Origin of the sequence: Corynebacterium nasicanis (assembly GCF_042658165.1) — a bacterium.
GTDB lineage: Bacteria > Actinomycetota > Actinomycetes > Mycobacteriales > Mycobacteriaceae > Corynebacterium > Corynebacterium nasicanis.
In genome coordinates this window covers 1-55290 of sequence record NZ_JBHSQE010000003.1, presented here as the reverse complement: position 1 = coordinate 55290, position 55290 = coordinate 1, and the positions used below count along the sequence as shown (strand labels likewise).

The following is a 55290-nucleotide window of genomic DNA, read 5'->3' as shown; positions in this document are numbered from 1 at the left end:
TCGCGCCGCGCCCCGGGGCATAGGCCCAGGTGGGAACTTGTAGTGATGTCAGTAAATCAGGCGGGCCCAGCTAGTGCGCGAAGTGGCGGGCGCCGGTGAAGTACATCGTCACCCCGGCCTTCTCGGCGGCGGCGATGACCTCGTCGTCGCGAATGGAACCGCCCGGGGAGACGACGGCCTTGACGCCGGCGTCGGCAAGCACCTCGAAGCCGTCCGCGAAGGGGAAGAAAGCGTCGGAGGAGGCGACGGCACCGGTGGTGCGGTTCGCGCCCTGGGCGAGGGTGTTGGCGCGCTCGACGGCCAGCTTGGCGGAGTCGACGCGGTTGACCTGGCCCATGCCCACGCCGACGGTGGCAGAATCCCGGGAGATGAGGATGGCGTTGGACTTGACGGCGCGGACCGCGGTCCAGGCGAACTGCAGATCGGCCAGGACCTGCTCGGAGACGGGCTCGCCGGCGGCGAGGGTCCAGTTGGCGGCGAGGTCGCCCTCGGCCTGCAGGGTGTCACGCTCCTGGACGAGGACACCGCCGGAGATCTCCTTGACCTCCAGGCCGGTGCGGGTCAGCGGCTCGGCCTGCAGGACGCGGATGTTCTTCTTCCGGGCGAGGACGTCGATGGCGCCGTCGGCGTAGGAGGGGGCGATGATGACCTCGGTGAAGATGTCCGCCACCTGCTCGGCCATGGCGACGGTGACCTCACGGTTGGCGGCGATGACGCCACCGAAGGCGGACATCGGGTCGCAGGCGTGGGCGCGGCGGTGGGCGTCGGCGATGGAGGTGTCGGAGACGGCGATGCCACAGGGGTTGGCGTGCTTGATGATGGCCACGCAGGCGCGCTCATGGTCCCAAGCGGCGCGCCAGGCGGCGTCGGCGTCCTGGTAGTTGTTGTAGCTCATCTCCTTGCCGTGGAGCTGCTCCGCGTTGGCCAGTCCACCGGCACCCTGGTCGGCGTAGAGGGCGGCGGCCTGGTGCGGGTTCTCGCCGTAACGCAGGGTGGCGGAGAGCTCGTGGGAGGAACCGATCCAGGCGGGGAACTGCACGCCCTCTTCCTCCGCGGCGACCTGCTCACCGAGCCAGGTGGCCACAGCGACGTCATAGGCGGCGGTGTGGCGGAAGGCGTCGAGGGCGAGGCGGGTGCGCTGCGCGCGGCTGAAGCCGCCATCCTGCAGGGCGGTGGCGACATCCTCGTAGCGGGCCGGGTCGACGACGACGGCCACGGAGGGGTGGTTCTTCGCGGCGGCGCGGACCATGGAGGGGCCGCCGATGTCGATCTGCTCGACGCAGGCGTCGAAATCCGCGCCGGAGGCGACGGTCTCGGTGAAGGGGTACAGGTTGACCACCACGAGCTGGAAGGGCTCGACGTCCAGGTCCGCGAGCTGCGCGAGGTGGTCGTCCTTGCGGGTGTCGGCGAGGATGCCGGCGTGGACCTTCGGGTGGAGGGTCTTCACGCGGCCCTCGAGGCACTCCGGGAAGCCGGTGAGGGCCTCCACCGGGGTGACCGGGATGCCCTGGGCGGCGATGGTGGCCGCGGTGGAGCCGGTGGAGACGATCTCCACACCGGCGTCGTGCAGGGACTGTGCCAGGCCCTCGAGCCCCGTCTTGTCGTACACGCTGATGAGGGCGCGCTTGATTACCTTGCGATCATCACTCATGGATGAACTCAACCTTCCTGGTGGTCTCGTCGATGCGCGCCGACCGCAGCACCGACACTATGAGCTGTCGTTCAATCTTCTTGATGCGCTCGTGGAGAGAGCTTTCCGTGTCTTCCGGTTCCACGTCGACCGCCTGCTGCGCGATGATCGGGCCCGTGTCCACGCCCGCGTCGATGTAATGGACCGAGGAACCGGTGACCTTCACCCCGTAGGCGAGCGCGTCGCGGACGGCATGGGCGCCCGGGAACGACGGCAGCAGCGCCGGATGGGTGTTGATGATGCGACCACCGAAGCGGTCGAGGACTCCTGCGCCGAGAATCTTCATGAACCCGGCGGAGACGATGAGCCCCGGGTCCTGCGTCGCGATGACGTCGGCGAGAGTGACGTTCCAGGCCGCTCGGTCCGCACCGAGTTCCACGACCCGCGTCTCGACGCCCGCCTCTTCCGCACGTGCCAGAGCAGCGCACGGCACATCGGCGATGACCAGGCTCACCCGGTAACGCTCGTCCTGATTGTCCAGGATCGACTGCAGCAGGGTGCCGCTGCCGGAGACGAGCACGACGACATTGAGGGGATCGCGGGGGAAAGTCACCCGTCTGATCCTAGTCCTTGGGGTCGGCTTCTTCGTCCTTCTCGTCGACTTCCCCGGATTCCGCGGTCACCGGAACCTCTCCTGCCTCAGGGATCACTGGATCCTCAGTACTTTCCGCCTCACCCGTCTCGGGGGTGGCCTCCTCGACGATCTCCCCCTCGAGGATCTCCTCCTCCGGCTCCGGTTCCGGTCCGGCTTCTTCCTCAGCGACCAGCTCCGGCTCGGGCTCGGGCTCCGGCTCCGGCTCGGGCACAGCCCGCCGGTCCGCCAGCTTGCCGACGAGCGCCGCCGCCCCGCCGATCCCCGCGGTCCAGGCGAAGGCCAGTCCGGCCGTCAGCCACACCATCGGGCCCATGACCCCGAGGTGCCCGACCTGCCCGGTGGTGAGGTAGCCGGCGAGCAGGACGAGGACCGCGACGGCCGCCGCGGTGGCCATCGTCTGCACGATGGTGAAGCGCACGCTGCCGAGCACATAGGCCACGGCCATCGACGTGACGAGCAGCAGCAGGATCGACCACGGGTGCGCCCAGCCGGGGATGAGGGCCACGAGCGGCAGGGGCGGCAGGGCCGTGAGGTCGATGGCGTAGAGGGAGACGGAGGCGGCACCGATGTGGAACTCGGACCCCATCATCACTGCGGCGGCGGCGATGAGGGCGTTGGGCAGGTAGAGCAGGCTGACGACCACCACACCCAGCACACCCAGGCCACTGTTATATAGGGAGGCCACCTCGACCTGCCGCGACCATCCGGTCACCAGCAGTCCGAGCAGGAGGAGCAGGGCGCCCGCGGAGAGGAAGAGGAGGATGCGGGCGGCGGTGGCCACGGCGTCGACAAGCCAGTCGGGGGCGCCGTAGCGACGCAGCAGGGCGCGCCACAGGCGGGGACCCATGCCGAGGGCCAGCGCCGCGGCGTGCACGAGGAAGGTGCGGGCCAGCGCGTGACCCAGCGGCGGGGGGCCGACATCGAAGACGCGGCCGGCGTCCCACATCATCGCGGCGGCGATGAGGGTGAGCACCACGGGGATGAGCAGTGTCGCCATCGCGAGGACAAGGAGGTCCGCGAGGCTGATGCGTTCGCGGACGGCGTTTCTGATGCGCCGGGCGAGCAGGGCGACAAGGCCGATCGTCGGCAGCAGCGGCAGGACGCCGAGCACCGTGCCGCTCGCCGCGACCGGGGAGAGATTGAGGGCCAGCCACAGCTGCGCGATGGTCGCGGGCAGCGCCGCGAGTGTGGTTCCTGTCACAAGAAGGCCAACGAGGGCGAGCGCGATGAGGCCGAGCAGGACGACAAGGTCGGGGACCGCGACGACGGGCAGGTAACGGCGCAGACGTCCGAGCAGATCGGTGGGCGCCGGCGCGGGCGGCGCCTCCGGACCGCGGCGCTGGCGGGCGCCCGCGGGCGTGCTACCTGCGGAAGTCCCGCCGGCGCGGATCTTGCGGGGGCGCCGACCGGGCCGGGACTGGGGGCTGGTCTTCTTGCTCATCACCTCCCCACTGTGCCACGGTGGAGCGTCCGCTTCGTGACGGCGCGGCCCGGTGTGGCGTCGATGTAACACTCACGGAGGGCGGCGCGATTAAGACGAATTCCGCGGTGATCGGTTGCCCCATAGGAATCGAGACGCTATTGTTACCGACCGTAGGTAACAAAGCGGTCACAAACTCGTAACTCAACGGTTGTGGCGAATGACGGAAGAAGGCTTCATGCGCATGACGACTGAGCGGTCGACCCGAGGTAAGCACCGCAAGATCACCACCTCGCAGACCACCAAGGGTCGTATCGCCCTCGTCACGGTCGCCACCGGCGCTGTGTCGACCGCAGGTATCGGCGGCGCGGCTGCCGCCCAGATCCAGGCCCAGCACACCGAGACCGCCGCCGTCGCCACCCCGGAGTACGCCCTCGCGGCAAATACCTCCGACATCGCGAACCAGATCGCCGAGGCTGCCCCGCAGATCCTGGCCATCGCCGAGCACAAGCCGGCCGATTACATCCAGCAGCAGCTCACCACCGCCGTCCAGTTCGCTGACGTCCGCGCCCAGCTCGACCAGGCGCTCCGCGCACCCTCTGTCGCCAAGCCGGCCGAGGGTGTCTTCACGTCCGGCTACGGCCCGCGCTGGGGCACCCTCCACGCCGGCATCGACATCGCCAACGCCGTGGGCACCCCGATCCTCGCCGTCATGGACGGCGTCGTCGTCGACTCCGGCCCGGCCTCCGGCTACGGCAACTGGATCCGCATCCAGCACGAGGACGGCACCATCTCCCTCTACGGCCACATGGAGACCCTCGACGTCGCCGTCGGCCAGACCGTCACCGCCGGCCAGAAGATCGCCGGCATGGGCAACCGTGGCTTCTCCACCGGCTCCCACCTGCACTTCGAGATCCACCCCGGCGGCGCCGGCGCGGTCGATCCGGTGCCGTGGTTCGCGGAGCGCGGCATCACCATCGCCTAAGACACCTGCAGTACGCACCCCGGTCAGATCCGTCACTGACCGGGGTTTTGCTATGCCAGAATACTTGCCACGTAGCAGGTTACCCAGTAACCTGACATTCAAGGTTACCGGGTAACCTGCTCGGCACCGTCCCCCACCGCAAGGAACCGCCATGTCCATCAAGCACTCGCTTCTCGCGCTGCTGACCGTCGGACCATCGTCCGCCAGCCAGCTGCAGCAGCAGTTCAGCGACCGGACGCAGGCCGTCTGGCCCCTCAACATCGGCCAGGTCACGCAGACCCTGGCCCGCCTGGAACGCGACGGCCTCATCGAGGTCGCCGGCTCCATCACCGGAGCCAACAATCGCCCCGCCGAGACCTACCAGCTCACCCCCGCCGGCCGGGAGCTTCTCGACGCCTGGTGGGCCGAGCCCGTCCACCGCCCCGCCACCGAGCGGGACGAACTGGTCATCAAGGTCTCGCTCGGCGCGCACGACCCCGGCATCAACCTCATCGCCCTGCTCGACCGCCAGCGCCGCTCCACCATCCACCAGCTCCGGGAGCTCAACCGCGCCTCCCGGGCCCTGGCCGACACCCGTTCCGCCGAGCGCCTGCAGGTGGAACGCCGCATCTTCGACCTGGAGGCCGAGGCCCGCTGGCTCGACCGCGTCGAGGCCCTCACCAACCCGACACCCAAGGAGTCCTGACATGTCCCCCTCTTCTCCTGCTCCCCTGGAGCTGCAGAACGTCTCCTGTGTGTTCGGCTCCGGCCCGCGGCGGGTGGTCGCACTCGAGGACGTCTCCCTCACCCTGGAACCCGGCGAGCTCGTCGCTGTCATGGGACCCTCCGGGTCCGGCAAGTCGACGCTGCTCAACGTCGCGGGACTGCTGCAGACGCCGACCTCCGGCCGGGTGCTTATCGACGGCGTCGACGCCGCCGACCTCACCCCCACCCGTTCCGCCCTCCTGCGCCGCTCCCGGATCGGGCTCATTTTCCAGCATTACAACCTCGTGCCCACCCTCACCGTCGGGGAGAACGTCTCCCTGCCCCTGGAACTCGACGGCCTGAGCCCGGAGCAGTGTCGGGAGGCAGCCCGCATCGCGCTGCTCGAGGTCGGCCTCGAGGGGCTGGACTCCCGCTTCCCCGAGGAGATCTCCGGCGGCCAGGCGCAGCGCGCGGCCATCGCCCGGGCGCTCATCGGCGAGCGCACCGTGCTGCTCGCCGACGAACCCACCGGCGCGCTCGACACCACCACCGGCGATGCCGTCCTGCGCATCCTCCGCGAGCGTGTCGACGAGGGCGCCGCCGGCATGATCGTCACCCACGAGCCCCGCTTCGCCGCCTGGGCGGACCGCGTCATAGTGGTCCGCGACGGCCGCCTCATCGACGAGGGGAGTGATCTGTCATGAGGGCCCTACTCGCCGCCACCCGCCCCACCCGGCGCGACATCACCCGTCACCCCTGGCGCATCCTGGCCGCCGTGCTGCTCATCGCGCTGCCGGTGTTCGCCGGAACCTGGCTGTGGTCCCACGGTTACTCCGAGGAGCAGGCGACCCGGTCGCTGGAACAGCGCACCGAGGCCCAGCTCATCGGCGGCTCCTGCACCCAGAGCATCGACGGCACCGCCTCCGACTGCACGCCCTCCGCGCAACCGGCCACGGTGACGCAGCAGGAACTGCTCGCCGCGCACCTGCCGGAGGGCTTCACGGCGGAAATGCGCTACCAGGACTGGGGCACGGGGTCCCATGACGGGAAGCAGATCCACCTCGCGGTCCAGCAGCGCGCCTCCGGCCGCATGCCGCCCCCGGGGCAGATCTGGCTGACCAGCGCCGCGGCGGATGCGCTCCACGTCCGCGCAGGCGACACCATCACCTACTCCCCGCAGGGCTCCCGCCCGGATGTGGAGCTGCGCGTCGCGGGCACCATGCCCGGCTACACCTCCGTCGTGGCCGAACCGGCCCTCCTCGCCCCCGCGGATCTGCTCAACGAGCCGGAGATGCCCGGCTCCGCCACGTGGTCGATCACCGGCCCCACCGCGTTCACCTGGCAGGACGTCCAGGCCCTCAACGCGGTCGGATTCACCGTGCGCGCACAGGATGTCATCGACAATCCCCCGCCGACGGAAGAGATCGACCCCGCCTTCCGCTACCAGGGGTACCTCTACCCCACGCCCACCACCGACTGGTCCGTCCAGATTGTCACCGTCGCCGGAATACTGCTCGTCGGCCTGCTGGCGCTGCTGCTCATCGCGCCGGTGTTCACCATCGCCACCTCCCGGATGGCCCGCAACTTCGCCCTCATGAGCTCGCAGGGTGCCACCCCGTGGCACATCCGCCTGGCGGTGCTGGCCTACGGCCTGTCCGCAGGAGTCATCGGTGCCACACTCGGCGCCGTCCTCGGTGTCGGCGCGGCCGCGGTGACGTGGTTCCTCCACTACCCCACCTGGAGCTTCGCCGTGCCCTGGCTAGGCGTGCTCGGACTGTGGGCGGCCGCGGTCCTCGGCTCGACGCTCGCCTCGCTCCTGCCGGCGGTGGTGGCCGCGCGGGCGTCGATAAGCGCGGGCGTGCAGGGGGCCGCCCCCGACCGGCTGCTGACCTGGCGGCCGTGGATGGCGCTCGGCCCCGTCGGGCTCCTGCTGCTCGGGCTCGGCGTGTTCGGGGCGCGGTTCTTCGTCGCCGCGACCACTCTGCAGTTCTGGTCGCCGCTGCTCGCCCTGGTCACGGTGATTCTCATCGCCGCCAGCGCACCGGCGGTGGTGTGGGGGCTGGGGCGCCTGGGCGCGCGTGCCCCGCTGCCGACGCGGTTGGCGCTCCGCGACGCCGGGCGCCAGTCCATGCGCAGCGTGCCCGCACTGGCGGCCATCATCGCGGTGCTGGCCATCGCCGTCGGGGTGCAGACCCACCTGGCGTCGGAAGAGGCCCGCGAGCAGGCTCTCTACGCTGCCACCTACCGGGGCTCGGCGATGCTGCTCGCGCCGGACATCGATCCGGAGACGGCCCCCGACGAGCGGAGCATCGAGGAGGTCGTCGCCACCGCTCAACAGGCGGTGGGCCCCTCCCAGCGCATCGATCTGCGGGGTGTCCGTTTCGATCCCGAATCCGCCGGCCAGCGGGAGATCTTCCTCGGGTCGATGACCTGCGATTCCCCGGATGACAGCTCGATGTGCCTGTACCTGGCGCGCGAGGACCGCGTCACCGGCCCCTTCGAGCTCTTCGGCGGCTCACTCTTCGAGGCCTCCCCGGAGGCCCTCGACCTCTTCCTGCTCGACGACGCCGCCCGCAGCCGCGCCCTGGCGGCGTTGGACACCCCGGGGATCCTCGTGCCCGTCAACTTCCCGGCCAGCGAGCTGCCGGTGCGGGAGGTCGAATTCAACCATGAGGTCGGCGACCTCGACGTCCACTCCGAGACGGTCCTGCCCACCATCCCGGTCCTGCCGGAGCTGGCCCCGACAATGCTGCTCACGCCCCCGGCCCTGCGCGAGGTCGGCGCCAGCTCGGACTACCTGGGGACGGTGCTGCTCACCGAGCAGCCGCTGTCTGCCGGGCAGCGCCAGGAGATCGCGCGGCAGACCTCGGAGGACACGGTGGGCACCATGATCTCCTTCACCCCCCTGAGCCCGCTGTCGGGCTGGTGGTCCGTGGCCCTGGCGGGCACCCTCGGCCTCGGCGTGCTCGTCGTGGTCACCCTCGTGCAGGCCCTGTCCTGGCAGAGTGTCCGCCGCCAGTTCGCGCTTCTCGACGCCATCGGCGCCCCGCCCGGCCTTCCGTCCCAGGTCTCCGGCGCCTTCTCCGGCCTGCTCGCCCTGGCGGGCACGGTGTGCGGCGTGGCCGCAGGCACCCTCGGCGCGTGGCTGCTCACCTCCACGACGCAGCTGCACTCCTCCGGCGCGGTGCTTTCCACCGGCACGGCAGGGTACTTCCTCCCCGACTGGCGGATGCAGCTCATTCTGCTGGTGCTCACCCCGGTGGCGACGTGGGCGGTCGGCTCCCTGTTCCACCGGCGGCTCGGCGAGTTGGAGTACCGCGAGACGTAGAAGGACCCCACCCGCCGGAATCACCCCCGCAGCGCTCACCCCATAGCTTTACTGGAGTCACACTATTCACACCAGTAACACGGGGTCTGAGCTGCGGGGATCCGCCGATTCTCCCCCATTCGCCGCGCCGACCTGCGGTTTCCTCCGTTGCCGTCCCGCCCTGCCCCCGGTACTTTTGACTCGATCTCAGAATTGCTCTCTACCAAAGGCAGGACGCATGCTCTCACGCACCGGAATCACGGCCACGCTCCTCACCGCCGCACTGGCCGCCGGCGTCATCGCACCCCCGGCCCACGCCCGGGAGGCCTCCTTCCAGGTGACCGGGGAAGGCGTCAACGGCGCCGACCTCAACGACCTCATCACCGCACTCACCGCGGCGGGCAAGATCGCCGAGGGCGTCAACAACGCCGCCCCGAGCGAGACGACCCCCGAAGGCAGCTCCGACCTCAAGGTCATCCTCGACCCGCTGAGCGCCATCCTCGATTCTCTCTCCATCGTCTCCTCCGACGAGCTGGGACTCGACCTGCGGGACATCATCCCCGCCCAGCGCATGTCCCCCGTCCGCGGCCAGACCGCCGACGGCGCCACCGTCGTCTTCCCCACCTCCGGACGCTTCACCTCCGGCTACGGCGCCCGCTGGGGCGCGCAGCACGAGGGCATCGACATCGCCGACCCGATCGGCACCCCGGTCCTGGCGGTCATGGACGGCGAGGTCATCTCCGCCGGCGGCGCCAACGGCTTCGGCAAGTGGGTGCGTCTGCGCCACAGCGACGGCTCCATCTCCGTCTACGGGCACGTCAACACCATCCACGTCGCCGTCGGTCAGCGCGTGACCGCCGGCGAGCAGATCGCCACCATCGGCAACGAGGGCGAATCGACCGGCCCGCACCTGCACTTCGAGATCCGCCCCGGTGGCGGCGCCCCGGTCAACCCCGTCGACTGGTTCGCCACCCGCGGCATCAACGTCCGCTGATCACAGCTTCTCCATCGGCACCCCGCCGATGAGCATGAGCCGCACCTTGCCGGCGGAACCGAAGTCGATGGTCACGGTCGCGCGCGCTCCGGACCCGTCCGCGGCGATGACCGTGCCCAGGCCGTACTTGTCGTGGTTGACCCGGTCCCCCACCGTCAGGTGCAGGTTGTTGTTCTTCGGCCGCGCCTTCGGCAGGGTCGGGGCCGCCGGGGCAGCAGAGGTGCTGCGCTGCGGCGTCGACCGCCCCCAGGAACTGCCGCCGCCGTAGCCGCCGGATCCCCAGGAGGACTCCGGCTCCTCGCGCCGCCAGTCCACCAGCTCCGCGGGCACCTCCGCCAGGAAACGGCTCGGCGGGTTGGTCATCGGGTTGCCCCAGGAGGAACGCAGCATCGCCCGCGTGAGGTAGAGCTGCTCGCGGGCCCGGGTGATGCCCACGTAGGCCAGGCGCCGCTCCTCCGCCAGCTCCGCCGGATCCCCCAGCGCCCGCAGGTGCGGGAACTGCCCGTCCTCCCAGCCGGTGAGAAAGACCACCGGGAACTCCAGGCCCTTTGCGGTGTGCAGCGTCATGAGGGTGACCACGCCCTGCTCGTTGTCGGGGATCTGGTCCGCGTCGGCCACCAGCGAGACCTTCTCCAGGAAGGCCTGCAGGGACCCCGGCTCCGGCTCCCCCTCGTCGAGGGAGAACTCCCCGCCGTCCATCTCCGCGTAGGCCACCTGCATCGCCGCCTCCGAGGAGAACTCGCGGGCCACTGAGACGAGCTCGTTGAGGTTGTCCAGGCGCGCCCCGTCCTGCGGGTCGTTGCTCGCCTCGAGCTGCTCGCGGTAGCCGGTGGCGTCGAGAATGCGGGAGATGAGCTCGCCGATGTCCAGGCCCGGCATCTCCGCGCGCAGGCCGTCCATCATCTCGACGAACGCCACGATCGCGTTGCGACCCCGGGCGTTGAGCAGGGTGACCTTGTCCGCCACGACGTCGGACAGCCCCTGCCCGAAGGAGATGCCATGACCCTCGGCGTGGACGGCGACCATCGCCTGCGCGCGGTCACCGATGCCGCGGCGCGGGGTGTTGATGATGCGCCGCAGGCTGACGGTGTCGTCCGGATTCTCCAGGACGCGCAGGTAGGCGACGATGTCACGGATCTCCGCGCGCTCGTAGAAGCGGGTGCCGCCGACCACCTTGTAGGGGATGCCCGCCCGGATGAACACCTCCTCCAGCGCACGGGAGGCGTTGTTGGTGCGGTACATCACCGCCATGTCGCTGTAGGAACGCCCGCGGTCGGCCAGAGCGTCGATCTCCCCGGCGATGAACCGGGCCTCGTCGTGCTCGTTGTCGGAGACGTAGCCGATGATCTGCTGCCCCTCCCCCAGCGCCGTCCACAGCTTCTTCTCCCGCCGCCCGTCATTGCGCGAGATGACCGCGTTAGCGGCGTTGAGGATCGTCTGCGTCGAGCGGTAATTCTGCTCGAGCAGGATGGTGCGGGCCTGCGGATAGTCCCGCTCGAATTCCTCGATGTTGCGGATCGTCGCCCCGCGGAACGCGTAGATCGACTGGTCCGAATCACCCACCACGCACAGCTCCGGGGCGTCCGGCCCGGTGCCGACGAGCGTGGCTACGAGCATGTACTGGGCGTGGTTGGTGTCCTGGTATTCGTCGATGAGCACGTGCCGGAAACGGCGCCGGTAATGATCGACCACCTGCGGATGCTGCTGGAAGATCCGCACCACCTCGCCGATGAGGTCGTCGAAGTCCACCGCATTCGCCGCCCGGAGACGACGCTGATAGTCCGCGTACACCTCCGCCACCGTCATGTCGAAGGGGTTGCGGACCGCCTGGGAGTCCGCAGCTGCGGACTCCGGCGAGATGAGTTCGTTCTTGAGGTTCGAGATCGCGTTCGCCAGCACGCGCGCGGTGAACTTCTTCAGGTCCAGCCCGCGATCCTTCGCGATCATCCCCAGCAGCCGCCGCGAATCGTCCGCATCATAGATGGTGAAATTGGTGTTCAGCCCCGGCACGAGCTGCGCCTGCTGACGCAGGATGCGCACGCACACGGAGTGGAACGTGGACACCCACATCCGCTCCGCCACCGGGCCCACCAAACCCGTGACTCGCTCCCGCATCTCGGCCGCGGCCTTGTTGGTGAACGTGATCGCCAGGATCTCCCACGGCGCCACCCCCCGCTCGCGCATGAGGTGCGCGATCCGCCGCGTGAGCACTGCCGTCTTGCCCGAACCGGCACCCGCGACGATGAGCAACGGGGAGCCGGAATGCTCGACCGCCGCCTTCTGCTGTTCGTTGAGTCCGAGGGTGAGATCAGTGGAGGTTTCCTGCATGGCTAACAACCTACTAGTAGGCCCCGACATATCCCCTCCGTGGCACAATGGCTGCCATGACAGATGCCGCCGACCACTTCGAGATCCGCATGCCCACCGGCACCGATGACCCGCTGTCCGACGCGGAGATCCAGCAGTACCGCCAGGAGATCGACCGCCTCGACCGCGTCATCCTCGACGCCGTCAAGCGCCGTACCGAGGTCTCCCGCGCCATCGGCAAGACCCGCATGGGCTCGGGCGGCACCCGCCTCGTGCACACCCGCGAATTGGCCATCATCAACCAGTTCCGCGAGGAGCTCGGCCCCGAGGGCCCGGAGATCGCCAAGGCACTCCTGCAGCTGGGGCGCGGCCGACTTGGCTGACCTGCTGGTCACCACCTGGTTCGTCGCCGATCCTTCGCTTATCGACGCCGCCGCCGAGCTCTACGCCGCCCGCGTCGCCGCCCTCCCGGCCACGCACGAGGAGGCCGTGCGCCAGCAGCTCTTCTTCTGCGACCCCACCGAGCGTGACCCCTTCCCCGGCTTCCAGACTCATGTGGAGCTCAGGCGCTGCCGAGCCTGACAGGAGGTGCCCGTGGAGCACTACTGGAATCACAACACCGCCTATCACCCGTGGATCCTGTCCATCGTCGCCGAGCGGCCTCGGTCCCGCGTGCTCGATGTCGGGTGCGGTGACGGTCTTCTCCTGGCACGGCTCGCCCCGCTGGCCGGCACCATCGTCGGCCTCGAGCCCGACCCCGCGACCGCCCGCGCGGCCGCGGCCCGTCTCGCCCATCTTCCTCACGCGCGCGTCGAGAAGCAGACCCTCGAGGAGCACACCCCCTCAGCGCCCTACGACATCATCATCTTCGTCGCCAGCCTCCACCACATGGATCTCGGCGCCGCCCTGTCCCGGGCCCGGGAGCTGCTCATCCCCGGCGGTGAGCTGCTGGTCGTCGGGCTGTCCGCCAATCGCAGTGTGTTCGACTGGCTCGTCTCGGCGGTGCAGGTCCTGCCCGTCCGCCTCGGATCCTGGCTGCACCGTGAGGCCCGCGACATCGGCGTGCCGGTGGCCGCGGCCCGCGAGAGTATCGCCGAGATCCGGGCCACCGCGCGCACGATCCTCCCCGGCGCGCGCCTCCGGCGCGGCCTTTACTACCGCTATCTGCTGCGCTGGCGGAAACCTACAACGGCAGCGAGATGAACTTCGGCTCGAGGTACTCGTGGATGCCCTCGAAGCCACCTTCACGGCCGATGCCGGATTCCTTGACGCCGCCGAAGGGGGCCGCCGGGTCGGACAGCGCCCCCTTGTTCACGGCGACCATGCCGGCCTCGATGCGCTCGGCCAGGCCCAGGGCGCGGTCGAGATTTTCGCTGAACAGGTAGGCGGCGAGGCCGAAGGGGGTGTTGTTCGCCTTGGCGATGGCCTCGTCGTCGGTGTCGAAGGTGCTCACCGCCAGGACGGGGCCGAAGATCTCGGTCGAGAGGATCTCGGCGCTGGCGGGGATGTCGGTGAGCACGGTCGTCGGAAAGTAGAAGCCTCCCGCGGGGAGCCCGGACGGCAGTGCACCGCCCAGGGGGCGGGACGCGCCGCGGGAGAGGGCGTCGTCGACAAGCGAGGTGACCGTCTCCAGCTGATCGGCGCCGGAGAGCGGGCCGTAGGTGACGCCTTCGTCGGTGCCGCGGCCGAGGCGGAAACCCTCCATGACCTGCACGGCCTTCGCGACGAACTCCTCCTGCACCGCCGAGTGGACGAGGAAGCGGTTGGCGGCGATGCACACCTGCCCGGCGCCGCGCATCTTCGCCACGGCGACGGCCTCGGCGGCGACGTCGAGGTCCGCGTCCTCGCACACGATGTAGGGGGCGTTACCGCCGAGCTCGAGGGAGACGCGCAGGGAACGCCCGGCTGCCTTCGCAGCGAGCATCTGGCCGACCTCGGTGGAGCCGGTGAAGGTGAGTTTGCGCAGGCGGGGGTCGTCGAGAAGCGCGGAGACCCGCGCGGACGAGGAGGTCGGCAGGACGGCGAGCACCCCGTCCGGCAACCCGGCCTCCTGCAGGAGCTGCGCCAGATACAGCATGGTCAGCGGCGTCTTCGAGGCCGGTTTGACGATCATCGTGCACCCCGCCGCCAGGGCCGGGGCGATCTTGCGAGCCCCCATGGCCAGCGGGAAGTTCCACGGCGTGATGGCCAGACACGGCCCGACCGGTTGATGGTGGACGATGAGGCGGGCGTTGCCGGCCGGGCTGTGGCGGTAGTCGCCCCGCACGCGCACCGCTTCTTCGGCGAACCAGCGGAAGAACTCGGCGCCGTAGGACACCTCGGCGCGGGAATCGGGCAGCGCCCGGCCCAACTCGGCGGACTGGAGGTAGGTCAACTCCTCCTCGTGGGACATGATGAGCTCGAAGGCGCGGCGCAGGATCTCGGAACGCTCCCGGGCGGGGGTCGCCGCCCACGACGGCTGCGCCGCGCAGGCGAGATCGAGCGCGCGGGCCACATCCGCCGAGGTAGCGGAGGCGACCTCCGTGAGCACGCGGCCGTCGGAGGGGTTGATCACCTCGAAGGTGCCGGCATCCGAGGCATCGACGAAGGCGCCGTCGAGAAAGAGGCCGCGCGGGGCGGTGCCGAGCAGGTCGTGCAGGTCCACTACTGCTCCGTGGAGTCGAGCACGACCTCGAATTCGAGCAGCGAGGCCCCGGTGGCGACCGGCTTGCGCTGCTCCCCGCCGTGGGCGGCGCGGGCCTCCCCGTCGCGCCAGGCGACGTAGGACTCCTCGTCCGCCCAGCGGGTGACCACGAAGTAGCGGTCCTCGCCGACGACGGGGCGCAGGAGCTGGAAGCCCTCGAAACCGGGCGACTGGTCGACGGCGTTCTTGCGGGCGGCGAAGCGCTCCTCGAGCTGCGGGCCGGCGCCTGCGGGCACGGAGATGGCGTTGATCTTGACGATGCTCATGGCGCCCATTGTGCCTGCTTCTCCGGCGGAAGTGGGCTGAGTTCACTACATTCGGAGGTGTTGCCAGTTTCCCCGCACTAAGGAGCCCCCGACATGGCCGACATCACCACCTCCGCTGAATGGCAGAACCTGGAGTCCGAGTTCGAACGCACCCAGGATCAGACCCTGCGGGAGCTGTTCGCCCAGGATCCGCAGCGGGCGGAGAAGTTCACCTTCGACGCCGCGGGACTCCACGTCGACCTGTCGAAGAACCTGCTTGACGACGCCGTCCTCGACGCCCTCGTCGCCCTCGCCAAGGAGGCGCAGCTCACCGACGCCATCGAGGCGATGTTCAACGGCGCGCACATCAACAACACCGAGGACCGCGCCGTCCTCCACACCGCCCTGCGCCTGCCGGTGGAAGAGGACCTCGAGGTCGACGGTCAGGACGTCGCCGCGGACGTCCACGAGGTGCTCGGCCGCATGCGCGACTTCGCCTCCTCCCTCCGGGCCGGCACCTGGCTCGGGCACACCGGCCGCACCATCAAGAAGGTGGTCAACATCGGTATCGGCGGCTCCGACCTCGGCCCGGCCATGGCCGCCCAGGCGCTGCGCGCGTATGCCACCGCCGGCATCACCGCCGAGTTCGTCTCCAACGTCGACCCGGCCGACATGTCCGCCACCCTCGATGAGCTCGACCCGGAATCGACCCTGTTCATCATCGCCTCCAAGACCTTCACCACCCAGGAGACCCTCGCCAACGCCCACGCCGCGAAGCGCTGGCTGCTGGAGGCGTTCGACGGGGACGAGTCGGCCGTCGCGAAGCATTTCGTGGCGGTCTCCACGAACGCGGAGAAGGTCGCCGAGTTCGGCATCGACACGGCCAACATGTTCGGCTTCTGGGACTGGGTGGGCGGGCGTTACTCCGTCGACTCCGCCATCGGACTGTCGCTCATGGCCGTCATCGGCCCGCTCGACTTCATGCGCTTCCTCGAGGGCTTCCGGGCGATGGACGAGCACTTCCGCGCCACCCCCTTCGAGAAGAACGTCCCCGTCCTCATGGCCCTGCTCGGTGTCTGGTACGTCAACTTCTACGGCTTCGAGACCCACGCCGTGCTCCCCTACTCGCAGGATCTCGCCCGCTTCGCGGCCTACCTGCAGCAGCTGACCATGGAGTCCAACGGCAAGTCCGTCCGTCACGACGGCTCCGACGTCACCTACTTCACCGGGGAGATCTACTGGGGCGAGCCCGGCACCAACGGCCAGCACGCCTTCTACCAGCTCATGCACCAGGGCACCCGCGTCGTGCCGGCCGATTTCATCGGCTTCGCCCGCCCGAAGCAGGACCTTCCCACCGCCAGCGGCGAGGGCTCGATGCACGATCTGCTCATGGGCAACCTCTTCGCGCAGTCGAAGGTCCTGGCCTTCGGCAAGACGGCCGAGGAGATCTCCGCCGAGGGCGTCGCCGACGACCTGGTCACCCACAAGGTCATGCCGGGCAACCGCCCGTCCACGACGATCCTCGCCGAGGAGCTCACCCCCGCCGTGCTCGGCGCGCTCATCGCGCTCTACGAGCACATCACCTTCGTGCAGGGCGTCATCTGGGACATCAACTCCTTCGACCAGTGGGGTGTGGAGCTGGGCAAGCAGCAGGCCACCCAGCTGGCGGCCGCGGTCTCCGGCGCGGAGGACGTCGACTCCGGCGACTCCTCCACCGACGAGCTCGTGCGCTGGTACCGCTCGCACCGCTAGTTCCCGCGGGAATCGCTCCACCATAAGCCACCTTTCGGGCCCCTCCGGGGGCTAAGGTGCTTGTCATGGGCGACGCAGTTTCGACAGACACCTACACCCCGCATCAGCGCACGCGCTACCGCCAGCAGTTGAACAACGACCTCGAGGTCTTCGACCGGCATCTGCAGAAGGCGGAGTTCGGCAACCGGGGCACCATCGGCCTGGAGCTCGAACTCAACCTCGTCGACGAGGACATGCAGCCGGCGCGTAAGGCGCCGGAGGTCCTCGCACTGCTGGACGAGGAGTACCAGTCCGAGATCGGCATGTACAACGTCGAGATGAACCATCCGCCGTTGTCCGTCGAGGGCGACGGCCTGGCGCAGCTGCACGCCGGCATCAGCTCCCGGCTGGCCAAAGTCCGCGAGGCGGCCTCCCAGGTGGGGGCGCAGGTGGCGATGATCGGCACCCTGCCCACCGTCACTCCCGAGTTCCTCGCCGATCCCTCGTGGATGGTCCCGGAGAACCGCTACCGCGGCCTCAACAACGCCATCATGCAGAGCCGCGGCGAGCTGGTCCACATCGATCTGTCGAACGAGGAGGAGTGCCGCAAGGACTTCGACGACATCGCCCCCGAGTCCACCTGCACCTCCATGCAGCTGCACCTGCAGGTCCCCCCGGGGCGCTTCACCCACGCGTGGAACGCGGCGCAGGCCATGTCGTCCGTGCAGGTGGCGCTGGCCGCGAACTCCCCGCTCTTCCTCGGCCGCAAGCTGTGGCACGAGTCGCGGATCCCGGTGTTCCAGCAGGCCATCGACACCCGCACCCCGGAGCTGGTGGCGCAGGGCGTGCGCCCCCGCGTGTGGTTCGGCGAGCGGTGGATCACCTCCGTCTTCGACCTCTTCGAGGAGAACGTCCGCTACTTCTCGCCGCTGCTGCCCGAGGACCGCGGCGACGGTGGGGAACCCATCATCGAGGGCCAGTCCCCCACCCTCCACCACCTCAACCTGCACAACGGCACGGTGTGGCGCTGGAACCGCCCGATCTACGCCCCCGGCAAGCAGCGGGCGCACATCCGCGTCGAGAACCGCATCCTGCCCGCCGGGCCGACCGTCACCGACATCGTCGCCGACGCCGCCTTCTATTACGGCCTGGTGAAGTACCTCTCCTCGGAGACCCGCCCCGTGTGGTCGCGCCTCACCTTCGAGGCCGCCGAGCAGAACTTCTTCTACGGCGCGCGGGCCGGCATGTTCGCCCGCCTCGACTGGCCGACCCTCGGGCGTATCGACGTCGCCACCCTCGTCACCGACCACCTCCTCGAGCAGGCGCGCGAGGGGCTGCGCGCCCTCGACGTCGACGAGGACCTCGTCGCCCACTACCTCGGCATCATCGGCGAGCGCGCACGCACCCGCCAGAACGGGGCGATGTGGCAGCTGCGCACCCTCAAGTCCCTCACCCCGGCCGGCTCCACGCCCGATTCCCCCGAGCGCCGCGCCGCCCTGGCCGAGATGCTGCGCCGCTACCTGGCGAATCAGGCCACCGACGCGCCCGTGCACACCTGGCGTATCGGCTAGGGTTTGTCAACCGGTCGAGCGACCGGAAGGGCCGTTTCTGTGGATAGGTGGTCGTTGTCCACAGGCTGGCGAGACGCTTATCGACGCCCGCCTCGTTTCCGCCTACTCTCCGGGGCATGACGACGATCGCTGCGCTGGAGGCCCTGCGGGCCATGACGGTACTGGGGGAGATCTCCTCCGGCGCCGTCACGCGCGCTGATCTCGACCGCCTCGGCGTCCGCGACGGGCGGCTGTGGCAGAAGCTCTCCGCCATCTACTTCGGCTCGACCCGGCAGCGGAAGCTGCAGGCCGCCGCCCGCGCGGCGGGGGCGGAGTTGTCGCTGGATGCGGTGGCGGTGATCGAGAAGCACCTGCGGACCCTGCTGAGCGGCGGTGCCGTCACCGTGGAGGAACTCCGCGTCGAGCTGTGCGGGCTGCGGGGCACGGTGGCCGACATCGACCGCGCCGCCGCCGCCCGGGTACGCGACCACAACCGCAGCGTGCAGGACGCGGCGGCCAAGGCCTACGGAAAGCGGGCGCTGCGCGGCGGCAAGAACACCGACGGCCTCGGCATGCGGACACTCACCCTCACCTTGCCGGAGCGGCAGATCGCGGAGATCATCGCCACCCTGCTGCCCACCGCGGAGCAGGAGCGGGCGGCAGACAAGGCCCTCACCTACGAGCAGGCCATGGGCGACGCCGCCTACCGGCACCTGGTGTCCGGCTCCCCGGACGGCAGCCCGCCGCCGATGATCCCGCACGTGGTCATGGCCCTGCCCGATTACGCCGCAGTGCTGCGCCAGGAGGGGGACGAGACGATCTTCGCCCTCACCGACGGCACCACCATCACCGGCCAGGAGCTCGTGGAGCAGGAGATGTCCACCCACGGACTGGTGGGGCTTTATTCTCCGGTGACGGGCGGGATCAACCTCTACCGCGACGAGCGCTGCGCCAACTGGAAACAGCGCATGCTCCTGGCCGCCGAGACGATCCTCTGCCCGGCACCCGAGTGCACGACCCCCGCCACCCAGTGCCAGGCCCACCACCTCATCGCCTGGGCGGAGGGCGGGGAAACCAACCAGGCGAACCTGTCGATGGCCTGCCGGGTGCACAACGCGCGCAACGACGACAACCCCCACGCCCCGCCCCGGCACGGCCGACTCGAACGCCACCCCGGCGGCGTCGTGCACCTGCCGCCCGACGGCGGGCCACCCCGCACCAACATCCACCCCATCCGGCAGCTCTCCGCCCTGGCGCTCATCAACGCTTAAGGCGGGGCTTCGGCCTGCCTACAGGGTGACCATGGGCTCGTAGCCGAAGGGAATCTTGTCGGAGGCGACGATCTGCTTGCCGAAGGGGAAGCACGTCACCGGGATCATCTTGATGTTCGCCCACGCCAGCGGGAGACCGATGATGGTGACAGCCTGCGCGGCGGCGGTGGTCACGTGGCCGATGGCCAGCCACAGGCCGGCGACGACGAACCAGATGACGTTGCCCACCGTCGACATGCTGCCCACCCCGCCCCGCGGCTGGACGACCGAACGCCCGAAGGGGGCGAGGGCGTAGTTGGCCATACGGAAGGAGGCGACACCCGCCGGGATGGTGACCACGAGCAGGCAGGCCAGGATGCCGAAGAAGAGGTAGCCGGCGGCCAGCAGGAAACCGCCGGTGATGAACCAGATGATGTTGAGCAGGAGTTTCACAACCCCGAATCTACCGCGCACCGGCGTTATCATGGCGGGCATGGACGATAACCTGCGGCTCTCCGACCTCGAGCGCCTGAACGCCATGTCGACGCTGGCCTCGCATTTCACCGAAGGCCGCCTCGACGACGAGGAGTTCGACGCGCGTTCGCTGGCCATCTCCGAGGCGAAGACCCGCGGTGACCTGCAGCCGTTGTTCGCCGACCTGCCGGGGCAGGTGGGTGAGGCGCTGTCGGAGGGGAAGGCGCTCGTCGAGAAGCAGGACGCCGAGGTCGAACTCCGGGAGGTGCGGTCCCGGGGTGTGCAGGTGGAGAAATGGGACGCCGCGATCGGCAGTGTCACCCTCGCCCTGTTCTTCATCCTCATGTTCGTCTTCAACATCAGCTGGGCGTGGGTGGTCTGGCCGGTGATGGGCGCGGCGGTCATGATCCCCCGCGCCATCCACGGCTTCTCCGGCGCGGATGAGAAAGCCTATGAGGAGCTGAAGAAAGTGGAGGAAGAGGAGAGGAAAGAGCGCCTCAAGCGGGCCACGCGGAGGATGAAGGAGCTGGAGTAGGAGTAACGTCCTCCCCATGCTCACTGCGATCGTCGACTGGGTCGTCCGCCTCATGGAACTGCTGGGTGCGCCCGGCGTCGGCCTGGCCATCCTACTGGAGAATCTCTTTCCCCCGATCCCCTCGGAGGTGGTCCTGCCGCTGGCGGGCTTCACGGCCTCCCAGGGCGATCTCAACGTGTGGGCGGCCCTGGTGTGGGCGACGATTGGTTCAGTGGCCGGCGCGTTCCTGCTCTACGGGTTGGGGGCGGGTATCGGGGCGCCGCGGCTGCGGCAGATCGCGGACTGGATGTGGCTGGTGGAGCCGGAGGACGTCGATAAGGCGTTGGCGTGGTTCGACCGTTACGGGAAGTGGTCGGTGTTCTTCGGGCGGCTCATCCCGGGTATCCGTTCGCTCATCTCCATCCCGGCGGGTGTGGACCGCATGAGCCCGGTCTCTTTTGGTCTGATGACGCTGGCCGGTTCGGCACTGTGGAATTCGGTGCTCATCTATGCCGGGGTGGTTCTGGGCGACAATTATCACCTGGTGGAGAAATATGTCGGGGAGTATTCGACGGTGGTCTATGTCATCGTCGGTATCGGCCTGCTCGTGGTGTTCGGCCTGTTGGCACGACGGGCACGGCGACGTAATCAGCGGCGGAAGGCTGACATGCGGGGCACCACCAGATGATGCGTTCGCCCAGCCAGGCGCGCTGAATGGGGGTGCCGCAGCGGCGGCAGGGCCGGCCGTGGCGGCCGAAGACGTAGGTGGTCTCCCCGGCGCGGCGGACGCCGGTGGTCACCCGCACGGGGGAATCGCGGTTGGCCCACATGACGCGGCGGGTGATGTCGAGGATCTGGCGCACGTCGACCTCGTGGACGGGGCGCGCGGGGTGGACGCCGGCGAGGAAGCAGATTTCGGCGCGGTATTCGTTGCCCACGCCGGCGAGGTGGCGTTGCTCGAGCAGGGCCTCGCCGATCGAGGCGCCCGGGTCGGCCTCGATGCGCCGCTGCGCCTCCGCCGGGTCCCAGTCGCCGAGGACGTCGGGGCCGAGGTGGGCGATCTGCGCGTGATAGTCGTCGACGCCATGGACGCGGACGAATCCCAGGGAGTGGCCGACCACCTCGATGGGGTGGGGGTCGGCGAGGTGGAGGACGACGCGCGCGGTGTGGCCGGGTTTCCGCCAGCGCTGCCCGAGGCGGTGGACCGCCCAGGTGCCCTCCATCTTGAGGTGGGTGTGCAGGATCCGCTCCCCGATCTGCATGAACAGGTGCTTGCCGTAGGGCCAGACGCGCTCGACGGTGTCCCCGTCGAAGGTGTGCAGCGCCACCGACGGGACGCGCAGGGAGGTGTGGAGGACCTCGCGGCCGGTCATGAACTGCAGGCGGCGGGAGAGTTGGAGGACGGAGTCACCTTCGGGCACTCCTTCACGCTACCGCCACGGGACCCTGACCTGGTCTCGTGTCCCTGTCGACTCCGGCCGGGCCCCGTGGCTTTATTCCCCCCGGAAAGCAATAATGCCCGAGTTATGCGGCTGACACGGCTGTAGTTTCGCCCACCGCAGTGGACGGTGGGGTCAGTCGTCGAGAAGCTCGGTGACCCGCCGCCCCCGCACGGGGGTGCGCGGCGGGGCGGCCCTCCCGCCGAGGCGCGCGCCGCGCGGGCTTATCGACGCCCCCGCCTCCCGCAACGCCCCCAGGTACGGCGAATCGAAGACGGGCACGCCGTTGAGCTTTTCGACGGTGAGGTCGCGCCCACCCAGCGCCCTCACCACCAGCGGGAGGTGCTCGATGTCGAACACGGTGAGGGTCCGGCCCCCGCGGGTGAGGTGGGCGAGGAGGACGCCGTCGGCCAGCACGACAAGCGCTCCGGCGGCGCGGGAGGGGCCGCTCTCGGGCCAGGGCAGAGCCGCGCCATAAGGGTTAGCGGGGTCGGCGGCGGCCAGGACGTGGAGTTCGGGGTCGTGCAGGTCGGGGGGCAGCCCGTCGCCGTCGAGGCCGCGGAGCCGGTCGATGACCCCGGGGGTGGAGAACTGCGCCGCCCCCAGGCCCTCGATGAAGTAGCCGCGCATCGCCTTGCCGGATTCCTCGAAGCCGCTGAGCACCTTGTAGGCGAGGGCGAAGCCGCCGAGGACGTCCTCGGTGACCACGCTGCCGCGGGTGACCACGCCGTAGCGGTCGAGCCAGGTCTCGCCCTGGATGACGGAGCGGGTGGTGGCGTCCCGGCTGGGTGGGACGCTCAGCGCCCAGCGCCCGCCCATGTCGAGGGGCGGGCCGGAGCGCAGGCGGGAGCGGTTGGGGCGACGCCGGGCGCGGTGGGCGGTGGTGCCGCCGGTGGTGGCCAGGCGCGCGCGGATGGGGGCGAAGCCGTCGGGGCTGACGAGGCCCGCGTCGACCAGCCCCCACAGTGCTTCGCGCAGTTCGGCGGCGGTGACCATCTCCGACAGCGCGCGCTGCAGGTCAGCGAAGAGGAACCCGCCGCCCCGGCGCAGGATCTCCATGACCTGTTCCTGGATGAAGGTCAGCCCCGCGGGCTCGACGTCGGGGACGAGGTCGGCGGCGAGGTCGGCGGGCAGGAGCATGATCCAGGGGTCGCGCGCGGCGGCGGTCCCGGCCCCGACGATGAGGATCTCCCCGTTGGCGGTGAGCTCGTCGAGCAGGAGCGGATCGTAGTCGCGCACGCGCGCGGGCAGCACCACCGATTCCCAGGCGCTGGCCGGCAGCCGCACCCCGGCGAGCTGTTCGAGGGCGGCGAAGACCCCGTCGGCCCCGCGCAGGGGTCCGCCGATCTGGTGCCAGTCGATGAGGAAGCGCGCGTAGGTGGCGCCGATGACGGGGCGGGTGGCGGCGCGCGCCGCCGCGAGGGAGCGCCGCCGGATGACGGTGAGCACCTCGGCGGCGCAGTACTCCTGCTCGTCGATGCCCTGGCGGAAGTGGCCGTCGACGAGGCGGGCGTCGCTAAGCAGCGGTTGGAGGGCGTTGTGGGCGGCGCTGACGGCGAGCCCGAAGGCGTCCGCCAGGTCGCGCAGGACGAAGGGGCCGCGGGTGCGCACCCACCGGGAGACGAGCTGCTCGAGGGCGTCGATGATGGTCTCCACCTGGGCGGGCACCCCGGGCGGGACGGGGATACCCAGGCCGTCGCGGAGCAGGGGGGCGTCGAGGGTCTGGGCGAGGTGTTCCCGCCCGCCGATGCGCACCACCATGACGCGGTCGCCGAGGGGCTCCCAGGCGACGTCGACCTCGGAGAGCGGGAGGGGGCCGAGGCGTCGCAATGCATCGGCGAGTTCCTCCGGGGTGCGGGGCGGCCGGCGCAGCGAGGCGTGGACGTCGGCGATGATCTCGGGATCGAGCAGTTCCCGCAGCTCGACGGTGCCCAGCAGCTTGGCCAGCAGCGAGGGGTCCAGCGCCAGCGCCGCCGCGCGCTTCTCCGCCAGGGGCGAATCGCCCTCGTACATGAAGGCCCCGGTGTAGTTGAACAGCAGCGAGGAGGCGAAGGGGCTGGGCTGTTCGGTGGTGACCTCGGAGATGCGTACCCGCCGCAGCGCCAGGTCGCGGCACACCTCGGTAAGCGCCGGCAGATCGTAGACGTCCTGGAGGCATTCGCGGACGGTCTCCAGGATGATGGGAAAGCTGGGGTACTTCCGTGCCACGTCGAGCAGCTGCGCCGCGCGCTGCCGCTGTTGCCACAGCGGGGCCCGCTTGCCGGGGTGGCGGCGCGGCAGCAGCAGGGCCCGCGCCGCGCACTCGCGGAAGCGGGAGGCGAACAGCGCCGACCCGCCGACCTGTTCGGTGACGAGGTCGCCGATGTCGTCGGCGTCGAAAAGAAAGAGGGAGGCGTCCGGGTCGGCCTCCCCCTCGGGCAGGCGCAGGACGATGCCGTCGTCGCCGGCGACGGCCTGGGCGTCCATGCCGGTGCGTTCGGCGATCCGGGCCCCCACCGCCAGGGCCCACGCCGCGTTGACGCCGCGGCCGAAGGGGGTGTGCAGCACGACGCGCCAGTCCCCCAGCTCGTCCCGGAAGCGCTCGAGGACCAGGGTCTGCTCGTCGGGCACCACCCCGGTGGCCTCCTCCTGTTCGGCGAGGAAGGCGCTGAGGTTGCCGCGCGCGTGCGCGTCGAGGTCATGGACGATGGTGGGGTCGGCGTGGACGGCGCGTCGATAAGCTCCGAGGGCGCGGCCCAGCTCGTAGGGCCGGCCGGCGGCGTCGCCGGTCCAGAAGGGCAGGCGGCCGGTGTGGCCGGGCGCGGGGCTGACCAGCACCTGGTCGCGGGTGATGTCCTCGATGCGCCAGCTGGAGGCGCCGAGGGTGAACACGTCGCCCACGCGGGACTCGTAGACCATCTCCTCGTCGAGTTCGCCCACCCGGCGCGGCGCCCCCTCCCCGCCGAGGAGGAAGACGCCGAACATGCCGCGGTCGGGGATGGTGCCGCCCGAGGTGACCGCCACCCGCTGCGCGCCGGGCCGGGCCGTCAGCCGCCCGGACACCCGGTCGAAGACCACCCGTGGGCGCAGTTCCGCGAAATCCGTCGAGGGGTAGACGCCCGAGACGAGGTCGATGACCGCGTCGAAGACATCCCGGGCCAGCTCGCGGTAGGGCCAGGCCCGGCACACGGTGTGGTACCACTCCTCCACGTCGAGGTCCTCCACCGCGACGGCGGCGACCGTCTGCTGGGCCAGCACGTCGAGGGGGTTGGCGGGGACGTGGAGTTCCTCGATGAGCCCGGCGCGCATCCGCGCCACGGTCACCGCCGCCTGGACCAGGTCAGCGCGGTGTTTGGGGTAGAAGGAGCCGTGGCTCACCGCGCCGACGGAGTGCCCGGCGCGCCCCACCCGCTGCAGCCCGGAGGCCACCGAGGGCGGCGACTCCACCTGCACGACGAGGTCGACGGCACCCATGTCGATGCCCAACTCCAGGGAGCTGGTGGCCACCACCGCGCGCAGGGAGCCCTCCTTGAGCATCTGCTCGGTGAGCGCGCGCTCGTCCTTCGACACGGAGCCGTGGTGGGCGCGGGCGATGAGCGGCGGCGCGGCACCGGCCACGTCGGCGGAGGCCATGATCTGGGCGGGCGGGCGGCGCGTCGGCGGTGAGAGCGCCTCGGGATCGTGTTCCGCGGCGTAGATCTCGTTGAGTCGGCTGGTGAGTCGCTCCGCCGTCCGGCGGGAGTTGACGAACACCAGCGTCGAACGGTGCTCCATCACCTGCGCGTAGACGTCCTTCTCGATGTACGGCCAGATCGACTTCTGCTGCGGCAGCGCCGATTCCCCGCTGAGCCCGAGCTGGTCGTCGATGGTGGCCTCCCCGATCGTCGACCCCGCTTCCGGGACCGGCAGGTCGGACATGTCCTCCACGCCGACGTGCACCTGCAGCTCCCACTCCTTCACCGCGGGCGGGGCGATGATCTCCACGGGCCGGTCGCCGCCGAGGAAGTGGGCCACGGTCGACAGGGGCCGCACCGTCGCCGAGAGGCCGATGCGCTGGAAGCCGCCGGTGATCCGGGCCAGCCGCTCCAGGGTGAGCGCCAGGTGCACCCCGCGCTTAGTGCCGGCGAGCGCGTGGATCTCGTCGACGATGACCGTCTCCACACCCGCCAGCACGCCCGCCGCCTTGGAGGTGAGCATGAGGTAGGCCGATTCGGGCGTCGTGATGAGGATGTCCGGCGGGCGCCGCAGCTGCCGCGCCCGCTCGGCCGGCGGGGTGTCGCCGGAGCGCACGCCGACGGTGATGTCGGGCACATCCAGGCCGAGGCGCTGCGCCACGCGGGCGATGCCGTTGAGTGGGGCCCGCAGGTTGTTCTCCACGTCGACGCCCAGCGCCTTGAGCGGGGAGATGTAGAGGACCTTCACTCCCCCGTCGCTTCTCGACGCCCCCTTCTCCCCCACCGGCAGAGCCAGCTGCCCCTCGCGTTCCACCAGGTTGTTCAGTGCCCAGAGGAAGGCGGCGAGGGTCTTGCCGGAGCCCGTCGGGGCGACCACCAGGGCATGGTCGCCTGCGGAGATCGCCGACCACGCGGCCTCCTGCACGGGGGTGGGGGCGGCGAAGACCTCCTCGAACCAGGTGGCCACCTGCGGGCGGAACCTCTCGAGGATGCTTCTGGTCATGCCCAACTCTAACCCGCGCGGTAAAGTCGGGTTCATGACTGTTCACCTTGATGACGCCCGCCTCACCCACCTTCTCGCACAGGGGACGGGCGAGATTCTCAAGGGTGTCCGCAACGTCGGCGCCCTGCGCGGCCGCAATCTCGGTGACGCCGGGGACGACCTGGCCCAGAACTGGATCGCCCGCGTCCTGGAGCAGCACCGCCCGGAGGACGGCTTCCTCTCCGAGGAGATGGCCGACAACCCGGAGCGGCTGGAGAAGAACCGCGTGTGGATCATCGATCCGCTCGACGGCACCAAGGAGTTCGCCACCGGGCGCCAGGACTGGGCGGTGCACATCGCCCTCGTCGAGGACGGCCTGCCGACCCACGCGGCCGTCGGCCTGCCGGACCTGGGTGTGGTCTTCAGCTCCGCCGAGTCCCGCATGGTCAGCGGCCCCTACGCCAAGAAGATCGCCGTCTCCCACAACCGCCCGCCGGAGGTGGCCCTCCACATCGCGCGCGAGCTCGGGTTCGAGACCGCGGCCATCGGTTCCGCCGGCGCCAAGGCCATGCACGTCCTGCTCGGCGACTACGACGCCTACATCCACGCCGGCGGCCAGTACGAGTGGGATTCCGCCGCGCCCGTGGGTGTGGCCCGGGCCGCGGGCCTGCACTGCTCGCGCCTCGACGGCACCGCGTTGACGTACAACAACAAGGACACCTACCTGCCGGACATCCTCATCTGCCGCCCCGAGCTGGCCTCGGAGATCCTGTCCATGGCCGCCGCCTTCCACGCGGAGCACGGCCACTACTAAGGTGGTCGGCATGACCGACTCCATCCCCACCCCCTACGAGGACCTCCTCGCCGAGATTCTCGAGCAGGGCTCCCCGAAGGGGGACCGCACCGGCACGGGCACCCTCAGCGTGTTCGGCCGGCAGTTGCGCTACAACCTGGCTGATTCCTTCCCGCTGCTGACCACGAAGAAGGTCCACCTCCACTCGGTCGTCGGGGAGCTGCTGTGGTTCCTGCGCGGTGACTCCAACGTGCGGTGGCTGCAGGACAACAACATCCGCATCTGGAACGAGTGGGCGGACGCGGACGGCGAGCTCGGCCCCGTCTACGGCGTGCAGTGGCGTTCCTGGCCCACCCCCGACGGGGCGCACGTCGACCAGATCGCCGGCGCCCTGCGCACCCTGCAGGAGAACCCGGATTCGCGCCGCAACCTCGTCTCGGCGTGGAACGTCGCGGAGCTCGACGACATGGCGCTACTGCCCTGCCATCTGCTCTTCCAGCTCTACGTCGTCGACGGCCGCCTGTCCATGCAGGTCTACCAGCGCTCCGCCGACATGTTCCTCGGCGTGCCCTTCAACATCGCCTCCTACGCCCTGCTCACGCACATGTTCGCGCAGCAGGCGGGGCTGGAGGTCGGCGAGCTCATCTGGACGGGCGGGGACTGCCACATCTACAACGACCACCTCCCGCAGGTGCGCGAGCAGCTCTCCCGGCAGGCGCGCCCCTACCCGCAGCTGGAGCTGCGCCCGGCGGCGGACATGTTCAGCTACACCTTCGACGACGTCATCGTCCACGGCTACGACCCGCACCCGGTGATTCGGGCCCGGGTCTCGGTCTGATGGCCGTCCTCGGCGCGATCTGGGCGCAGTCCCTCGACGGCATCATCGGCGACGGCGCGGGCATGCCCTGGCACGTGCCGGAGGATCTCGCGCACTTCCGCGAGGTCACCGACGGCCACCCCGTCATCATGGGGCGCCGGACCTGGCTCAGCCTGCCGGAGCGCTTCCGCCCGCTGCCCGGCCGCGAGAACCTCATCCTCTCCACCCGGGAGCCCGGCGAGTGGTCGGCCGGCGGCCGCGTCGTCGACGAGCTCCCGCTTATCGACGCCCCCCTCGCCTGGATCATGGGCGGCGGCCAGGTCTACTCCGCGACCATCGACGACTGCGACGTCCTGGTGGTCACCCTCATCGGCGTGCAGCTGGGCGACGCCCTCCGCGAGCGCGCCGTCTACGCCCCGGAGATCCCCGCCGACATGGGGCTGGTGTCCGACTCCGGGTGGCAGGTGTCCGATAATGGACGCCTCACCCTGGGCCCCGAGCCCAGCGATCTCCCCCTGCGCTACCGTTTCCTGCGCTACGAAAGAAAGAAGGCGGCCTGAATGTCCGAGAACCACGTCACCATCTACGCCACCACGTGGTGCCCGTACTGCATCAATCTGACAAAGCGCCTCGACCGCACCGAGACGCCCTACGAGCTCATCGACGTCGAACTCGACGCCGAGGCCGCCGCCTGGGTCGAGTCCGTCAACGACGGCAACCGCGTCGTGCCCACCGTCCGTTACTCCGACGGCACGCACGCCACCAACCCGGAGGCCTCCGCGGTGCGCCGCAAGCTGGAGGAGCTGAGCTCCTAGTCCTCGTCTTCCTCACCGAAGAGCGCGACCATGTCTTCGGGCGACAGCGAGGCGTTGAGTCCGGCCAGCTCGAGAGAGTAGACCTGCTTGAGGTAGTGCTCGAGAACCCCGGCCAGCTGCTTCGCGTCGACCTTGTTGAGCAGCAGCAGACGCTTGGACGATCCCCCGGGGACCTGCTTGTCGATGGACAGCACCGGGACGCCATCCTTGGTCACGATCTCGGCGACGATGTCACGGCGCTGAACGTCGATGAAGGTCGGCTGGTTCTGGGCCACGGTGTGGTCCTTTCTCACTGGATTAGTCTGTTCCCTCCCAGGATAGTTGGCCCCGCGCCGGTTTCCGACACGTCCCCCACGTGCGGTACCCTCACCTATGGCGTGGATGACATTTCCGCCCCCTGCCCCAGTAGCTCAGTGGATAGAGCACGGCTCTCCTAAAGCCGGTGTCGGAGGTTCGATTCCTCTCTGGGGCGCCACTTGTCCAGTCACGTTCGCCGGTATCGGGGGTCGAATCGCGGCGATCATTTCTGGAGAGCCACCTCCGAGTTCCCCATGGTTTCCCTGGACAGCATGGCTCTCGCCCCTCCCTGTTGCTATTGTGACGATTGTTAGCATTGTGACAATCCCGGGAGTCCTCATGTCCACGTTGAACCGCCGCGGTTTCCTCCGGGCCACCGCGCTCACCCTCGCCGCCGGCACCCTCGGCGCCACCGCGCTCACCGCCCCCCAGGCGGGCGCCCAGGGGCGCATCCTGGGCACCGTCATCGATTACGCGGCCGGAGTCCCCTCGGCCGCCTCCATCAAGGCTGCGGGCCACCTGGGTGCGGTGCGCTACGTGTCGCAGCGCCGCCCGGGGACGGAGAACTGGATGATCGGCAAGCCGGTCACCGCCGCGGAGACCGCCTCCCTGGCCCAGCACGGCCTGCAGACGGCCTCCGTCTACCAGTTCGGCCGCGCCGAGACCGCCGACTGGCTGCGGGGTGCCGCCGGCGCCGCCGTCCACGCCCCGCAGGCCATCGCCATCCATGCGGCGGCGGGCGGCCCCACCGGCCGGCCGATCTACATCGCCATCGACGACAACCCCACCCGCGCCCAGTACGACAACCAGATCCGCCCCTACCTGCAGGCCTTCCAGGCCGCGCTGCGGCTCGCGGGCTACCAGACGGGCGTGTACGGCAACTTCAACGTCATCGACTGGGCGATCGCGGACGGTATCGGCACCTTCTTCTGGATGCACGACTGGGGCTCCGGCGGGAAGATCCACCCCCGCACCACGATCCACCAGCTGCCGCAGAACCAGCAGCGGAAGATCGACGGCGTCACCGTGGACATCAACAACGTCTACGCCACCGACTGGGGCCAGTGGACCCCGGGCCGCCCCGCCCCGGCTCCCGCCCCCTCCGCCCCGCCCGCCCAGGCGCAGGACCAGGTCAACCAGATCATTGACGCCGCGCGCCGGGCCTCCAGCCTCTAAGGCTCAGCAGCGCCCCTCCGCCACCTCGTCGCTGAGCTGGAACTCGACGAGGTCGGTGAGATCCTGCGCCGTGCCGGTCACGGCAGCGGCCACCACATAGTCCTCGGCGAACGACACCGAGGAGTGCAGGTCGCGCTTGTCCGACCAACCCCACTTGGTGCCGATCACCCCCTCGAGCACCGAGGTCCCGAAATCCTGTCCGTAGCCGTCGGCGGCGACGGGGGTCGCCTCCGCCATGGCCACGAGGATCGGATGCAGGGGGTCTTCCTCGCGGAGCTTCACGATGAAGCGCACCGCGTCGTAGGTCGAGGTGACGGAGAATCCCCAGCGGTCTGCCGCCCGCGTCGACACCAGGCCGTAGTCCGCGGCCACCGCGTCGATGGAATCGGGGTACGTGCGGAAGAGCTCGCCGGCGACCTTGTCGGAGGAGGAGCTGATCATGGAGATCGCCTGGTACTGCTCCGCGAGCGTGCCGTGCTCGATGACGTAGGCGGCGATGTAGAGCTTGATCAGACTCAGCGCCGGGCGCGCGAAATGCTCCGTCGCGGTGCCCGTCGAGCAGTCCGCGGAGATCCGGTGGAAGCTCACCTGGGAGCCCGTGGGGTTCTCCACGAAGGCGTCGAGTTCCGGGCCCCGGACCGTCACCTGCTTATCGACGCCCGCGGGCGGGGCAGGCGCGGCGTCGATAAGCGGGGTCTCAGGGGAACCGAGGACGACGACCACCGGAATGGCGAGCAGCGCCGTGGCGGCCACGGCGCCGAGCACGCGCGAGAAATATGTTGACACGTCTAAAGATAATAGCGCCGCCCCCACGTGTGCACGTGGGGGCGGCGCTGGAGTTCAGCGTGAGATCAGGCGACTAGTGGTCGACCGGAGCCTCGACGCCGACGCCGGTGAGGGAGCGGACCTCCATCTCAGCCTGGAGGTGATCCAGGTTGTCCGGCTTGGTGGCCAGGGTGGCGATGATACCGGCGGCGAAGGCCAGCGGGATCGAGACCAGGCCCGGGCTGGTGAGCGGGAAGATGGCCCAGTCAGCACCCGAGATCATCGAGGACGGGAGTCCGGAGACGGCCGGGGAGAAGAAGATCAGGACCAGGGCCGAGATGACACCGGTGTACATGGAGGCGACGGCACCAGCGGTGTTGAAGCGCTTCCAGTACAGGGAGAACAGGATCGTCGGGACGTTCGCGGAGGCGGCCACGGCGAAGGCCAGGGACACCAGGAAGGCGACGTTCTGGGACATGGCCAGGATGCCCAGGACGATGGAGATGATACCCAGGACGATAACGGTGATGCGCGAGATGCGGACCGTCTCCTCCTCGGTGGCCTTGCCGTCGCGGAGAACGTTGTTGTAGACGTCGTGGGCGACAGAGGCGGAGGCGGTGATGGCGAGGCCGGCGACGACGGCGAGAACCGTGGCGAAGGCGACAGCGGAGATCAGGGCCATGAAGATGGAGCCACCGAGATCCAGGGCCAGCAGCGGGGCTGCGGCGTTGGCGCCACCCGGGGCGGCGAGGATGCGGTCCGGGCCGACGAGAGCGGCGGCACCGTAGCCGAGCACCATGGCGAACAGGTAGAAGGAACCGATGAGGACGATGGCCCAGGTAACGGACTTACGTGCTTCCTTGGCGGTCGGAACCGTGTAGAAGCGCATGAGGACGTGCGGCAGACCAGCGGTACCCAGGACCAGGGACAGACCCAGGGAGATGAAGTCGAGCTGCTTGGTCAGGGTGCCACCGTACTTCAGGCCCGGCTTCATGATGTCCTCGGCGGCGTAGCCGGCCTCGGCGATGTGCGCGGAGTTGGCGTGAGCGGCGATGGCGTCGTTGAAGAGGGTGGAGAAGCCACCCTTGACGGCGATGAAGGTCCAGATCGTCATGATCGCGACGCCACCGATGAGGAGGACGGCCTTGATCATCTGGACGTAGGTGGTGCCCTTCATTCCGCCGACGAGGACGTAGGCGGTCATGATGACACCGACGACGGCGACGACGATGGCCTGCTCGGTGGTGCCGTGCAGATCCAGGAGGACGGAGACGAGGGAGCCGGCGCCGGCCATCTGGGCGATGAGGTAGAAGAGGGAGACCGCGAGGGTCGCCACGGCAGCGGCCACACGGACCGGCTTCTGGCGCAGACGGAAGGAGAGCACGTCAGCCATGGTGAAGCGACCGACGTTACGGAGCGGCTCAGCGACGAGCAGGAGGGCGACCAGCCACGCGACGAAGAAGCCGATGGAGTAGAGGAAGCCGTCGTAGCCGCTGATGGCGATGGAGCCGACGATTCCCAGGAAGGAGGCTGCCGAGAGGTAGTCACCTGCGATGGCGAGGCCGTTCTGGGTACCGGTGAAGGATGCGCCACCGGTGTAGAAGTCAGAGGCTTCCTTGGTGGACTTGCCGGCGCGCATGACCACGGTCATGGTGACGACGATGAACACGACGAAAACCGCGATGTTGAGGATCGGGTTACCGGTGTTTTCCTGTGCGAGGTAGTTAAGGTCCATTGTCCTAACCCTCCATTTCCTGGCGAATCGCGGCGGTGCGCGGCTCAATGTTCTTGTTGGCGAACTTCACGTAGACCCAGGTGATCAGGAACGTGGTGAAGAACTGAAGGAGGCCGAAGATGATGCCGTAGTTGAAGCCACCACCGACCGGGGTTGCCATCCAGTCCGCCGCAAAGGTTGCGGTGAGGAGGTAGACGATGAACCAGACGAAGAATGCCACGGACATCGGGAAGGCGAAGTTGCGGAAGACCGAGCGCAGTTCCTGGAACTGCGGGCTGGCCTGCATCGCGATGAATTCCTCGGACGTCGGCTCGCGCCGGCCATCCGGTCGGACAACTGGAGTCGCGCTCACTGTGTTCTCTCTTTCATGTCGGACCCCGGAACCTCCGGGGGTCTAGCTGCGGTGACATCCACCTCAAGGATTCATACCCTGTGGAAACTGTCACACTCTGTGCTGCAAATGTAAGTTACCTGGCTCACATTGCAACATTGAAGTGAACGGGCACATTTGGCCTAAGATGTGCCCGCCATCACCCCCGGCACCCCGATCAACCTGCACAATCTTTGATCATACATCCACCCCCGCACGGGAACTCACGTCGTGGGGCTAACTTTGCAAATCGAAACTTCGCACACAGGCCGATCTTCACAAGAGTGGCCCAGGTCACCAGCAAGGCTTCACACTATTCACTTATTCCGACATTTCCGCAGGTCACAGGCTCAGGTTACGGCAAAGTCACGTATTGCTCTCAAAAGTAGCGCGGGTCCTCGAACAGGCGCCCCATGCCCTTCGCCGCATCGAGCGCGGTGATTGCGAGGATCTGCTGCTCCGACAGGGACACCTCCCCCGCCGCCAGGTTCTCCGCCAGCCGTTCCGGATGCCCCGAGCGCGGGATGACCACGCACCCCAGGTCCAGCGCCCAACGCAGGGCCACCTGGGCCGGGGTCGCCCCGACCTCGTCCGCGATCCCGACCAGCAGCGGATGCGCGAGCAGCTGCCCCCTTCCCAGCGGCGACCACGCGACGCTCCGCACGCCGAGCCTCCCATGCAGCACCCGCAAGGGAGCCTGGGAGAAGCCCGGGTGCAGCTCCACCTGATTCGTGGCCGGTACCACGCCCACCTTCTCCACCACTTCGTTCAGCTCCTCCGCCGGGAAGTTCGCCACCCCGAAGTGACGCACCAGCCCCTCCTCCCGCAGTCCGACGATGGCTTCTGCAGCAGCAACGTAGCGCCCCAGCCGCGCGTGCGGCCAGTGCACGAGGTAAAGATCGACGTACTCCAGGCCCAGACGCTCCAGCGAACGGCGGCACGCCGCCGGGGTCTCCGCACTCCCCTGTTCGTCCCGCCAGGCCTTCGTCGTGATGAACAACTCCTCCCGGGTGACCTCCCCGGCGCGCACCGCATCCCGGACCGCCCGTCCGACTATCTCCTCGTTGCCGTAGGCGGAGGCGGTGTCGAGGTGCCGGTACCCCAGGGCCAGGGCCGTACGGACCGCCCGGTAGCCCTCCTCCCCCACCAGCTGCCACGTGCCGAGGCCGATCGGCGGGATGACGGTGTCGTCGAGAAGCGTCTGTGTCATGGCTCCTATTGTGCCCCTCACCACCTTCGGGTGTTCCGTCCCGGCTGTCCAGCGTGCAAGCAATAGACTCACAGGCATGACTGACGTCCGCAATCCCCACGTCCATCACATCGCCGACCTCTCCGACGATGAGATCTTCGCCGCCCACGAGAGCGGCAAGCTCTCCATCCGCACCGCCCGTCCGCTGAAGACCCAGCGCGACCTCTCGCTCTGCTACACCCCGGGCGTGGCCCGCGTGTGCACGGCCATCGCGGAGAAGCCGGAGCTGGCGAACCGGTTCACGGGTGTGGGCCACACCGTGGCGATCATCTCCGACGGCACCGCCGTGCTCGGCCTCGGCGACATCGGACCGCGTGCCTCCCTCCCGGTCATGGAGGGCAAGGCACAGCTCTTCGACCGTTTCGCCGGGCTCAACGCCATCCCGATCGTCCTCGACGAGACGGACACCGACCGCCTCGTCGACGTCATCAAGGCCATCGCCCCCTCCTTCGGCGCCATCAACCTGGAGGACATCTCCGCCCCGCGCTGCTTCGAGGTCGAACGCCGGCTCGTCGAGGAGCTGGACATGCCGGTCATGCACGACGACCAGCACGGCACGGCCGTCGTCATCCTCGCCGCCCTGCAGAACGCCTGCCACCTCCTCGAACGCGACATGGCCGACCTCCGCGTCGTCATCTCCGGCGCCGGGGCCGCCGGCGTGGCGTGCCAGAAGATTCTTGCCGACGCCGGCGTCACCGACATCATCATGCTCGACTCCCGCGGCGTCATCCACTCCGACCGGGAGGACCTCAACCCGGTCAAGGTCGAGCTGGCCGCCCGCACCAACCCGCGCGGGGTCAGCGGCGGCATCATCGACGCCTTCACCGGCGCCGACACCTTCATCGGCCTGTCCGCGGGCACCATCCCCGAGGAGGCCCTCCAGGTCATGGGCGCGGCCCCGATCCTGTTCTCGCTGGCCAACCCGGACCCGGAGATCGACCCCGACCTGGCCTACCGTTACGGCGCGGTCGTCGCGACGGGACGTTCCGATCTGCCGAACCAGATCAACAACGTCCTCGCCTTCCCCGGCATCTTCCACGGCGCCCTCGCCGCCGGGGCCACGCAGATCACCCCCGCGATGAAGCTCGCGGCCTCCCGGGCCATCGCCAAGGTGGCCGAGGAACACCTCGACATCGAGCACATCGTCCCCTCGCCTCTCGACGCCGCCGTCGCCCCGGCCGTGAGCAAGGCCGTCGCCGCCGCCTGGGCGGCCTCCTGACCCAAAAAGCTCCGGCCCCCTCCTCGTCGGGAGGGGGCCGGAGCCGTCGTCAGCGGGGGTCGATCAGCCGACGCTGAGCAGGTCGATGACGAAGACCAGCGTGCGACCGGACAGGGGGTGTCCGCCACCGACCGGCCCGTAGGCCAGCTCCGGCGGGATGGTCAGCTGGCGACGGCCGCCGACCTTCATTCCCGGGATGCCCTCCTGCCAGCCGGCGATGAGGCCGTTGAGGGGGAACTCGATGGACTGGCCGCGGTCCCAGGAGGAGTCGAACTCCTCGCCGGACTCGAAGTCGACGCCGACGTAATGGACCTCGACGAGTCCGCCGGGCTGCGCTTCCGCGCCTTCGCCGACCACGAGGTCGACGGCGACGAGCTCCTCCGGTGCGGGACCGGTCTGGGCCTCAATCTGGGGCTTGGTCATGATGTGTGTCTCCTTGAAGGTTGCTGTAAATAAAGCCGGGCACGGTGCCACCAGTATAAGGAGGTGGCACTGTGCCCGGCTTCATGACGCTCGGACTGTCGTTGAAGTCCTAGCGCTCCTCACGCGGGGTGACGGTGCGCAGGGTGTTGCCGACGTAGATCTGACGCGGGCGGTTGATCTTGGTCGAGGTCGCGAGCTGCTCGCGGTAGTGGGCGATCCAGCCCGGCAGGCGGCCGATGGCGAACAGGACGGTGAAGAAGTCCGTCGGGAAGCCCATGGCGCGGTAGATGAGGCCGGTGTAGAAGTCCACGTTCGGGTACAGCTTGCGGGAGATGAAGTACTCGTCGTTGAGTGCGATCTCCTCCAGCTTCATGGCCAGGTCGAGGAGGTGGTCGCCACCGAGGTGCTCGAGGATCTCGTGTGCGGTCTCCTTGACGATGGCGGCACGCGGATCGTAGTTGCGGTAGACGCGGTGTCCGAAGCCCATGAGGCGGACACCCTTCTCCTTGTTCTTCACGCGGTTCATGAAGTCGGTGGCGTCGCCGCCGTTGGCGTCGATCTCCTCGAGCATCTCGAGGACGGCCTGGTTGGCGCCGCCGTGCAGCGGGCCGGACAGGGCGTTGATGCCGCCGGCGATGGAGACGAACATGTTCGCCTGTGCCGAGCCGATCATGCGGACGGTGGAGGTGGAGCAGTTCTGCTCGTGGTCGGCGTGCAGGATGAGGAGCTTGTCCAGGGCCTTGACCATGACCTCGTCGACCTCGTAGGGCTCGGTCGGGTAGCCGAACATCATGCGGAGGAAGTTCTCACGCGCGTTGAGGGCGTTGTCCGGGTACATGTACGGGGCACCCTTGGATGCGCGGTACGCGTACGCGGCCAGCATCGGGACCTTCGCCATGAGGCGGACGGTCGCCTTGTCGTTGTGCTCCTCGTTCAGCGGGTCCAGCTCGTTCTGGTAGTAGGTCGAGAGGATGTTGACGGAGGAGGCGAGGACGGACATCGGGTGCGCGTCACGCGGGAAGACGTTGAACTGGGACTTGAAGTCCTCGTCCAGCAGGGTGTGGTGACGGATGTCGTCGTTGAACTTGTGCAGCTCCTCGACGGTCGGCAGCTCACCGTTGATGAGGAGGTAGGAGACCTCGTTGAAGGTGGCGTTCTCGGCCAGGTCAGCGATGTCGTAGCCGCGGTGGCGCAGGATGCCGTTGTCACCGTCGATGTAGGTGATGGCGGACTCGCAGGAACCGGTGGAGACGTAGCCCGGGTCGTAGGTGACCAGGCCGGTGTCTGCCAGCATCTTGCCGAGGACGACGCCGTCGTTGCCCTCGGTGGCCTTGATGATGTCCATCTCAAACTCGCCGCCGGGGTAGTTGAGTACGGCCTTTTCCGTGTTGTCAGTAGCCACTGTGTACCTTTCAGACTTCGTTGTCGACCTTGCCCCGGGTTTAGGGGTCAGCCGTCGTGAGGAACTTCGATGAGTGTGACGCCCACCGTCATTCCGACATGACGCTGAGTCATGTTTCAGCTTAGGTGACGCTGTCACGATGATGTGTACGGATTCTCCGCCGGACTCCCCCGCCACCGGAGTGGAGGGTTCCGGAAGCGAACCGATCGTGTGCAGTTGTGCTGCCACCACAAGGCGTTTGTGCTGCTCCCTGCGGAACCAGACGGCACTCGAATTGGTGGACCAGGGCACAGTTTAGCAAATCATGTGATGGAGGCAACAGATTTCGGAAAAGCAGGTCACCCCCGGTGAATTTGCTGGCATATGCCCCCTTGTTCACCCCATCCCCTACCCCCGTTGATGGTGACGGCGGCTACGGGTGGGTTCCGGTTAGCGCCCGGATGGGGAGATACTAAGGTGGATCTCGTTTGGACAGCACTTCACAGACCACGAAAGGGACGTCAGCCCATGACCGAGTTCCCCACCCTCCCCGCAGACCTCATCCCCGCCGACGGTCGTTTCGGCTGTGGCCCCTCCAAGGTCCGCCCGGAGCAGCTGCAGGCCATCGTCGACGGCGGCCGTGACATCATCGGCACCTCCCACCGTCAGCCGGCCGTGAAGAACCTCGTCGGCTCCGTCCGCGCGGGCCTGGCCGACCTGTTCTCCCTGCCCGAGGGCTACGAGATCATCCTGTCCCTCGGTGGCGCGACCGCGTTCTGGGATGCCGCCACCTTCGGTCTCATCGAGAAGAAGTCCGGCCACCTGTCCTACGGCGAGTTCTCCTCCAAGTTTGCGAAGGCCTCCAAGCAGGCTCCGTGGCTGGACGAGCCGACCGTCATTGAGGCCCCGGCGGGCGACGCCCCGGAGCCGCAGGCGATGGAGGGCTGCGACGTCATCGGCTGGGCCCACAACGAGACCTCCACCGGCGCCATGGTGCCGATTCAGCGCCCGGCGGGCTCTGAGGGCTCCCTCATCGTCATCGACGCCACCTCCGGCGCCGGCGGCCTCCCGGTCGACATCGCCGACACGGACGTCTACTACTTCTCCCCGCAGAAGTGCTTCGCCTCCGACGGTGGCCTGTGGTTCGCCGCCATGTCCCCGGCCGCCATGGAGCGCATCGCCAAGATCAAGGATTCCGGTCGCTTCATCCCGGCGTTCCTCGACCTGCAGACCGCTGTCGAGAACTCCCTGAAGAACCAGACCTACAACACCCCGGCCGTGGGCACCATGCTCATGCTGGACAACCAGGTGCAGTGGATGAACGACAACGGCGGCCTGGACGGCATGGTGCAGCGCACCACCGCCTCCTCCGACGCCCTGTACTCCTGGGCCGAGTCCCGCGCGGAGACCACCCCGTACGTCACGGACCCGGCGAAGCGTTCCCTCGTGGTCGGCACCATCGACTTCGACGACTCCGTCGACGCCACCGTCCTGGCCAAGGTGCTGCGCGCCAACGGCATTCTCGACGTCGAGCCCTACCGCAAGCTGGGCCGTAACCAGCTGCGCATCGGCATGTTCCCGGCCATCGACTCCCAGGATGTCGTCACGCTGACCAAGGCGATCGATCACGTCCTCGACTCGGGCGTCGCCGCCAAGTAGTACCCGCCAGCTGCAGCTCAACATGCGTCGGACCTCACACGGTCCGGCGCATGTCTGCGTTAGGGTGGTGTTTATCACGAGAGAAGGAGAACGCATGCGCGAGTTGTTCCTCGTCCCCGACGAGTCGTCCGCCACCTCCCTGGTACTGCGGACCGCTGACGACGAGCAGTTCTTCCTCGACGTCACCTCCCTCGACCTGGCCGCCACCCGCGCCCTGCTCACCGCCGAGGTGCCGGAGCCGGAAGCGGAACTGCCGGACGCCGAGGCCGCCCCGGAGCCCGTGCCCGAGCGCGTGCTGCCCACCCCTGATCCCCTGCTCACGGCGCCGCTGACCATGCGGCCGCGGGAGATCCAGGGGCGCGTCCGCGCCGGCGCCTCCGTGGCGGAACTGGCGGAGGAGATGGGCGTCGCTCCCGCGCGCGTCGAGCCCTTCGCCCACCCCGTGCTGCTCGAGCGCGCGCGGATGGCGGAGCTGGCGAAGCAGGCCCACCCGGTGCGCGAGGACGGCCCCGCCCGCCTGACGCTGTGGGAGGTGCTGGCGGCCGCCTTCGCCGCCCGCGGGCATTCCGTCACGGAGACGGAGTGGGACGCCTTCCGCGAGGCTGACGGCACGTGGGTGGCCCGCGTGTCCTGGACCGCGGGGCTCTCGGAGAACGAGGCCGAATGGTCGATCCACGGGCACATGAGCTCGCAGTCGACCGCCGAGGCCCGCAACGCGGTGGCCGCGGATCTCACCGACCCGGACTTCGTGCAGCCGGTGCGCACGCTCACCTCGGTGGGGCGGGGCGCCCGCGTCGTGGACGAGGAGGCGGACACCGCCGAGATCGACGTCGTGCCCGAGGAGCTGGAGGGCGAGGATTTCCTGCAGCACCCGGAGGCGGAGGACCGGGCGCCTGCCCGGCGGCGTCGGAAAGCGGTGACCCCGCACTGGGAGGACGTCCTGCTCGGGGTGCGCACGAACACGAAGCGTCCGCGGAACTAGGGGGCCCGGGTCGTGGAGAGTGTCGTCACCCTGTGGTTCGTCACGGCCGCCGACCCGGCGGGGGTCATCGCGGCGGAGCCGAAGGCGGACCGCGGGTACGGGCGGAAGTTCCTGGCGCAGCTCAATCCGGCCTGGCCGATCACGCCGATCGGTGAGTTCCCGCTCAACCGCTCCGCGCAGGCCTCGGCCGGCGAGTACTACGTCGCCGGTTTCCCGGGCGTGACCATCGTGCAGACGGTGCTCCACGACTCCCCCGCGCTCTCGGACCTCAACCCCCGCCTGCTGGATTCCGTGCCGGCGGCGGAGGTCTTCGCCTTCGCGGTGGATCCGGAGAGCGGCTACGGCGGTATCGCGCACTGGCGCGGCGGGGTGCTCAAGCGTTCCCTGTGCGCCGAGCGGACCCGCACCTACGAGGACGTCGGGCTCCCCGCCCCCTTCGAGGCGCCCTTCTGGGCCGGGGAACGCGCGGAGTCCGTCGGCGGGATCTCGCTGCCCTTCGAACCTATCGAGCTGGTGGCGGAGGCGCAGCGCGCCTGGCTCGGGGTGGACGTCTCCCCGGAGGGCCCGGACATCCACGTCGTGGCCTACGCCGTCGACGGGCGCCCGGCGCCGCGCGTGCCGGAGGGCCCGCGCCGCCGGGACGCCGCTTCTCGACGCCCCGCTGCCCCCCTCAGCAGCGGCTACGACGACTACGAGGACGCCCCCTCCGGCCCCCCGGAGCGCGCCCACTGGGCGGACCGCTCATTGTCGGCCGCCCGCCGCACCGGCGTGGCCGCCGCGCGGGGCCTGCGCGCCGCGCGGACGTGGGTGCAGGAAAAGATCAGGCACTCGGACCGCGGCTGAGGCGTTCGTAGAACGCGATGGCCGCGGCCGTGGCCAGGTTGAGGGAATCCGTGCCCTCCGCCATGGGGATGCGAGCGCGGATGTCGGTGGCGCGCATGGCGTGCTCGGTGAGCCCCGGCCCTTCGGCGCCGACCAGCAGGGCGACCTTGTCCCGGCCCGCGAGGGCGTCCGCCAGGTGGGCGGCCTCCGGGTCGGGGGTGAGGGAGACGAGGTGGAAGCCGGCGTCGCGAAGCTGCTGCAACGAGCGCTGCCACGTGGTGTAGCCGCCCTCCAGGTGCGCGTACGGCAGGCGGAGGACGTGCCCCATGGACACGCGCACCACGCGCCGGTAGAGCGGGTCGCCGCAGCCGTTGCCGAAGAGGATGGCGTCCACGCCCATGCCGGCCGCGTTGCGGAACATCGAGCCGATGTTCTCGTGGTCCCCCACCCCCTCGAGCACGACGACGGTGCGCGCGGTGGCGAGGATCTCGCTCAGGGGGATCTCCGAGGCGCGGTCCGCGACGGCCAACAGGCCGCGGTGCATGTCGAAACCGGCCGCCTCCGCGAGGGTCTCGCGGGTGACCTCGTACTGCGGGATGTCGGCGGGGGCCGCGAGGGCGTCGAGACGCGGCCCGAAACCGACGATGGAGCGTACCGGGAAGCGTGACTCCAGCAGACGCCCCACGACGAGCGGGCCCTCGGCGATGACGAGGCGGCGCTCCGCGACATCCGAACGGTTGAGGTCCCGGATGTCGTCGAGGCGGGGGTCGGCGGGGTCGTCGATACGCAGGCGCATCAACCGATCGCCTCGAGGAGCGGATCCATGGCGAAGAAGACGACGAAGAGGGCGGAGACGAGCCACATGATCCAGTGGACCTCCTTCGCCTTGCCGGCGGCGACGGCCATGAGCGAGAAGGCGATGAAGCCGACACCGATGCCGTTGGCGATGGAGTAGGTGAACGGCATGACCACGATGGTGAGGAAGGCCGGCAGGGCGATGTGGAACTGGGTCCACTCGATGTCGACGATCTGGGCGATCATGAGGGCACCGACGATGACCAGCACCGGCGCAGCGGCCTCGATGGGCACGACCTCGTAGAGCGGGGTGAGGAACATGGCCAGCAGGAAGAGCACGCCGGTGACGATGTTCGCCAGGCCGGTGCGCGCGCCGTCGGCGACGCCCGCGGAGGAGTCGGCGTAGACCGTGGCCGAGGACGAGGAGGTGGCACCGCCGACGATGGCGCCGAAGCCCTCGACGACCAGGGCCTTCTTCATGTCCGGCAGCACGCCGTCCGGGCCGACCAGGTTGCCCTGCTTGCCCAGGGCGGTCATGGTGCCCATGGCGTCGAAGAAGTTGGCCAGCACCAGGGTGAACACCAGCAGGGAGGCGGCGAGGACGCCGACGCGGGTAAAGGCGCCGAACAGGTCGACGGCGCCGACGAGGGAGAGGTCCGGCAGGCCGCCGAAGCCCTCCGGCAGGACCGGCACGGCCAGCGACCAGCCGCCCGGGTTGGGGGCGCCGTCGACGAAGGAGGGGCCGGAGCGGAAGGCGGACTCGATGATCATGGCGATGATCGTCGTGGCCAGGATGCCCAGGAACAGGCCGCCGCGGATCCGGCGGACCACGAGGAATCCACAGATGATGAGGCCGATGATGAAGGTGAAGGTCGGCCAGGAGCTGATGGAGCCGTCGATGCCCAGGCCGACGGGGACAGTGGTGCCTGCGGCGTCGGGGATGCGGCGGACGAAACCGGCGTCGACCAGGCCGATCATGGCGATGAACATGCCGATGCCCACGCCCATCGCGGCCTTCATGGAGGCGGGGATGGCCTTGAACACGGCGGAACGGAAGCCGGACACGGCGAGCAGCACGATGATGATGCCGTCGATGACGACGAGGCCCATGGCCTCCGCCCAGGTCAGGCCCTCACCGGCGACCATGGTCACGGCCACCAGGGTGTTGAGGCCGAGGCCCGCCGCGATCCCGAAGGGGTAGCGGGCGATGAAGCCGAAGGCGATGGTCATCACGCCGGCGGTGAGGGCGGTGACGGCCGCGACCTGGGGAACCCCGAGGGTGGTGCCGTTGACGTCGGCGGTGGTGCCGATGATCAGCGGGTTGAGGATGATGATGTAGGCCATCGCGAAGAAGGTGACGACGCCGGCCCGGATCTCGGTGCCGACACTCGACCCCCGGGCCTTGATGTGGAAGAAGCGGTCGAGGCTGCCCCGACCCGGCTCCTCCACAGGCTCCACGGCGGGCTGCACGGGTGTGCTCATGTGGTTCCCCTGTTCAGGTTCAACGGTGAATGAAGTTGTTGCTACGTCGTAAATTTCTCACCTCAGCGTCGTTTCCACAAAACTTAGGTAGATTCATGGGCGCACCTGAGCGAAGGAGTTGCCCTGTGTTGTACACCTTGACCTTCATGATGCGCGACGGTCACGTCCCGAATCTGGATGATCACCTCGATCGGCTCCGCACGGAGGCCGCCTACAACCCGTTCGCCGTCGACCAGGTCCGGACCCAGCTCCGGGAGGCCGGTCCCGGCGTCTTCCGCCCCCACATCCAGGTCGGGCGGACGACGATCACGGTGGATCTGCACCCGGCGATCATGCCGCGCGAGGAGGTCACGGTCGACGCCGAAGGCATCCCTGACCAGCGCCGACACCCCACCCGCAAGGGGCCGGACTACGGCTGGCAGATGCGTCACCTCCACATGCTGCGCAACTCCGGCTCCGACGCCGGCCTGCTTCTCGACGACCGCGGCATGGTCATCTCCGGCATCTTCTCCGCCCTCCTCTTCCTGCGGGACGGCGCGGCCCACGTCTCCAGCCACCCGCGGACGGCGGAATCGATCACGCTCAACGCGGCACTCGAACTGCTCACAGAGGCCGGGGTGAGTGTTGTTGAGCACCCGGAGGGCTTCACCATGCCGCAGCTGCGCGGCAACGAGACGTGGCTGCTCAGCTCCGTCGAGGGCGTTCGACAGATCACCGGCTGGCTCGAATACGGCTCGGTGCTCCCCCCGCGGGAGATGAACCGGCCCCGGATGGGGGCACCGACCCACCGGGAGATCAACGAGCTGATGTGGGAGCGGGCCGGGGAGGTCTAGAAGATGGGGGACTCGTCGTCGAAGGCGTCGGGGGCCTCGTCCAGGAGGGTGTCGGGCGGGGTCTCGGAGTGGGCGCCGCAACCGTAGGTGGCGTGCACGACGTGCCCGTCGGCGGAGTACTCGTTGACGCAGGCCCCGAAGTTCCGCCCCAGGGGCTCCCCCACCCCGACGAAGAAGGCGCAGGTCCTGCAGTGGAGGGTGGACTTCTCCGCGAATTCACTGGTCGGCCCGTAATCCCCGGTGGCCCAGCGCTGGCGGGCCGCCTCCAGCCCCTGCCGCGAGAGGACGGTCCGGCCCTCCGCGTCGGTGCTCAGGCGGCTATCGCCCGGTTCCGGCGGCATGATGTCGCCGGGCCCCAGGTCGCCCGGGCGGATGCGCTCGGACCACGGGACCCACTCGGGCGCGCGAAGGGCATCGCCGGAGGGGGCGGGCACGAGGGCCACCTCGTTGACGGTGACGTAGCGGGAGCCGGAGGCACACGCCAGCACCGCGTTCCACTCCCAGCCGCTGTAGCCGGGGACCTCGGCGGCGAAGCGGTGGGTCGCCACGTTCCGCGTCAGGCCCTGCACCCCGATGTGCTCACCGACGGGGCCGTCCCCGAGTTCCTCCAGGGCGGTGCGGGCGAGGTCGACGGCGTGGGCGTCGAGAAGCGGATTCTGGGAACGACGATGTTGAGGGGACACGCCCTCATTATGGGCCATATGCGGCACAATGAGCGTCATGAGTGTCCCGCCCGTGTTCCGCGTCGCCGTCGCCGGCTGCTCGCTCACCGCCCTGACAGCCCTGACAGCCCTCAGCGCGTGCGCGGCGGCGGAGGAACCCGCCGTTGAAAAGCTCGTGCCGCAGATCGTGGCGACCCACCCCTTCAACCCCGAAAGCTTCACCCAGGGGCTCGAGGTCGAGGACGACGGCACCCTGCTCGTCGGCACCGGCTGGTACGCGGAGTCCCGCCTCTACCGCGCCACCCTCGACGGCGAGGAGCTGGCCTCCGTCGACCTCGACCCCACGTGGTTCGGGGAGGGCATCACCCGCCACGGTGACCACATCTGGCAGCTGACCTGGCAGGACCACACCGCCGTGCAGCGTGATGCTGAGACCCTGGAGGAGATCGGACGCGTCAGCTACCCCGGTGAGGGCTGGGGCCTGTGCTCCACCGGCAGCGAGCTCATCATGTCGGACGGCACCTCCCAGCTGCGCCGCCTGGATCCCGACACCTTCGCCGAGCGCGACCGTGTTGACGTCACCCTCGAGGGGGTGGCGCAGGAGGGCCTCAACGAACTCGAGTGCGTCGACGGGGACGTCTACGCCAACGTCTTCCTCGGGACGGACATCCTGCGTATCGACGCCGCCTCCGGCGCCGTCACCGCCGTCATCGACGGCTCCGTGCTGCCGAACAACGCGCGGCCCGACCCCAACCACGTCCTCAACGGCGTCGCCCACCTGCCGGGCACCGACCGCTTCCTGCTCACCGGCAAACGCTGGCCCGACCTTTACGAGGTCGAGTTCGTGCCCGCTGGGTAGGATCAACAGCCATGGCCTCCCCGAAGAAGGCGCGCCAGAAGGCGCTGCTGCAGTTCCTCACCCTCCTGGTCGCTGTCGTGATCGTCGTCGTGGCGGCGGTGCTCGCCCAGAACTGGTGGAACAACCGCCCGGGTCCGCAGCCCCACGACGTCGCCGTCACCGCCGACAACGGCAGTGAGCGGATCGAGGTCTTCCCCTACATCGTGTGCGAGCCGGGTCTGGAGTGCCCGGAGGGCGAGGTGCCGAACCTGCCCGTCGCGGCGGACGGCACCCTGGTGCTCGAGATCCCCGAGGACATCCACGACCACGACTGGCAGCTGCTGCTCATCTACGACGATCCGGCGGCCAATGACCAGCAGTTCCACGGCGCCTACGACGCGACCACCGTGGAGATCCCCGGATCCGTCGACCCCGTCGCCGACGGAGACCCCCGCCCCCGGCTCATGGTCGTGGAGATCTCCTCCGCCATGATCGGCCGGGATGCCCACGATGAGGAGACCCCGTACGCCACCGTATGGTCCCTGAGCACCATGGAAGACGCCCCATGAGCTAGGCGTCAAGCTCCTTCGCCACGACGCGGAGGATCTCCGCCACCTGACGGCCCACCGGGCGGTCCGGGTAGCGGCCGGCGGCCAGGCCCGGCTGGACCTGCGACTCGAGGACCGTGATGAGGTCCTGGATCATGCTGCCCAGCTCCTCCGGCTGACGGCGGTTCGCCGCGCGGCGACGCGGGGTGTCGAGCACCTTGACCCGCAGCGCCTGCGGCCCCCGGCGTCCGGCAGCGAAATCGAATTCAATGCGCTGGCCGGCGACGAGTTCCTCCACGCCCTCCGGCAGCACCTGCTTGCCCACGTACACATCCTCGTCTCCCGGGTTGGAGACGAACCCGAAGCCCTTCTCGGCGTCGTACCACTTCACCTTGCCGATCGGCACTGTGTTCACCATTCCCTTCGTTGGTGTTGCTGGTGTTGATCTGGTTGATCGTGAACGGACGAGTATACCCCCGCCACGAGTGGTGCCACTATTTCGTCGTGCGGCCCGCTCGATTGCGCGGGCCACTGTTGTGATATTAATCACAGTGCGGCATGGGGCGGCCGTGACCTGCACATTCTTCGCCCAATCTCAGGAACGCTCATGATTTCGCCACCAATTCGAGAGTTGGACGTGACTGAAACGTTATAAACCGCTAGTCTGACCGGCAGGCACAGCGCAGTAACAGACACCGCCACCCACGCCGAACCCTGTCCGGGAGGCGGATCACTGCGCAGAACGTGCATCCGAAACGTGAACAACATGTGGACAGGGGCGGGGAAACCACCGCGGGCCCACCAGGTCCGCACCGGCTGGCAGCACCAGCTGCCTTCCTCGGGGTGAAGCCTCCTTACGGAGGCCGGGCACTGTGACACAGTGATCCTCCGCCCGAACCCGACAGCTCACCTCGCAGGCGTCAACATGAGAGGAACACACCACCATGGCACGTCACACCCGCAAGACCGTCTCCACCGCCGCCAAGCTCGCCGCCACCACCGCCGCCTTCGGCACCGCCGCGGCGCTGCTGGCCCCGGCCGCCTCCGCTGCCCCGGATTCCGACTGGGACCGTCTCGCAGCCTGCGAGGCCGGCGGCAACTGGCACATCAACACCGGTAACGGCTACCACGGTGGCCTCCAGTTCTCCCCCTCCACCTGGCGCGCCTACGGCGGCGGCGAGTTCGCCCCCTACGCCTACCAGGCCACCCGCGAGCAGCAGATCGCCGTTGCCGAGCGCACCCTCGCCGGACAGGGCTGGGGCGCCTGGCCCTCCTGCTCCGCACGTCTGGGCCTGAACTCCGCCCCGACCCCGCGCTCCGTGGCCGCCCAGGCCCCGGCACAGGTCCAGCAGGTCGTCCAGCAGGCCGAGGCCAGCTCCGAGGGCCTCGCCGTCGACGCCCTGTACAACCACATCCGCGGCTCCCTGGCCTCCCACGGCCTGCCGGTCCCGGGCGCCATCGAGGCCGCCTACGGTGCCAACCGCAACAACTTCGACGCCTTCTACGGCGCGAACCGTGGCGCCATCGACGCCATCGTCGGCCTCTAAGAAGCTTCTCGACGCCCCACCGGATCCCCGGTGGGGCGTTGTTGATTCCGGCACCGCCCTCAGGACGGGATAAAGCACAGATCCCCCGGGCCACACACGAGGATGTGTGGCCCGGGGGATCAGCGGCGCGTGAGCGCTCTACTTGTTGATGCGGGTATGCGGGTGAACGTAGCCCAGTTCCTCGGCCGGCATCGGCAGAACCAGGTCGTCACCGTAAGGGCTGGACGCGCCAGCGAAGGTGGAGGTAATTTCGGTCACCACGTGGCCGTCGGTACGCGGGATGTGCTTGGGCCAGCCCGGATCGACGTAGCCGCTCTTCTCAACGTTAGACATGCCCCATATTGTTGCAAACCTCGGGCGGAAAAGTAACTTGAACTGCAACTAAAATCGTTCTCACCATGTCTGCCACCCCCGAAATCCCCGATTTCCGCACCTGGTTGAGCGAGCGAGATGACCACGAGCTGGCGAATCTCCTGCGCTCCCGCCCGGATGTCGCCCTGCCCCTCCCCCCGGGCATCACCCCCTTGGCGGCCCGTCTGCAGCTCCGCGCGTCGGTGGGCCGGGCGATGCGCGCGCTCAACGCCCTCGAGCTTGCCACGGTGGAGGCCGCCGCCAACCTCGGCGGTGAGCTGGACGCGGTCACCCGGGACGACATCATCGACCACGTCCCCGCGGACCCGGAACTGGTGTCCGACGCGATCGACCGGCTGCGCGGGCTGGCCCTCCTCTACGGCCCGGACCAGGCTCTCAGCGTCACCGGCGAGGCCATGGCCTCCCTGCCCACCGACTGGCAGCTGCTCGACGACGCCCCGGACGTGGTCTCGGTGGAGGGGTTGTCGGAGAAGCAGCGCGCGATCCTCGACACGCTCACCGCCTCCGGGGGTGTCGGGCGGACGAAGCACGCGGCACCGGACGCCGATCCCACCCATCCCATTGCGGAGCTCATCACCGCCGGCCTGCTCATCCGCGTCGACGCCTCCACGGTGCGCCTGCCCCGGCGGGTGCGCGCCGCGCTGCGGGGCCAGGACGTCACGCGCCGCCCGCTCACCCCCTCGGTCCGCCTGCGGGGCGAGGTGCTGGCCGATGAGCGGGCCCGCGACCGGGCGGACCAGAACGGGGCCGCCGCCGGACTGGAGGTGGCGCGGCATCTGCGCCACCTCATCGAACTGCTCGGGGTGGAGCCCTCTCCCCTGCTCAAGGAGGGCGGCGTCGGCGTGCGCGCGGTGACGGCCCTGGCCCGCGCCCTCGGCGTGAGCGAGGAAGAGATCCACCGCCTCGTCAGCCTCGGGGTGGCGGCGGGACTGCTCAGCCGAGGCGATGTCAATGATGAGGATGTGCTGGCCCCGACGGTTGCGGCGGATGAGTGGCTGGAGGCGGACCTGGCCACCCGCTGGCTCACCATGGCGCTCGGGTGGTGGGAATCCCCGTGGGCGCCGTGGCTGGTGGGCACCCCGGACGAGAAGAAGGCGCCGGTGCGGCTGCTGTCCGAGTCCATGCAGCGGCCTCCGCTGGTGGAGCAGCGCAGCATGGTCATCGGGCAGTTCGCCCTGGCCCCGGCCGGGGTCGCGCTCGATGACGGGCAGGTACGCGACGACTTCTTCTTCTCCCACCCCATCGCCGCCACCCTCCTGCCGGAGGAGACCGTCTCCGCCCTCGTCGCGGAGGCGCACTGGATCGGCCTGCTGGCCGGCGGGACCGCGACCTCCCTGCTCCGCGCCCTGCTCGACCCGGCGGCGGATCCCCTGGCGGTGGCCGCCGAGGTCACCCCGGGCACGGTGGAGCGGCTCATCCCGCAGGGCGACATGACCATCCTCGCCCCGGGGCCCTTGCCGCGGGCGCTGCAGACGGAGCTCGATCTGCTCGGCGACCTCGAATCCGCCGGCCTGGCCAGTGTGTACCGCGTCAGCGACGCGTCTCTCCGGAGGGCCCTGGACGCCGGGCGCACCGCGGAGCAGCTCCGGGACTGGCTCGCCGACCACACACTGGGCGAGGTCCCGCAGTCCATCCTCTATCTCATCGACGATGTCGCCCGCCGCCACGGCACCCTCCGCGGCGGCCCGGCGCTGGCCTACCTGCGCTGCGATGATCCGGCCCTGTTGGCCGAGGCGGTACGCACCCCGGCGGCGGAGAGCGTCGCCCTGCGGCTCATCGCCCCGACGGTCGCCGTCGCCCTGGCGCCGCTGGTGCGGGTGATCGAGGAACTGCGGGCCGCCGGTTTCCAGCCCGTGGCCGAGGACGCCACCGGCGCGGCGCTGGATATCCGCCCGGCGCCCGCGCGCCTGCCGTCCCGGGACATCCCCCGCCGGCAGCCGCGGCAGCTGGAGGAAGCACGCATCACCGCCGCGGTGGCCGCCATCCGCCGCCACGACGCGGGCGAGGCCGTGACCCCGGAGGACACGCGCACCACGCTCGCCATTCTGCAGGCCGCCGCGCGGGGTGGGCGTTCGGTGACGCTGGGGTTCGTCGATAAGCACGGGCGCGCCGTCCATCGGACGGTGACGCCGCTGACGGTGACGGGCGGGCAGGTCGACGCGCTCGACGAGGTGACCGGGCAGGTGCAGCGCTTCACGCTTCACCGGATCACCGAGGTGCTCCTGGGTTAGGACATAATGGTCCGCATGGCTTTTGGTGACGGACCCCTGATCGTGCAGTCGGACAAGACGGTGCTGCTGGAGATCGACCACGCCGCAGCCGCCGAGGCCCGCGCCGCGCTCGCCCCCTTCGCGGAGCTGGAGCGCGCCCCGGAGCACGTCCACACCTACCGCATCACGCCGCTGGCTCTGTGGAACGCCCGCGCCGCGGGGCATGACGCCGAGCAGGTCGTCGACGTCCTCGAGCGCTACTCCCGCTTCCCGGTGCCGCAGCCGCTGCTTATCGACGTCGCCGAGACGATGTCCCGCTACGGGCGCGTGCGCCTGCACAAGCACCCCGCCCACGGGCTGGTGCTGGAGTCCGCCGAACCCGCGATCCTCGCGGAGCTGCAGCGGCAGCGGAAGATCACGCCGATGCTCGGCACCCCCATCGACGAGCACAACATCCCCGTCCACCCCTCCGAGCGCGGCCGCCTCAAGCAGGAGCTTCTCAAGGTGGGCTGGCCGGCGGAGGACCTGGCGGGCTACGTCGACGGCGAATCCCACCCCATCGCCCTGTCCACCGAGAACGAGGACTGGGAGCTGCGCGACTACCAGCGCTACGCCGCCGACTCCTTCTGGGAGGGCGGCTCCGGGGTCGTCGTCCTGCCGTGCGGGGCGGGCAAGACGATGGTCGGCGCGGCCTCGATGGCGCGTGCCCAGGCGACCACCCTCATCCTGGTGACCAACACCGTCGCCGGCCGACAGTGGCGCAGCGAACTGTTGCGCCGCACCACCCTCACCGAGGACGAGATCGGCGAATACTCCGGCGAACGCAAGGAGATCCGCCCCGTCACCATCGCCACCTACCAGGTGGTCACCCGCCGCACGCAGGGGGAATACCGCGCGCTCGAGCTCTTCGACTCCCGTGACTGGGGCCTGATCATCTACGACGAGGTTCACCTGTTGCCCGCGCCCGTCTTCCGCATGACCTCCGACCTGCAGTCCCGCCGCCGTCTCGGCCTCACCGCCACGCTCGTGCGCGAGGACGGCCGCGAGGGCGACGTCTTCTCCCTCATCGGGCCCAAGCGTTACGACGCCCCCTGGAAGGACATAGAGGCCATGGGCTTCATCGCCTCCGCCGAGTGCGTCGAGGTGCGCACCACCATGAGCGAGGCCGAGCGCATGGTCTACGCCACCGCGGAAAGCGCGGACCGCTACCGCCTGGCGGCGAGTGCGGACGGGAAGATGCGGGTCGTCGAGAAGCTGCTCGCCCGGCACGCCGGACAGCCGACGCTCATCATCGGCGCCTACCTCGACCAGCTCGAGGAGCTCAGCGAGCGTTTCGACGCCCCCCTCGTCGAGGGCCGCACCTCCACTCGACGTCGCGAGGAGCTCTTCCAACAGTTCCGCACCGGGGAGATCTCCGTCCTTGTGGTAAGCAAGGTGGCCAACTTCTCCATCGACCTGCCGGAGGCGGCCGTCGCCATCCAGGTGTCCGGCACCTTCGGCTCCCGGCAGGAGGAGGCCCAGCGCCTCGGACGGCTGCTGCGCCCCAAGGCCGACGGCGGCGAGGCGCACTTCTACTCCATCGTCTCCCGCGACACCCTCGACTCCGACTACGCCGCCCACCGCCAGCGCTTCCTCGCCGAGCAGGGCTACGCCTACCGGATCGTCGATGCCGACGACCTCGAGCAGCTGGATTAGGCTGGCACCCATGAAGGTATTCACGTTCCCGGTGGACGAGGCGTTCGCGAAGAAGAACAACGAGATGCTCAAGGACACCAAGCGGCTGCAGGTCTCGGCGGTCGTGTTCGGCATCCTCCTGGCCATCGCCGCCGCCCTGCTCTTCGCCTTCCTCGGCGTGGAGTCACCGCTGGGCCTCATCGGCGGGATCATCGCGCTGACCTTCGCGCTGCTGTGCTTCTTCCTCGCGGTCGTCGTGCCGCGCAAGGTCGGCGGCGCCCAGGACCTCTACGACACGTACCCGCTGGCCCCGGCCGTCATCGCCGAGGTCAACGAGCGGGACTACGTGCTCATGGCGCTGGTGAACACCAACGTCAACCCGCAGGCCCCGCCGCGATGGGGCGCCGCGCTGCGCACCGTCACCCGCATCGAGGGGATCCAGGAGCCGAAGCTGGGGATGCGCGTGCCGGTGGCCGCGGTGCAGGGGCGCCGCAGCGTCGGGGATCAGGAGCACTGGGACGAGATCTCGCCCATGCCGATCGCGTGGGGCACGCCGGACCAGGAGATCGTCAACACCGCCCGCAAGGCCATTCCGGAGGATCAGTGGGCGCGCCTGGAGAAGGCCCGCCGGCGCCTCGACGAGGTCAAGGACACGAAGTTCAACCTGCTCGTGCTGTAGCTCGGCGCGATAGACCTGCTTCCCGCCCGATGCTCGTTTCTGGCGAATTGTGATTCGGAATTCGCCAAAAACGCCAATCCCGTCCCGCACTACTCCCCCGCCCGCCAGAGAGGTCATCGCATGAGCCGTTCCGTCCACCGCCTCCGGGAGTTCGGCGAAACTGTCTTCGCCACGATGTCCGCCCGCGCCGTCGAATTCGATGCCGTCAACCTCGGGCAGGGCTTCCCGGATTCCGACGGCCCGCCCCGCATGCTCGAGATCGCCTGCGAGGAGATCCGCGCAGGCAACAACCAGTACGGGCCCGGCCGCGGCCTGCCCGTGCTGCGGGAGGCCGTCGCCGCGCAGCGCGCCCGTGACCACGGTGTGCACTACGATCCGGACACCGAGGTCCTCATCACCGTCGGCGCCACAGAGGCAATCTCCGCGGCGGTACTCGGGCTCGTGGAGCCGGGCACGGAGGTCATCGTCCTCGAGCCGTATTACGACGCCTACGCCGCGGCAATCGCGCTGGCCGGCGCCCGCCGCGTCGCCGTTCCCCTGGCTGCCGACGGCGCCACCTGGACCGTCGACGTCGCAGCCGTCCGCGCCGCGATCACGGCCGATACGGCGATGCTCATCATCAACTCCCCCCACAACCCCACCGGCGCCGTGTTCTCGCGGGCGACCCTGAGCGAGCTGGCGAAGGTGTGCGTCGAGCACGACCTGCTCGTGCTCTCCGACGAGGTCTACGAGAATCTGCTTTTCGACGCCCTCCCCCACACCGCCGTCGCCTCCCTGCCCGGGATGCGGGAACGCACCGTCACCGTCTCCTCCGCGGCGAAGTCCTACAACGTCACCGGCTGGAAGACCGGATGGGCGCTGGCCCCGGCACCGCTTCTCGACGCCGTCGTCACCGCCAAGCAGTTCATGTCCTACGTCGGTGCCACCCCCTTCCAACCCGCCGTGGCGCACGCCCTCACCCACGAGGGCCCGTGGCTGTCTGCCATGGTCGCCGAGTTGGCCACCGGACGCGACATCCTCGTCGACGGCCTGCGCTCCGCGGGTCTGTCGGTGCACGACACCCACGGCACCTACTTCGTCATCGCCGACATCGGGGAGGGCCGCGACGGCCTGGACTTCTGCCTCGAGCTGCCCGCCCGCATCGGGGTGGCCGCCATTCCGGTGCAGGTGTTCTGCGATGACCCGGGACCCTGGCGCTCCAAGGTGCGCTTCGCGTTCGGCAAAAAGCACGAGACGCTCCACCGCGGGGTGGAGCGTCTGCAGCTACTCGACGAATGCCCGTGAGCTTCTAGACCACGTAGACGTAGTAGTAGTCCGTGGTCTCGGTGACGTGGAGGCCAACGAAGGGGCTGGGCTGCTTGAAGGTGTCTGCCAGGGCCACCAGGGAGGCGGCCTTGTCCTTGGAGACACGGTACACGGTCGTGCCGAAGCCTCCCTCGATTGAGGAGACGTCTGCGTTGACCTGGTTCCACTCGGTGTCCAGGTTGATCGCCTTAGCGCGTTCGGCAGCCGCGGCGCTGAGCGACTCCTCGACCTGGCGGCCCCCTGCCTCGACGGCGGAGGTGAGGTCAGCCAGCACGTCATCGGTGGTCGGGGCCGGATCCTGCGGGTCTTCCGGATCCTGCGGGTCTTCCGGATCCTGCGGGTCTTCCGGATCCTGCGGGTCCTCGGGATCCTGCGGGTCTTCCGGATCCTGCGGGTCCTCGGGATCCTGCGGGTCCTCGGGATCCTGCGGGTCCTCCGGATCCTGCGGGTCCTCGGGATCCTGCGGGTCTTCCGGGTTCACCGGGGGCTTGGCGCAGGAGGAACCGAAAAAGGACGAGCCGAGGAAAGAGGAGGTGCAAGCATTCGCCGGTGCTGCGGTGAGCACGGAGGCTGCCAGGGCAGAGGACATGAGGCCTGCGATGAGGCGACGCGAATTGGTCATGGCAAGTACCCTAACCAGGCCCGGGAGGATGTGCCTTTTTTCATCACGTGATGCGGCATCATTGCCCCCGTACAGGGTGACAAATGACGCCTCCACCCACAGAGCCGGGGAAGACCACACGGAAACAAAAGGATCCGGAAAGCATACTGGCAGCCGCCTCCCACCGAATTTGCAGCTCCGCCCCTACCCGACAGCTGCCAACAGGGAGGACCGCACCGCCCGGCGGGCCGGCCACAGGGCCGCGACGACTCCAATCGCGACCGCGGCGAGGAACACCACGCCCAGCTGCTCCCAGGGGATGGACCAGCGATTGATCCCCTGGGACGCGAGGGCGCGGACCAGGGACGAGCCAGGACCCCCTGACGATGCCGAGGAGCGCTCCCAGCACCCCGATGTAGGCCAACTCGAGGATGATCTTCCGGCGGATCTGGTGGCGCTGCTTGCCGACGGTCTGCGGCATGCCGAGCTCGTGGGTGCGTTTCATGATCGACAGGCAGAGGGTGTCGATGATGCCCCACACGGCAATAACCACGCTGCGTGCGAGCAGCGCGTAGATGAGGGCGAGCAGCCAGTCGACCTGCGCTGCCGCCTGCAGGACGCCGTACTCCTTCGGGCCGTCGAGGACACGTCGGAACGACTCCTCCGCATCGCCGACAAGCCGCCCTTCCTGGCGACCATGCCCCGCGGCAAACACATCACCGAGACCCTCACCGTGCG

51 protein-coding genes, 1 tRNA gene, 2 pseudogenes and 1 riboswitch are annotated in these 55290 nt (G+C 69.3%); of the genes and pseudogenes, 31 read left to right on the top strand and 23 right to left on the bottom strand.

Annotated elements, in window-relative coordinates; translation table 11 throughout:
- Positions 1–70: 70 nt before the first annotated feature.
- Genes purH through ACFPUZ_RS04795 form a run of 3 tightly spaced genes read right to left on the bottom strand, consistent with a single transcriptional unit; the run spans position 71 to position 3726 of the window.
- On the bottom strand, positions 71–1651 hold the full coding sequence (gene purH, locus ACFPUZ_RS04805; RefSeq protein ID WP_377000427.1) for a bifunctional phosphoribosylaminoimidazolecarboxamide formyltransferase/IMP cyclohydrolase: 1581 nt from the start codon (positions 1649–1651) through the stop codon (positions 71–73).
- The gene (purN, locus tag ACFPUZ_RS04800) at positions 1644–2243 is read right to left on the bottom strand and encodes a phosphoribosylglycinamide formyltransferase (protein WP_377000425.1); all 600 of its coding nucleotides are present in this window, start codon (positions 2241–2243) and stop codon (positions 1644–1646) included. The genes purH and purN overlap by 8 nt, the downstream gene beginning before the upstream one ends.
- A 10-nt stretch (positions 2244–2253) precedes the next feature.
- Positions 2254–3726, bottom strand: a complete 1473-nt coding sequence (locus ACFPUZ_RS04795; protein WP_377000423.1) for a cell division protein PerM — start codon at positions 3724–3726, stop codon at positions 2254–2256.
- Between the two features lie 217 nt (positions 3727–3943).
- Between ACFPUZ_RS04795 and ACFPUZ_RS04790 the strand changes: the two genes are divergently transcribed.
- The 5 genes from ACFPUZ_RS04790 to ACFPUZ_RS04770 all read left to right on the top strand — a co-directional run bounded on the left by ACFPUZ_RS04790 (position 3944) and on the right by ACFPUZ_RS04770 (position 9675).
- Positions 3944–4690, top strand: coding sequence for a M23 family metallopeptidase (locus ACFPUZ_RS04790; protein WP_377000421.1), 747 nt, complete (start codon positions 3944–3946; stop codon positions 4688–4690).
- A 151-nt stretch (positions 4691–4841) separates the two neighbouring features.
- Entirely contained in the window at positions 4842–5375 is a 534-nt protein-coding gene (locus tag ACFPUZ_RS04785) for a PadR family transcriptional regulator (protein WP_377000419.1), read from the top strand.
- A 1-nt stretch (position 5376) separates the two neighbouring features.
- Positions 5377–6078, top strand: coding sequence for an ABC transporter ATP-binding protein (locus tag ACFPUZ_RS04780; protein ID WP_377000417.1), 702 nt, complete (start codon positions 5377–5379; stop codon positions 6076–6078).
- Positions 6075–8702: an FtsX-like permease family protein gene (locus ACFPUZ_RS04775; RefSeq protein WP_377000415.1), complete on the top strand. Its 2628-nt coding sequence runs from the start codon at positions 6075–6077 to the stop codon at positions 8700–8702. Before ACFPUZ_RS04780 ends, ACFPUZ_RS04775 begins: the two co-directional genes overlap by 4 nt.
- A 217-nt stretch (positions 8703–8919) precedes the next feature.
- Entirely contained in the window at positions 8920–9675 is a 756-nt protein-coding gene (locus ACFPUZ_RS04770) for a M23 family metallopeptidase (protein ID WP_377000414.1), read from the top strand.
- On the opposite strand, the gene pcrA is transcribed toward ACFPUZ_RS04770, so the two are convergent.
- A complete protein-coding gene (pcrA, locus tag ACFPUZ_RS04765) occupies positions 9676–12003 on the bottom strand; it encodes a DNA helicase PcrA (protein ID WP_377000412.1) in 2328 nt (775 codons plus the stop codon).
- Positions 12004–12059: 56 nt separating this feature from the next.
- Here pcrA and ACFPUZ_RS04760 point away from each other — a divergent pair, with 56 nt between their 5' ends.
- The 3 genes from ACFPUZ_RS04760 to ACFPUZ_RS04750 are packed head-to-tail and all read left to right on the top strand — an operon-like array spanning position 12060 to position 13185.
- On the top strand, positions 12060–12365 hold the full coding sequence (locus ACFPUZ_RS04760; RefSeq protein ID WP_377000410.1) for a chorismate mutase: 306 nt from the start codon (positions 12060–12062) through the stop codon (positions 12363–12365).
- A complete protein-coding gene (locus ACFPUZ_RS04755) occupies positions 12358–12564 on the top strand; it encodes a hypothetical protein (RefSeq protein WP_377000408.1) in 207 nt (68 codons plus the stop codon). Before ACFPUZ_RS04760 ends, ACFPUZ_RS04755 begins: the two co-directional genes overlap by 8 nt.
- Before the next feature lie 6 nt (positions 12565–12570).
- Positions 12571–13185, top strand: coding sequence for a class I SAM-dependent methyltransferase (locus ACFPUZ_RS04750; RefSeq protein WP_377000406.1), 615 nt, complete (start codon positions 12571–12573; stop codon positions 13183–13185).
- Here ACFPUZ_RS04750 and ACFPUZ_RS04745 read toward each other — a convergent pair.
- Together ACFPUZ_RS04745 and ACFPUZ_RS04740 are read right to left on the bottom strand one after the other, a co-directional pair.
- Positions 13166–14626 (bottom strand): NAD-dependent succinate-semialdehyde dehydrogenase, encoded by a 1461-nt coding sequence (locus tag ACFPUZ_RS04745; RefSeq protein ID WP_377000404.1) that lies wholly within the window; start codon positions 14624–14626, stop codon positions 13166–13168. The two genes, ACFPUZ_RS04750 and ACFPUZ_RS04745, sit on opposite strands and share 20 nt — an antisense overlap.
- Entirely contained in the window at positions 14626–14931 is a 306-nt protein-coding gene (locus tag ACFPUZ_RS04740; RefSeq protein WP_377000402.1) for an antibiotic biosynthesis monooxygenase family protein, read from the bottom strand. Before ACFPUZ_RS04740 ends, ACFPUZ_RS04745 begins: the two co-directional genes overlap by 1 nt.
- A 93-nt stretch (positions 14932–15024) precedes the next feature.
- Between ACFPUZ_RS04740 and pgi the strand changes: the two genes are divergently transcribed.
- From pgi to ACFPUZ_RS04725, 3 genes are all read left to right on the top strand, one after another.
- Entirely contained in the window at positions 15025–16662 is a 1638-nt protein-coding gene (pgi, locus tag ACFPUZ_RS04735) for a glucose-6-phosphate isomerase (protein WP_377000401.1), read from the top strand.
- A gap of 65 nt (positions 16663–16727) precedes the next feature.
- Positions 16728–18212 (top strand): glutamate-cysteine ligase family protein, encoded by a 1485-nt coding sequence (locus tag ACFPUZ_RS04730; RefSeq protein WP_377000399.1) that lies wholly within the window; start codon positions 16728–16730, stop codon positions 18210–18212.
- 116 nt (positions 18213–18328) lie between these two features.
- Positions 18329–19462 (top strand): HNH endonuclease signature motif containing protein, encoded by a 1134-nt coding sequence (locus tag ACFPUZ_RS04725; RefSeq protein WP_377000397.1) that lies wholly within the window; start codon positions 18329–18331, stop codon positions 19460–19462.
- Between the two features lie 18 nt (positions 19463–19480).
- On the opposite strand, the gene ACFPUZ_RS04720 is transcribed toward ACFPUZ_RS04725, so the two are convergent.
- Positions 19481–19894, bottom strand: coding sequence for a YccF domain-containing protein (locus ACFPUZ_RS04720; protein WP_377000395.1), 414 nt, complete (start codon positions 19892–19894; stop codon positions 19481–19483).
- A gap of 40 nt (positions 19895–19934) precedes the next feature.
- On the opposite strand from ACFPUZ_RS04720, the gene ACFPUZ_RS04715 reads away from it, so the two are divergent.
- Together ACFPUZ_RS04715 and ACFPUZ_RS04710 are read left to right on the top strand one after the other, a co-directional pair.
- On the top strand, positions 19935–20450 hold the full coding sequence (locus ACFPUZ_RS04715) for a DUF1707 SHOCT-like domain-containing protein (RefSeq protein ID WP_377000393.1): 516 nt from the start codon (positions 19935–19937) through the stop codon (positions 20448–20450).
- A 16-nt stretch (positions 20451–20466) separates the two neighbouring features.
- The gene (locus tag ACFPUZ_RS04710) at positions 20467–21117 is read left to right on the top strand and encodes a DedA family protein (RefSeq protein ID WP_377000391.1); all 651 of its coding nucleotides are present in this window, start codon (positions 20467–20469) and stop codon (positions 21115–21117) included.
- Here the strand turns inward: ACFPUZ_RS04710 and ACFPUZ_RS04705 are convergent.
- Both ACFPUZ_RS04705 and ACFPUZ_RS04700 read right to left on the bottom strand, forming a co-directional pair.
- Positions 21089–21850 (bottom strand): annotated as a pseudogene (locus tag ACFPUZ_RS04705) (DNA-formamidopyrimidine glycosylase family protein); the annotation flags it as partial. The gene ACFPUZ_RS04710 and the pseudogene ACFPUZ_RS04705 sit on opposite strands and share 29 nt — an antisense overlap.
- Positions 21851–22003: 153 nt before the next feature.
- Positions 22004–26524 (bottom strand): ATP-dependent helicase, encoded by a 4521-nt coding sequence (locus ACFPUZ_RS04700; RefSeq protein WP_377000389.1) that lies wholly within the window; start codon positions 26522–26524, stop codon positions 22004–22006.
- Between the two features lie 34 nt (positions 26525–26558).
- Here ACFPUZ_RS04700 and ACFPUZ_RS04695 point away from each other — a divergent pair, with 34 nt between their 5' ends.
- From ACFPUZ_RS04695 to ACFPUZ_RS04680, 4 genes are read left to right on the top strand one after another with little or no spacing between them, the layout of a single operon-like run.
- Positions 26559–27317 carry a 3'(2'),5'-bisphosphate nucleotidase CysQ gene (locus tag ACFPUZ_RS04695; protein WP_377000387.1) on the top strand — a complete coding sequence of 253 codons (759 nt, stop codon included), beginning with the start codon at positions 26559–26561 and terminating at the stop codon, positions 27315–27317.
- Positions 27318–27327: 10 nt separating this feature from the next.
- The gene (locus ACFPUZ_RS04690; RefSeq protein ID WP_377000385.1) at positions 27328–28134 is read left to right on the top strand and encodes a thymidylate synthase; all 807 of its coding nucleotides are present in this window, start codon (positions 27328–27330) and stop codon (positions 28132–28134) included.
- Positions 28134–28673 carry a dihydrofolate reductase gene (locus ACFPUZ_RS04685; protein WP_377000383.1) on the top strand — a complete coding sequence of 180 codons (540 nt, stop codon included), beginning with the start codon at positions 28134–28136 and terminating at the stop codon, positions 28671–28673. The genes ACFPUZ_RS04690 and ACFPUZ_RS04685 overlap by 1 nt, the downstream gene beginning before the upstream one ends.
- Positions 28674–28928, top strand: coding sequence for a mycoredoxin (locus ACFPUZ_RS04680; protein WP_377000381.1), 255 nt, complete (start codon positions 28674–28676; stop codon positions 28926–28928). It begins immediately after the preceding gene.
- Here ACFPUZ_RS04680 and ACFPUZ_RS04675 read toward each other — a convergent pair.
- The gene (locus tag ACFPUZ_RS04675; protein WP_377000379.1) at positions 28925–29221 is read right to left on the bottom strand and encodes a cg0963 family protein; all 297 of its coding nucleotides are present in this window, start codon (positions 29219–29221) and stop codon (positions 28925–28927) included. The genes ACFPUZ_RS04680 and ACFPUZ_RS04675 overlap by 4 nt on opposite strands.
- A 106-nt stretch (positions 29222–29327) precedes the next feature.
- Between ACFPUZ_RS04675 and ACFPUZ_RS04670 the strand changes: the two genes are divergently transcribed.
- Positions 29328–29403, top strand: a tRNA-Arg gene (locus ACFPUZ_RS04670).
- Positions 29404–29564: 161 nt separating this feature from the next.
- Positions 29565–30401, top strand: coding sequence for a DUF1906 domain-containing protein (locus ACFPUZ_RS04665; RefSeq protein ID WP_377000377.1), 837 nt, complete (start codon positions 29565–29567; stop codon positions 30399–30401).
- Between the two features lie 3 nt (positions 30402–30404).
- On the opposite strand, the gene ACFPUZ_RS04660 is transcribed toward ACFPUZ_RS04665, so the two are convergent.
- From ACFPUZ_RS04660 to ACFPUZ_RS04645, 4 genes are all read right to left on the bottom strand, one after another.
- Complete coding sequence (locus tag ACFPUZ_RS04660; protein ID WP_377000375.1) at positions 30405–31187, bottom strand: hypothetical protein; 783 nt, start codon at positions 31185–31187, stop codon at positions 30405–30407.
- A gap of 73 nt (positions 31188–31260) precedes the next feature.
- Positions 31261–32901 (bottom strand): solute symporter family protein, encoded by a 1641-nt coding sequence (locus ACFPUZ_RS04655; RefSeq protein WP_377000373.1) that lies wholly within the window; start codon positions 32899–32901, stop codon positions 31261–31263.
- A gap of 4 nt (positions 32902–32905) precedes the next feature.
- Entirely contained in the window at positions 32906–33187 is a 282-nt protein-coding gene (locus ACFPUZ_RS04650) for a DUF485 domain-containing protein (RefSeq protein ID WP_377000943.1), read from the bottom strand.
- A gap of 463 nt (positions 33188–33650) precedes the next feature.
- A complete protein-coding gene (locus tag ACFPUZ_RS04645) occupies positions 33651–34481 on the bottom strand; it encodes an aldo/keto reductase (RefSeq protein WP_377000371.1) in 831 nt (276 codons plus the stop codon).
- A 76-nt stretch (positions 34482–34557) separates the two neighbouring features.
- Here ACFPUZ_RS04645 and ACFPUZ_RS04640 point away from each other — a divergent pair, with 76 nt between their 5' ends.
- Positions 34558–35739, top strand: coding sequence for an NAD(P)-dependent malic enzyme (locus tag ACFPUZ_RS04640; protein WP_377000369.1), 1182 nt, complete (start codon positions 34558–34560; stop codon positions 35737–35739).
- A 63-nt stretch (positions 35740–35802) separates the two neighbouring features.
- On the opposite strand, the gene fkpA is transcribed toward ACFPUZ_RS04640, so the two are convergent.
- Together fkpA and ACFPUZ_RS04630 are read right to left on the bottom strand one after the other, a co-directional pair.
- Entirely contained in the window at positions 35803–36162 is a 360-nt protein-coding gene (gene fkpA, locus ACFPUZ_RS04635) for an FKBP-type peptidyl-prolyl cis-trans isomerase FkpA (RefSeq protein ID WP_377000367.1), read from the bottom strand.
- Positions 36163–36271: 109 nt separating this feature from the next.
- The gene (locus tag ACFPUZ_RS04630) at positions 36272–37564 is read right to left on the bottom strand and encodes a citrate synthase (protein WP_377000365.1); all 1293 of its coding nucleotides are present in this window, start codon (positions 37562–37564) and stop codon (positions 36272–36274) included.
- A gap of 507 nt (positions 37565–38071) precedes the next feature.
- Between ACFPUZ_RS04630 and serC the strand changes: the two genes are divergently transcribed.
- The 3 genes from serC (at position 38072) to ACFPUZ_RS04615 (ending at position 41027) form a co-directional block, all read left to right on the top strand.
- Positions 38072–39202: a phosphoserine transaminase gene (gene serC, locus ACFPUZ_RS04625; protein ID WP_377000364.1), complete on the top strand. Its 1131-nt coding sequence runs from the start codon at positions 38072–38074 to the stop codon at positions 39200–39202.
- Between the two features lie 94 nt (positions 39203–39296).
- Positions 39297–40184 (top strand): septation protein SepH, encoded by an 888-nt coding sequence (gene sepH, locus ACFPUZ_RS04620; RefSeq protein WP_377000362.1) that lies wholly within the window; start codon positions 39297–39299, stop codon positions 40182–40184.
- Positions 40185–40196: 12 nt separating this feature from the next.
- Complete coding sequence (locus tag ACFPUZ_RS04615; RefSeq protein WP_377000360.1) at positions 40197–41027, top strand: DUF6928 family protein; 831 nt, start codon at positions 40197–40199, stop codon at positions 41025–41027.
- Here the strand turns inward: ACFPUZ_RS04615 and ACFPUZ_RS04610 are convergent.
- Positions 41005–41802: a TrmH family RNA methyltransferase gene (locus ACFPUZ_RS04610; protein ID WP_377000358.1), complete on the bottom strand. Its 798-nt coding sequence runs from the start codon at positions 41800–41802 to the stop codon at positions 41005–41007. The two genes, ACFPUZ_RS04615 and ACFPUZ_RS04610, sit on opposite strands and share 23 nt — an antisense overlap.
- Complete coding sequence (locus tag ACFPUZ_RS04605; RefSeq protein ID WP_377000356.1) at positions 41802–43283, bottom strand: NCS2 family permease; 1482 nt, start codon at positions 43281–43283, stop codon at positions 41802–41804. Before ACFPUZ_RS04605 ends, ACFPUZ_RS04610 begins: the two co-directional genes overlap by 1 nt.
- A gap of 125 nt (positions 43284–43408) precedes the next feature.
- Here ACFPUZ_RS04605 and ACFPUZ_RS04600 point away from each other — a divergent pair, with 125 nt between their 5' ends.
- Positions 43409–44116 carry an aminotransferase class IV gene (locus ACFPUZ_RS04600; protein WP_377000354.1) on the top strand — a complete coding sequence of 236 codons (708 nt, stop codon included), beginning with the start codon at positions 43409–43411 and terminating at the stop codon, positions 44114–44116.
- Here the strand turns inward: ACFPUZ_RS04600 and ACFPUZ_RS04595 are convergent.
- On the bottom strand, positions 44113–44817 hold the full coding sequence (locus ACFPUZ_RS04595) for a DUF3027 domain-containing protein (RefSeq protein WP_377000353.1): 705 nt from the start codon (positions 44815–44817) through the stop codon (positions 44113–44115). The two genes, ACFPUZ_RS04600 and ACFPUZ_RS04595, sit on opposite strands and share 4 nt — an antisense overlap.
- A 19-nt stretch (positions 44818–44836) precedes the next feature.
- Here ACFPUZ_RS04595 and ACFPUZ_RS04590 point away from each other — a divergent pair, with 19 nt between their 5' ends.
- The gene (locus ACFPUZ_RS04590) at positions 44837–45637 is read left to right on the top strand and encodes a glutaminyl-peptide cyclotransferase (RefSeq protein ID WP_377000351.1); all 801 of its coding nucleotides are present in this window, start codon (positions 44837–44839) and stop codon (positions 45635–45637) included.
- Positions 45638–45648: 11 nt separating this feature from the next.
- Complete coding sequence (locus ACFPUZ_RS04585) at positions 45649–46185, top strand: DUF2771 domain-containing protein (protein ID WP_377000349.1); 537 nt, start codon at positions 45649–45651, stop codon at positions 46183–46185.
- A gap of 1 nt (position 46186) precedes the next feature.
- Here ACFPUZ_RS04585 and ACFPUZ_RS04580 read toward each other — a convergent pair whose 3' ends face one another.
- On the bottom strand, positions 46187–46570 hold the full coding sequence (locus tag ACFPUZ_RS04580; RefSeq protein ID WP_377000347.1) for a cold-shock protein: 384 nt from the start codon (positions 46568–46570) through the stop codon (positions 46187–46189).
- A gap of 340 nt (positions 46571–46910) precedes the next feature.
- Positions 46911–47099: riboswitch (cyclic di-AMP (ydaO/yuaA leader) on the top strand.
- A gap of 9 nt (positions 47100–47108) precedes the next feature.
- Here ACFPUZ_RS04580 and ACFPUZ_RS04575 point away from each other — a divergent pair.
- Positions 47109–47711 carry a resuscitation-promoting factor Rpf1 domain-containing protein gene (locus ACFPUZ_RS04575; protein WP_377000345.1) on the top strand — a complete coding sequence of 201 codons (603 nt, stop codon included), beginning with the start codon at positions 47109–47111 and terminating at the stop codon, positions 47709–47711.
- Positions 47712–47849: 138 nt separating this feature from the next.
- Here the strand turns inward: ACFPUZ_RS04575 and ACFPUZ_RS04570 are convergent, their stop codons facing one another.
- Positions 47850–48044, bottom strand: a complete 195-nt coding sequence (locus ACFPUZ_RS04570; RefSeq protein ID WP_377000343.1) for a hypothetical protein — start codon at positions 48042–48044, stop codon at positions 47850–47852.
- A 65-nt stretch (positions 48045–48109) separates the two neighbouring features.
- Here ACFPUZ_RS04570 and ACFPUZ_RS04565 point away from each other — a divergent pair, with 65 nt between their 5' ends.
- The 4 genes from ACFPUZ_RS04565 to ACFPUZ_RS04550 all read left to right on the top strand — a co-directional run bounded on the left by ACFPUZ_RS04565 (position 48110) and on the right by ACFPUZ_RS04550 (position 53930).
- The gene (locus ACFPUZ_RS04565) at positions 48110–50314 is read left to right on the top strand and encodes a helicase-associated domain-containing protein (RefSeq protein ID WP_377000341.1); all 2205 of its coding nucleotides are present in this window, start codon (positions 48110–48112) and stop codon (positions 50312–50314) included.
- 15 nt (positions 50315–50329) lie between these two features.
- Positions 50330–51988, top strand: a complete 1659-nt coding sequence (locus tag ACFPUZ_RS04560) for a DNA repair helicase XPB (RefSeq protein ID WP_377000339.1) — start codon at positions 50330–50332, stop codon at positions 51986–51988.
- Between the two features lie 10 nt (positions 51989–51998).
- The gene (locus tag ACFPUZ_RS04555; protein ID WP_377000337.1) at positions 51999–52646 is read left to right on the top strand and encodes a DUF3239 domain-containing protein; all 648 of its coding nucleotides are present in this window, start codon (positions 51999–52001) and stop codon (positions 52644–52646) included.
- 120 nt (positions 52647–52766) lie between these two features.
- Positions 52767–53930, top strand: coding sequence for a pyridoxal phosphate-dependent aminotransferase (locus ACFPUZ_RS04550; protein WP_377000335.1), 1164 nt, complete (start codon positions 52767–52769; stop codon positions 53928–53930).
- Between the two features lie 4 nt (positions 53931–53934).
- Here the strand turns inward: ACFPUZ_RS04550 and ACFPUZ_RS04545 are convergent, their stop codons facing one another.
- Together ACFPUZ_RS04545 and ACFPUZ_RS13230 are read right to left on the bottom strand one after the other, a co-directional pair.
- A complete protein-coding gene (locus ACFPUZ_RS04545) occupies positions 53935–54573 on the bottom strand; it encodes a hypothetical protein (protein WP_377000333.1) in 639 nt (212 codons plus the stop codon).
- Between the two features lie 406 nt (positions 54574–54979).
- Positions 54980–55057: pseudogene (locus ACFPUZ_RS13230) on the bottom strand (hypothetical protein); the annotation flags it as partial.
- Between the last annotated feature and the right edge of the window lie 233 nt (positions 55058–55290).

Bases quoted from the DNA above. Each gene is read 5' to 3' on its own strand.
- purH (WP_377000427.1), bottom strand. From the start codon at position 1,651: ATGAGTGATGATCGCAAGGTAATCAAGCGCGCCCTCATCAGCGTGTAC.
- ACFPUZ_RS04795 (WP_377000423.1), bottom strand. From the start codon at position 3,726: ATGAGCAAGAAGACCAGCCCCCAGTCCCGGCCCGGTCGGCGCCCCCGC.
- ACFPUZ_RS04790 (WP_377000421.1), top strand. From the start codon at position 3,944: ATGCGCATGACGACTGAGCGGTCGACCCGAGGTAAGCACCGCAAGATC.
- ACFPUZ_RS04785 (WP_377000419.1), top strand. From the start codon at position 4,842: ATGTCCATCAAGCACTCGCTTCTCGCGCTGCTGACCGTCGGACCATCG.
- ACFPUZ_RS04780 (WP_377000417.1), top strand. From the start codon at position 5,377: ATGTCCCCCTCTTCTCCTGCTCCCCTGGAGCTGCAGAACGTCTCCTGT.
- ACFPUZ_RS04775 (WP_377000415.1), top strand. From the start codon at position 6,075: ATGAGGGCCCTACTCGCCGCCACCCGCCCCACCCGGCGCGACATCACC.
- ACFPUZ_RS04770 (WP_377000414.1), top strand. From the start codon at position 8,920: ATGCTCTCACGCACCGGAATCACGGCCACGCTCCTCACCGCCGCACTG.
- pcrA (WP_377000412.1), bottom strand. From the start codon at position 12,003: ATGCAGGAAACCTCCACTGATCTCACCCTCGGACTCAACGAACAGCAG.
- ACFPUZ_RS04760 (WP_377000410.1), top strand. From the start codon at position 12,060: ATGACAGATGCCGCCGACCACTTCGAGATCCGCATGCCCACCGGCACC.
- ACFPUZ_RS04740 (WP_377000402.1), bottom strand. From the start codon at position 14,931: ATGAGCATCGTCAAGATCAACGCCATCTCCGTGCCCGCAGGCGCCGGC.
- pgi (WP_377000401.1), top strand. From the start codon at position 15,025: ATGGCCGACATCACCACCTCCGCTGAATGGCAGAACCTGGAGTCCGAG.
- ACFPUZ_RS04730 (WP_377000399.1), top strand. From the start codon at position 16,728: ATGGGCGACGCAGTTTCGACAGACACCTACACCCCGCATCAGCGCACG.
- ACFPUZ_RS04725 (WP_377000397.1), top strand. From the start codon at position 18,329: ATGACGACGATCGCTGCGCTGGAGGCCCTGCGGGCCATGACGGTACTG.
- ACFPUZ_RS04715 (WP_377000393.1), top strand. From the start codon at position 19,935: ATGGACGATAACCTGCGGCTCTCCGACCTCGAGCGCCTGAACGCCATG.
- ACFPUZ_RS04710 (WP_377000391.1), top strand. From the start codon at position 20,467: ATGCTCACTGCGATCGTCGACTGGGTCGTCCGCCTCATGGAACTGCTG.
- ACFPUZ_RS04700 (WP_377000389.1), bottom strand. From the start codon at position 26,524: ATGACCAGAAGCATCCTCGAGAGGTTCCGCCCGCAGGTGGCCACCTGG.
- ACFPUZ_RS04695 (WP_377000387.1), top strand. From the start codon at position 26,559: ATGACTGTTCACCTTGATGACGCCCGCCTCACCCACCTTCTCGCACAG.
- ACFPUZ_RS04690 (WP_377000385.1), top strand. From the start codon at position 27,328: ATGACCGACTCCATCCCCACCCCCTACGAGGACCTCCTCGCCGAGATT.
- ACFPUZ_RS04685 (WP_377000383.1), top strand. From the start codon at position 28,134: ATGGCCGTCCTCGGCGCGATCTGGGCGCAGTCCCTCGACGGCATCATC.
- ACFPUZ_RS04680 (WP_377000381.1), top strand. From the start codon at position 28,674: ATGTCCGAGAACCACGTCACCATCTACGCCACCACGTGGTGCCCGTAC.
- ACFPUZ_RS04665 (WP_377000377.1), top strand. From the start codon at position 29,565: ATGTCCACGTTGAACCGCCGCGGTTTCCTCCGGGCCACCGCGCTCACC.
- ACFPUZ_RS04655 (WP_377000373.1), bottom strand. From the start codon at position 32,901: ATGGACCTTAACTACCTCGCACAGGAAAACACCGGTAACCCGATCCTC.
- ACFPUZ_RS04650 (WP_377000943.1), bottom strand. From the start codon at position 33,187: ATGCAGGCCAGCCCGCAGTTCCAGGAACTGCGCTCGGTCTTCCGCAAC.
- ACFPUZ_RS04645 (WP_377000371.1), bottom strand. From the start codon at position 34,481: ATGACACAGACGCTTCTCGACGACACCGTCATCCCGCCGATCGGCCTC.
- ACFPUZ_RS04640 (WP_377000369.1), top strand. From the start codon at position 34,558: ATGACTGACGTCCGCAATCCCCACGTCCATCACATCGCCGACCTCTCC.
- fkpA (WP_377000367.1), bottom strand. From the start codon at position 36,162: ATGACCAAGCCCCAGATTGAGGCCCAGACCGGTCCCGCACCGGAGGAG.
- serC (WP_377000364.1), top strand. From the start codon at position 38,072: ATGACCGAGTTCCCCACCCTCCCCGCAGACCTCATCCCCGCCGACGGT.
- sepH (WP_377000362.1), top strand. From the start codon at position 39,297: ATGCGCGAGTTGTTCCTCGTCCCCGACGAGTCGTCCGCCACCTCCCTG.
- ACFPUZ_RS04610 (WP_377000358.1), bottom strand. From the start codon at position 41,802: ATGCGCCTGCGTATCGACGACCCCGCCGACCCCCGCCTCGACGACATC.
- ACFPUZ_RS04605 (WP_377000356.1), bottom strand. From the start codon at position 43,283: ATGAGCACACCCGTGCAGCCCGCCGTGGAGCCTGTGGAGGAGCCGGGT.
- ACFPUZ_RS04595 (WP_377000353.1), bottom strand. From the start codon at position 44,817: ATGGCCCATAATGAGGGCGTGTCCCCTCAACATCGTCGTTCCCAGAAT.
- ACFPUZ_RS04590 (WP_377000351.1), top strand. From the start codon at position 44,837: ATGAGTGTCCCGCCCGTGTTCCGCGTCGCCGTCGCCGGCTGCTCGCTC.
- ACFPUZ_RS04585 (WP_377000349.1), top strand. From the start codon at position 45,649: ATGGCCTCCCCGAAGAAGGCGCGCCAGAAGGCGCTGCTGCAGTTCCTC.
- ACFPUZ_RS04575 (WP_377000345.1), top strand. From the start codon at position 47,109: ATGGCACGTCACACCCGCAAGACCGTCTCCACCGCCGCCAAGCTCGCC.
- ACFPUZ_RS04570 (WP_377000343.1), bottom strand. From the start codon at position 48,044: ATGTCTAACGTTGAGAAGAGCGGCTACGTCGATCCGGGCTGGCCCAAG.
- ACFPUZ_RS04565 (WP_377000341.1), top strand. From the start codon at position 48,110: ATGTCTGCCACCCCCGAAATCCCCGATTTCCGCACCTGGTTGAGCGAG.
- ACFPUZ_RS04560 (WP_377000339.1), top strand. From the start codon at position 50,330: ATGGCTTTTGGTGACGGACCCCTGATCGTGCAGTCGGACAAGACGGTG.
- ACFPUZ_RS04555 (WP_377000337.1), top strand. From the start codon at position 51,999: ATGAAGGTATTCACGTTCCCGGTGGACGAGGCGTTCGCGAAGAAGAAC.
- ACFPUZ_RS04550 (WP_377000335.1), top strand. From the start codon at position 52,767: ATGAGCCGTTCCGTCCACCGCCTCCGGGAGTTCGGCGAAACTGTCTTC.
- ACFPUZ_RS04545 (WP_377000333.1), bottom strand. From the start codon at position 54,573: ATGACCAATTCGCGTCGCCTCATCGCAGGCCTCATGTCCTCTGCCCTG.